Genomic DNA, 57671 nt, shown 5'->3' with positions numbered 1-57671 from the left:
ACCGAAGAAGTACCCGCCCATGCTCGTCAGGAACTCGTTGAACGTACAACACGACAGCCCGCCGTAGTTTTTGCCTTGCCAGACGTGACCGTACTCCACGTCGCCGGCCTGTTTGGCTTCTGCGACAATGTTCGAAAACTTGTCCCAGCCGATCGGGTTCGACTGCCACTGCTGGAAGTCGGACTCGGTGTAGCCGACCTCTTTGAAGAGGTCCTTGCGGTACTGCACAGTCGGGAAGTCCGGGAAGACAGGGATCGAATACAGGTCACCCGTTTCCGGGTGCTCTCCCGTCTGTACCATCGACTGGACGCCTTCTTCTCTGACCTGTGAGATGAAGTCGTCGCTCATCGTCTCGGTCAGGTTGACGAGGTCACCCCGGGCGATGAACGGAATCGTCCACCCGTTGTCTGTCAACACGAGGTCGGGATCTGTCGACTCCGCATTGATCTGTGTTCTGAGCCGCTGCTGTTTGCTGCCCGTCTGCTGGGCAGCGGAGTTGAGTTGGATATCGACGGAATCCGGGACGCCCTGTTCGTGGAGGACTTTTGTGAACTTCTCCTCGTTCTGATTCCACACTTTGCCCGCGAACACCGAGACTTTGCCGCTGATCTCGTCACCACTGGGCTCTCCGGTCGTGGCACCTCCGCCGGTTTGTCCATCACTACTTGTCGTCTCGCCGCCGCTTTCTGTCGTGCTATCTCCACCACCACACCCTGCGAGGCCGGCTGTCACGCCTACTGCGCCAGCTGCTTGGATGAATCGCCGTCGGGACACGCTTGACGAACTGCCCTGACTGTCTTTGGGCATATTCTATCAAAGTGTTTCGTGAATGCTTAAATGTTTTCCCGTGGTAACTACAGATGTTGTTAACACGAACCGATGGATGACACGCGCACGTGACCCACAACAAGCGGTCGGTTACATCGTCTCAACACCCGTCGGAAGGCATCTGCACTCGACATATCCATCATGATCGCATCGATCGCGTCACGCCCGTCCGGCCATCCACTCGTCGACCACGCGCGGAAATAGCAACGTCGCCGTTGCGCTGACGGCGAGCGACCATACCAGTCCAGTCGCCACGACACCTGTTCCGCCCGCGACGGCACCACCCCCCAAAACTGCCACGAGGAGAGTCCCGTTAAAGTAGATCACTCTCAGCAGGATCAGCGTGGGAAACAGGCGAGCCCACCCTGGTGCGTCTGTGAACGGAGGCGCGATCAACCCGCTCCTAACGAGCGTGCCGAGGACGATCATCGTAATCAGGGCTACAAGCCACGTTTCGAAAAGGGCGACCGGGTCCCAGACCTGAGCGACCGGGAGAGACAGCATCACCGGAAGCGTCAGAACACCGATCTCACCGGCGATCCGACCGATATCGCCGAGAAGAACGCCAATCTGTCCTTTCTCGCTCCCAGTTCGATTCCCAATGGCCAGAAACTCGCGGCGATACGTGGACGTGGCTGCGCTCGTCTCTCGACCGGGCGGGCCACGTCTTGGACTGCGTCCACCCCCTCGATGCGCTCGTGTCCTGTTCGGCAATCCGTCGCCCTGACTCGGCTGTGTCGAGTCGCTCATTGGGTCATCTTACGGGCAGACAGAGTTAAATCCCCCTTCGGAACCAATCCGGGGACTCTCTGATATTCGTTCACTCGAAATTTCGGCGATCAATCGGCGAACCTTTGTACACACCTCTCACATCGTGACGTATTGGGTAGTGACCGTCCTGGCTGACGCCGCGAACGGAGGATACCACGATGACAAATGAAATCGAAACCCTTTGGGAAGACATCTATGGAACAGCGTATCCAGACGAGAAGGACACGTTACTCGAATTACTCGAGGAGCGTAGCGACCAGGCTACCAACACCTCCACAGAGACTGACTGGTATCAGACCGGCGTCGTCTACTCTCTGTACGTCGATCTGTTCGCCGACGATTTCGACGGTCTGATCGAGCGACTCGACTACATCGAGGAACTGGGCGTGACGGTCCTCTGGCTGTTGCCAGTCCTCGAATCGCCGATGGTCGATCAGGGGTTTGACGTCTCTGACTTCTCTCGGGTCCGTGACGAACTCGGCGGGACCGATGCGTTCCTGCATTTCGTCGAAGCGGCCCACGACCGCGGCATCAAGGTCGTCTTCGACGTCCCGATCAACCACACGTCCGACCAGCACGAGTGGTTTCAGGACGCCCGAGAGAGCGAGGACGCCGCGTATCGCGACTACTACATCTGGAACGACGACACCGAGAAATACGAGGAGACGCGTCTCCTCTTGAAAGGCGTCTCGGACTCCAACTGGACGTACAACGAACCAACTGACGACTACTACTTCCATCGATTTTACGACGTTCAGCCGGATCTCAACTACAAGAATCCGGACGTCCTGATCGACATGGTCCGGATCCTCACTCGCTGGCAGGTCGAGGGCGTCGACGGGTTCCGGATGGACGCCGCGCCGTTCCTCTGGAAGCGCGAGGGCACGAACTGCGAGAACCTCCCGGAAACCCATACAATCTTGCAGCTCTTCCGGGCGGCTTTCGATTACATCGCCGAGGGGACAATCATGATTGCCGAGGCGAACCAGGAGCCCGCCGACGTCGTCGACTACTTCGGTGACGGCGACGAGTGCCACGTCGCATATAACTTCCCGATCATGCCGACGTTCTTCCTGGCTCTCGCCGAGAACGATCCCACCTACATCACAGACGAGCTTGCGAGCTTGGCGGATCTCGACGTTCCCGACACCGCCCAGTGGTTCACGTTCCTGCGCGTCCACGACGAGTTGACCCTGGAGTTCGTCAGCCCGGACGAGCGTCGACTCCTCAACGACGAGTACCGCCGGGACGACGACTGGGAGTTCCGCGACGGCGAGGGCATCTCCGGGCGGCTGTACAACCTCCTCGAGGAAGATCCCGAGCGCGTCCTGCTTGCGTACTCGCTGCTTTTCTCCGTCGAGGGGACGCCGATCATCTATTACGGCGACGAGATCGGGATGGCGAACGATCGCGCGTTCTTCGAGGAGATGAACGAGCAACTCGGCTACGACGACAGTCGCTATCTCCATCGCGGCCCATTCGACGAGAATCGCAAGGCTGCAGCGATGACTGACGAGGACTCGAATGCCCACACGATCTGGACTGGTCTCCGGGAGATGATCGAGACGCGAACGAACAACCCGACACTGTTCAACGAGCAGCCGACCTACCGGGCCGAGAACGGCGTCTTCGTCTCGACGCGAACGCACGGCGATCGGACGCTACGCACGTACAACAATGTGACCACGGAGCCACGCACTGTCGACGGCGTTGCACTCGATGGGTACGAGTACGCCTGGCGCCTTTCGGGGCAATAGACGACCGAGACGGACTTGACATCCTCTCACCCCTGAAAGGTGGGCTTTCGCTCGCTACGTGTCACCGACTCTCTGGGTAGTGTATCACCTGTCGCTACTGGACAAGGCGATAGATGCGAGCGTCCCAGGGCCGTAAGTCGAGATCGGCGAGGTCTTCGCCGGTATCGCCGTAGTTACCCAGCCTGTATTCAGCCTCGCGTTCAGTGTGTTCGGACAGGTCGAGGTGGCATGAATCGGACGACCAGTTGAGGACGACCAGTAGCCGTTCCTCGTCGTGGGCTCGAACGTAGGCGAACACCTGCTCGTCTCCCGCGACGAGGAATTCGAAGTCGCCGTAGACGAGGACGTCGCTGTCGTGGCGGATATCGATGAGTTCACGGTAATACCGGAGTACCGAATCTGGATCGTCGCGTTCACTCTCGACGTTGATCTCGGTGTGATTAGGGTTCACTACGATCCAGGGCTCGCCATCAGTGAACCCGGCGCTCGGACCGTCGGTCCATTGCATCGGCGTCCGGCCGTGGTCGCGACTCTCCAGGTTTATCACCGTCCGCGCATCCTCGAAACCATCGATGTCGCCGTCAGCGATCGCGTTCTCGACGCGCTGTTTCGTTGCCGGGTCTTCGAGTTCGTCGAGACTATCGAACTCGACGTTCGTCATGCCGAGTTCCTGGCCCTGATACAGGAACGGCGTCCCCCGCATTGTCAACAGGAAGGTGCCGAGCATCGTGGCCGATTGACGGCGGTACTCCTCACTGCCCCACCACGAGACACTCCGGGGCTGGTCGTGATTCTCCAGTACCGGGGCGACCCAGGCCTCGCCAGCGAGGCCGGTCTGCCAGTCCGTGACGATCGAGGCTAGTTCGGGAAGCGTCCAGTCCATCGGCTCCCACTTCGGATCATCTTCACTCCGCAACTCGTCACGGAGGAACTGAAAGACCATGTCGATGCCGTCGCCGTCCTCACCGCAGTACTCCAGGGCGTCCTCGTGAGTGATCGCGCCCATCTCGGCGACGGTCATCGCATCGTATCGGTCGACGGTTCGATCATGAAGTTCGCCGAGATACGCGTGGATCTCCGGGCCGTTGAAGAAGTGCTCGCGGCCGGTGATCCCGTCGGTCGGGTCGCCGTCCGGGAGTCCCTCGGCCTTCGAAAGGAGATTGACGGCATCGAGGCGGAACCCGTCGATACCCTTTTCGAGCCACCAGTTCACCATGTCATAGACGTCCTCGCGGACGGCGGGATTGCGCCAGTTGAGGTCGGGCTGTTTCTCGTCGAACAGATGGAGATACCAGGCTTCGCGTTCGTCGTCATAACTCCATGCCGACCCGCCGAAAATGGAATTCCAGTTGTTCGGGAGGTCGCCGGGATCGCCTTCCCGCCAGTAGTAATAGTCGTCGTAGGGTTCCTCGCCGCGGCGTGAGCGCTGGAACCACTCGTGTTCGTCGGAGGTGTGATTGACCACGAGATCCATGATGAGGCGGATGTCTCGGTCGTGGAGTGCGGACAGTAGCGCTTCAAAGTCGTCGAGATTGCCGTAGCGCTCGTCGATAGCGCGGTAGTCGCTGATGTCGTAGCCGTTGTCGGCCTGCGGGGATTGGTAGACTGGCGAGAGCCAGACGGCGTCGACGCTCAACTCATCCAGATAGTCGACCTTCTGGACGATACCGGGGATATCGCCGATGCCGTCGGCGTCGGTGTCGTTGAAACTTTTGGGGTAGATCTGGTAGACGACCGCTTCCTTCCACCACTCGCGATCGATTCGTTCGTCTGTCGTTCGGACGGACTCGTCCGGTGAACCTCCCTTGCTCATCGGTTTCCAGTGAGGTAGACCCGTGCTTCCCAGGGCTGGAGTTCGAACTGTGCGTCGGGACTGGGCTGCACGTCGTCGTTTGCGAGCGCGAGTTCGAGGTCATCAGTCGGGATCTCGTCGGGCACCTCGACAGTCGTGGGATCGTCCGTCCAGTTGAGGACGATCAGCGCACGGTCGTCACCGAGGGTCCGGGTGTAGGCGAACATCGACTCGTGATCGGGATAGTGTAACTCGAAGTCGCCGTACACGAGGACGTCGTTGTCGTGTCTGAGATCGATCAGTTTGCGGTAATACTGCCAGACTGAATCCGTATCCTCCAGTTCGTCTGCGACGTTGATCTCGGTGTAGTTGTCGGTGACTTTCAGCCAGGGATCGCCGTCGGTGAACCCGGCGTTTGGACCCCCGTCCCACTGCATCGGCGTCCGGGCGTTGTCCCGCGCGACCGCCTCGACCGCGTCGCGAACGTCGTCGTAATCCTCGGCCCCACCGCTCGCCAGTGCCTCTTCGACGAAGTTGATCGCTTCGACGTCGCGCAGTTGCTCGACCGACTCGAAGCTCGTGTTCGTCATGCCGAGTTCCTCGCCCTGGTAGACGTAGGGTGTCCCACCCAGCGTGTGGGTAAACGTCCCCAGGAGTTTGGCGGACTTCCGTCGATACTCGCCGTCGTTGCCGAACTGCGAGACCGACCGGGGCTGGTCGTGATTCGAGAGGTAAACGCTGTTCCAGCCGTCATCCGCCAATCCGGTTTGCCAGCGGTCGAAGATCTCCTTGAACGCGACGAGGTCGAACTCCCCGAGGTCCCACTTGCTGTCACCGTCGTCGACGTTGACGTGCTCGAACTGGAACACCATCGAGAGGCCATCGCCGTCCTCGCCGACGTACTGTCGTGCGTCCTCGACGGAGACGCCAGGCGTCTCACCGACGGTCATGATCTCCCGGTCGACGGTGTCGACGGTCTCTTCCATCATTTCCGAGAGGTATTCGTGAACGCGTGGTCCGTTCATGACGTGTTCGGCCCCGACAAGCCCGCCATGAGGATCGCCGTCCGGCAGGCCCTCGGTCTTGGAGATGAGGTTGATGACGTCCATCCGGAAGCCGTCGATGCCACGATCGAGCCACCATCGCATCATCTCGTAGACGTCCTCGCGGACGGCGGGATTGCGCCAGTTGAGGTCGGGCTGTTTCTCGTCGAACAGATGGAGGTACCACGCCTCGCGTTCATCGTCGTAGGACCAGGCCGACCCGCCGAAAAACGACTCCCAGTTGTTCGGGGGGTCGTCGGGGTCGCCTTCCCGCCAGTAGTAATAGTCGTCGTAGGGTTCCTCGCCACGGCGTGAACGCTGGAACCACTCGTGTTCGTCGGAAGTGTGGTTGACGACGAGGTCCATCAGCAGGCGGATATCACGGTCGTGTAAGTCCCCGAGCAGTGCCTCCCAGTCGCCCAGTTCGCCATACTGGTCGTCGATGGCGCGGTAGTCACTGATGTCGTAGCCGTTGTCGGCCTGTGGGGACTGGTAGACTGGCGAGAGCCAGACGGCGTCGACGCCCAACTCATCCAGATAGTCGACCTTCTGGACGATACCGGGGATATCACCGATGCCGTCGGCGTCGGTGTCGTTGAAACTTTTGGGGTAGATCTGGTAGACGACTGCTTCCTTCCACCATGGACGATCGTCACCGTCGGATTGCTCTGTGTCCGGCGACTGTGTGGATCGATTGTGTCCCATGGATGGATAATCGCGAACAGATCACTTAATTCTGTCTAAATTCTTGAAGAAGGAATTCTAACCAAATTATTGAAGAAGCTATTCTACCACAACTTTTATTTCGATATGATTTATTGTTCACGACGATGTCCGGTCCCAAAGACAGACACTCGCACGATTCGCCGCTTTCGCGCCGACGGTTCGTCCAGGGCCTCGGCGCAGTGGGGGTCACGACTACGCTCGCCGGCTGTGGCGGCACAGGACAGACGGAAGAAGACACGCCTGCTGGCGATTCCGGCGGTGACGGAGACACTGCTGGAGGTGGCGAGGGGACAGAGACGACGACGCCCGAACAGATCGAAAGTGTCTCGCGGGCGACCATCCAGGAGTTGGCGTACATAACCAATCAGACGCTGCCGGTGTTGCCGATCATGGAGAAGCTGGCTCAGTCCTTCCAGGCGACCGACGACTGGAACGTTCCGCCGGCCGACAGTGAGAAGATGCAGGTCTACTGGCCGACCAGCTGGCTCCCGCGCCAGGGCGAGTGGACCCGCAAGGAAGGCACCGAGGACGAACGGTTGACCTTCGCACAGTGGGCGGTCCCGTCGGACTCACAGTACAATGTCTGGAACGGGACCAACGACGGGGAGGCACGCCGTGCGATGTTCGACCGCTTCATGCGGTACAATCTCGCAACCAGGGAGTACCACCCCTACCTCATCAGCGACTGGGAGATCGACGGGACGACCGTCACGCTGACTGTCCGAGAGGGCCAGACCTGGCACAACGGCGATCCGGTCACCGGTCAGGAAGTCGCCGACCATCTCAAGCTGGATCTGTACAACAGCGGCGGAGCCGGTGGACTCGGTCCGTATGTTGTCCCGGACGGCGACATGAACGCGATACCCGATCGCATCCAGGGAACCGGCGATCGAACGGCCGAGATCGAACTGGCACACCCGGTCAACGAGGACGTCATTCTCTCGTTGCTCGCGCCGATCCAGCTCCGTGCCTACGAAGGTACCTACGGCGAGTTCGTTCGGGGGCTGGACGACGCCGAAACCGAGGAGGAGCGTTCCCAGGCGCTGGGCGACCTCACTGACTTCACCGACGAGGAACCTGTCGGCAACGGGCCCTGGCAGTGGGAAGACGCAGATAGCCAGCGGACGCTCGTCACGAAGTTCGAGGACCATCCTGACGCCGATCGGATCAACATCCCGGAGATCGAGTACCTCTACAAGCCCAACAACTCCGGTCGGTGGCAGTCGCTCATCAACGGCGAGACGGACGGCTCGGCGACGCTGTTCATGCCCGAGAACCAGACCCGTCGGCTGCCCGACTACATGCAGACTGCATTGGTCTCTCGCCACTGGGGGATGGGAATCGTCTTCAACCACGAGCAGGAACCGGTCGACGATCCACGCGTTCGGAAGGCGATCGCTCACGTCATTGATCGCGAGGCTGCAGCCAAGAACTCCGGTGCGGGCACCGGGTCGAAGATCGGTGTCACCTATCCCAGCGGTCTGACCGGCGAGTTCACCGGTAACATCGAAGGGCACTGGCTCGAAGGCGTCGTCGACGAGTTCGACACCTACGGACGTGCCGAACAGCAGACCGACGAGGCTGCTGCACTCCTCGAAGACGCCGGCTACGAGAAGCAGGATGGCACCTGGCAGCAGGACGGTCAACCGCTCGAACTCCCGATCAAGGGGCCGGCGGGTTTCTCCGACTGGGTCTCCGGCGTCGAGACGATTGTCAGCCACCTCCAGGATTTCGGGATCGAATCAGAACCCGTCATGCAGGACTCGGCGACCTACTGGGGCGGCGACTACATCGAGGGCGACTTCAAACTTGCCCTACAGGGCTGGGCCTCCTACGACCACGCTCACCCATACTTCCACTTCGACTGGATCTACAACAGCGGGGACGCGACGGACTACTGGAACGTCCCGACCGAGTACGAGGCTCCGATCCTGCACGATCAGGTACGCGATAGCGAGACGGTCACGCCAACCAACCTGATCTCGGAGCTGGCGACGCCCGAGGAGTGATCGCGACCGGCGACCACTGAGGGCGGACGTCCACCGTTCGGCTACCATCGTCCACCACCCGGCGTCCCCCGTGGTCGCTCAGTGCTCGACCACCAGTCACCCACGTGCAAAACCACGTCCACGATACATCGATCATCACCACCAACCTCGTCCACCAATTACGTCACCGATTACCCATGAATTACGTACTCAAACGCCTCGGCCAAGCCGTCCTCACGGTGCTCGTCGTGGTGTCGTTCAGTTTCGCCTTGATCAGACTCCTTCCGGGGGGCCCCATGGACTACCTGCGCGCCAAAATAATCGAACAGGGTGGCAGCGACCTCTCCCAGGAGGCAATCAATATGCGGATCGAGGCCCAGACGGGGATCACGACCGACGAACCGATTTACGTCCAGTACGTCGACTACATGACCGGTCTCCTGCAGGGTGACTTCGGTCAGTCCGTCTGGTTCGGCGATCCCGTCGCGGAGATCATCGGGCCGGCTATCCCGTGGACGGTCTTCCTCACGGGAACGGCCCTGTTCCTCGGGTTCCTCGTCGGGATCTCGCTGGGCGCGTTCATGGCGTACAAGGAAGGATCGCGCTTCGACGTGGGTGCGACCGGCGTCGGTCTGTTCCTGAACTCGACGCCTAACTACGTCGTTGCCCTGCTGGGGCTGACGTTCCTGGGTTACCAGCTCGAACTGTTCCCGACCGGCGGGCGATACGCGTCGGAGCTCACCGTGGGATTCAACCTTCCGTTCCTCTTGAGCGTCCTTCATCACGGCGCCTTGCCGATCCTTTCGATGGCGATCGTCGCCTTCGGCGGCTGGGCACTGAACATGCGTGGCAACTCCATCCGGATCCTCGGCGAGGACTTCCTCCGTGTGGCTCGCCTCCGGGGCCTCTCCACCCGCCGGATCGCGATCCGATACGTCGCGCGCAACGCCATCCTGCCGATGTACACCGGTCTGATGATCGCCATCGGGACTGCCTTCGGCGGGGCGATCATCATCGAGAACATCTTCGCCTATCCCGGGGTCGGCTTCTACATGATCCAGTCGATCAACTCCCGGGATTATCCGCTGATGATGGGCGCGTTCATTCTCATAACAGTCGCCATGGTCATCGGGATCACCATCGCCGATCTGACCTACGGCTGGATCGACCCGCGGGCCAGAGGAGGTGGTTCGCGTGAATCCTACTGATGACAGGGCGTCTGTAGACGCCGAGGACGCCGGCTCGGACGGAGCGGTCAAGGATCCGCTCGTCGACGCCGTCGGCGGTGCGGATGTTCGCCCGGCCGACGCCAGAAAGCGTTCGGCGATTACCGGCCACGATCGTCACGGACAGGCTGTGACCGATGGCGGCGAGGCAGTCTCGCAGTTCGAGCAGACGGCCGAGTTCACGATGAGCAAGGGCGAACGGCGACGGCAGTGGCTCGAGGAGAAACTGCTCGCGCCGGCCCGGATCGTCTGGAGCGACTGGCGCGCCCGTACGGGCCTGCTCGTCGTCAGCTTCTACCTGCTGATGGGGATCGTCGGTCCCCACGTCGTCGCCGCTCCCAGTCCAAACCAGGGGAGGCGCCTACTCGGCGCGTTCAGGTCGCTCGAACATCCGTTCGGGACGACCGCCTCGGGCGTGGACCTCCTCTCACAGACGGTCCACGCGACGCCAGCGATGCTGCTAATGCTTGCCTCTGGTGCCGTGTTCTCGGTCGTTCTCGGTACTGCGATCGGGACCACCAGCGGGTACAAAGGCGGCCGCTTCGACAGCATCGCGATGACGATCAACGACATGGCGATGACGATCCCGGGGCTCCCGCTGACGATCGTCCTTGCCTCGGTCCTCCAGATAGAGGGCCATCCCATCGTCATCGGGATTCTCATCACGATCAACGCCTGGGCTGGACTGGCCAGGGCGATCCGCTCGCAGGTACTGACTCTCCGGGAGTCGGAGTACGTCGAGGCCTCCCGGATCATGGGGATCTCCACGCCGAAGATCGTTCTCGGGGACATCGTTCCCAACCTGATGCCGTACATCACGATGAATTTCGTCCAGCAGGCTCGGATGGTCATCTTCGGCTCGGTCGGACTGTACTTCCTGGGCGTGTTGCCCTACACGAGCACAAATTGGGGCGTCATGATGGACGCCGCCGTTCACCGTGCCGGGGCGACTTCCTCGTTGCTCGCCATCCACTGGCTGCTGGTGCCGATGTTCACCGTCATCGCTCTCGCGTTCGGTCTCACGCTACTCGCCCAGGGAGCCGACCGCATCTTCAACCCACGCGTCCGCGCCCGCCACGCCGAGACGATCGAGGGAGAAGGAGAAGGCGGCGACGGCGATCCGGGTGACGGCACCTCGACGACGGACGCGATGGAGAAGAACGCCGGTGGTACAACAACGGGAGGAATCTAACATGAGTCAGGATACGATCTCGATGCCGGCCGGATCGAACGACCCGATTATCGAAGCGCGCAACGTCAACGTCACGTACGATCTCGAAAACCAGGACGCGATGGTCCTAGACGACGTGGACGTCGACCTCCGACGGGAGGAGGTCCTGGGTGTCGTCGGCGAGTCGGGGTCGGGCAAGTCGATGCTCGCAAACAGCATGATGGACGCCGTCCAGCAGCCTGGGATCACCACCGGCGAGATCCGCTATCACCCGGAACCCGACGCCGATCCGATCCACGTCCTGGAACTCTCAGACGAGGAACTTCGCTCGCTACGTTGGGAGGAAATTTCGATGGTCTTCCAGGGTGCGCTGTCGTCGTTCAACCCGACGTTGACGATCGGCGGGCACTTCGAGGAAACGCTGGAGGCCCACGGGTACGACGTCGAGGAAGGGATGGAACGAGCCCGACAACTTCTCTCTGATCTGTATCTGGAACCCGATCGGGTACTTGAATCGTATTCTCACGAACTCTCCGGCGGGATGAGCCAGCGGGCGCTGATCGCTCTCAGCCTCGTCCTGGAACCGAAGGTCCTGCTCATGGACGAGCCGACTGGGGCGCTGGACCTGTTGATGCAGCGCTCGATCTTGAGCCTGCTGGAGGATCTCAAGGAGAAGTACGACCTCACCCTGCTGTTCATCACCCACGACCTCCCGCTGGTGGCCGGGATGGCCGACCGGCTGGCGATCCTCTATGCCTTCGAACTGGTCGAAGTCGGCCCTAGCGAACAGCTGGTTCGGAACTCCGAGCATCCCTACACCCGGGCGTTGTTGCGCGCTGTTCCGAACCTGGATGCCCCACTAGAAACGATGCAGCCGATCGGCGGTACCGCACCGAACCCGGCCCACGTCCCTCAGGGGTGTCACTACGCGCCGCGGTGCCCGCTGTCGACCGAGGAGTGTCACACGGACGACCCACCGTGGTTCGAAGTCGCCGAGGACCAGCGCTCGGCGTGTTTCCACCACGACGAGGCCGCTGAGGCCGTCCCCTTCGACGTGACGGAGACGGCCCTGGCCGAGATGGCGGGCGAGGAAGGGCCGGACTCCGACGGCTGGTCGTTTGCATCCGACGAGGACGTCGTGATGTCCTTAGAGGACGTGTCGGTCCACTTCGACCAGAACGAGGGGTTGGTCAGTTCGATGTTCGGCGAGTCCCAGCCGGTCCGGGCGGTCGACGATGTCTCCCTGGACATCCGGGAGAACGACGTCGTCGCGCTCGTCGGCGAGTCCGGGTGTGGCAAGACGACGCTTGGCAAGACCGTCATCGGCGTCCAGCGACCCACCCACGGTTCGGTCTCCTATCGCGGGCAAGACGTCTGGGACGCCAAAGACGGCCGTGGCGACCTCGACATCCCACACAGCGAGATCCGGCGAGCACTGCAGATCATCCACCAGGATCCGGGTGCGGCACTGAACCCGAACAAGAAAGTCCTGACGAGCCTCGAAGCTCCGCTCAAGAAGTGGGAACCCGACATGTCGATCGAGGACCGCCGTGCACGCATCTTCGGCTTGCTCGATCGGGTCGGAATGCAGCCGCCACAGGATTACGCTCACCGGTTTCCACACCAGCTTTCTGGTGGCGAACAGCAACGCGTGGCGCTCGTCCGGGCACTGTTGATGAACCCGGACGTCATCCTGGCCGACGAGGCGGTCTCGGCGCTTGACGTCTCACTACGCGTCGAGACGATGGACCTGCTGCTGGAACTCCAACAGGAGTTCAACACATCCTTCGTGTTCATCTCCCATACGCTTTCGAACGCCCGCTATCTGGCCGAGAAGGCCGACGGCCGGATCGGCATCATGTATCTCGGCGAGATCGTCGAGATCGGCCCGCCCGAGGAGGTCCTTGGGAATCCTCAACACCCCTACACCAAGGTCTTGCGCTGGGCGACCGCCGATCTCGACCCGAGCGCCCAGGAGATAGAGGAGCCGCCGGTGCGCTCGATCGACATTCCCGACCCGGTTGATCCGCCCGCTGGCTGTCGGTTCCACACGCGCTGTCCCGAGGCGCGTGAGGTGTGTACTCGGGCGGCGCCGGATCTCGGGAACGACGAATCCACACCCCAGGTCCGGGCGGCGGCCTGTCATCGAACCGAGGAGGATCACGCCTACTGGGACAGCAAGCCGCTACCGGAGGAGCAACCGATGGTCGCCGAGGCCGACGACTGATGACAGAATGGGTCGATCGGGACGGAATGTCGCCTTTCCGCGCAGTCTCGACGGCTCCCGTCGTCAGTCAGCCCATCGAAACAGCTACACCGTATCGGGACGGAAAGCTGTCACTGACACATGGAGCGTGACGAACGGCAATGACTGACGTCTTACGGGCGTTTTTCGTCGCGAGCGTGGTTTTGCTCGTCTTTCTGGGACTCTCTGTACCGACGATCGAGCCCGGAAGTCCGACGTTCGTGATCGCAGTGCTCAGCGGTGGCATGCTCCTGACAATGCTGGTGGGATCGGCCGTTCTCATCTACGTCGACTGGGATCCTTTCGAGGAGATCATCGAGAACGGGCATTCGTGACCGTGCCGCTCGAGCGGAACGAAAACACATTCAACGCGTCCCTCCAAGTGTGAGACAATGACCCAATCGTCGTCACCAAACGAGACAGATATCCGAGAGGAGCTTTCGGTCTTCGGGTTTTCCGAGACGGAGATCGACACGTATCTCGCGATCCTCGCCCAGGACGCGACGACGACCCGTACGATCTCCGAGGAGGCGGACGTCACCCAGCGGGCGGTCTACGGCATCGCCGAACGACTCGAGGATCGTGGACTGGTCCAGGTCAACGAGCACGCCTCGCCGACCACGATCCGGGCGCTCCCGCCCGCCGAAGCGATCGAGAACCTCTCCGAACGGCTCGAATCGATTCAGCCCGAACTCGAGGAGACGTACAACGAAACGACGACCGAATCGCCGGAGATTCAGGTCGTCAGATCCCGGGAGACGGCGATCAAACATCTCCGTGAGGCGATTGCCGCCGCCGAACACGAGGTGGCCCTCGCCGTTCCGGCCAACGTTTTCTCCGAGGTCAAGTCCGTGTTGCGAGAGGCCAAAGAACGTGACGCGTTCGTGCTCCTGTTGCTCGTGGATTCGTCGGATCCCGTCCCCGAGGAGTTCGCCGGCCTGGCCGATGCCGTCCGATACTGGGACGAACAGCTTCCGCTCCTGTACACCACTGACGACACCGACGCGATGATCGGTGATTCGACCGTCGTGACCGGGCCACACGGCAAGGAACACGTCGTGGACGTTTCCGAGGAAAACCTCGCAGGCTCGATCTTCAGCGTCTTCATCGGCGCGTACTGGCCCTCCTCGGAGGTCCTCTACGAGACGGATCCGGATCCACTGCCCCGCACGTTCGAGTGGTTCAGGGACGCGACGTTCCAGGCTACGCTACACGAGCGGGAGGGAACGACGCTCCACGCCGAGGTCGACACCGATAAGGGCAACCACATCTCGGGGACAGTCACGGAAGTCAACCAACAGTTCCTCGAACCCAGGACCGGTCGGTTTCCCCTCCAGAACAGTATCGTCCTCGATACTGCGGAGAAATCGGTCAGCCTCGGCGGCCCGGGCGCGTTCCTCGAAGACTACGAGGTCGAGTCGATCACGCTCTCGCCCGAGCGGTGAGACACTTTGATGCAATCATAACAGAACCAAATACCATGACATCGACAGACAGCAATCGAAAAGACGGATTGGCAGACAGACACGTTCCCGACTTCGATCCGGTCGCCGCCGATGAGGCGATCGTCCGCGGACCGAACGTCCGTATCACGGTTCTGACGCCCCGGACCCTCCGTTTGGAGTACGACCCGACGGGGGCCTTCGAGGACCGCCCGAGCCAACTCGTGTGGTATCGCGACCAGCCGGTCCCGGATTTCGAGGTTGTCCGGGGCGAGGACCGCCTGGTCGTCGAGACTGACGCATTGGTTCTCGAATACGACCACGCAGACGACGGGTTTACCGCCGAGACACTCTCGGTGGAACTCGCCGATGGCACAGTCTGGACGTACGGCGACGAAGACGACGGCAACCTCGGCGGCGCGCTACGGACGGTCGACCAGGTCGACGGGGCCGCCCCCCTAGAGGATGGGCTGGTCTCGCGGGACGGTTGGGCGCTCGTCGACGACACCGAGCGACTGGTGTTCGACGACGAATGGGTCCAGCCCCGTGACGCGCCGGAGGCCTACGAGGACCTGTATTTCTTCGGCGACGGGAACGATTACCAGCGTCGTCTCGAAGATTTCCGGGCGATCACGGGCGATGTGCCCATGATCCCGCGATGGGCCCTGGGGAACTGGTGGAGTCGCTACTGGGAATACACTCAGGAGGAACTCCGCGGCGTGGTCGAAGGGTTCCAGGAACGGGATATCCCGCTGTCGGTCTGCGTGATCGACATGGACTGGCACGTCGTCGAGAACGACTACCACGACGGCTGGACGGGCTGGACGTGGAACGACGAGTACTTCCCCGATCCGGAGGGCTTCATCGAGTGGCTGCACGACAACGACGTCCGGACGACGCTCAATCTCCATCCCGCCGAGGGCGTCCACCCTCACGAGGCCCAGTACGAGGACTTCGCGGCGTTCATGGGGAGCAACCCGGAAAATGAGGAACCGATCGAGTTCGACGCGAGTGACCAACAGTTCCTTCGTGGGTACTTCGAACATCTGATCGACCCGATGGAAGACGAGGACGGAATCGACTTCTGGTGGATCGACTGGCAGCAGTGGGAGGAATCGCCCGAAATGGACGGGTTGGATCCGCTGTGGGCGCTGAATCACCTCCACGCCCTCGACCGGACGCGGACCGGCAAACGTCCGTTCATCTTCTCTCGGTGGCCCGGTCTGGGCGGCCATCGCTATCCGATCGGCTTCTCCGGGGATTCGTACATTAGCTGGGAGTCTCTCCGCTTCCAGCCCCACCTGACGGCCACCTCGGCGAACGTCGCCTACGGCTGGTGGAGTCACGACATCGGCGGGCACATGGGTGGCGAAGGCGACTCCCGGGAGTTCGCCGAGTTATACGCCCGCTGGGCCCAGTTCGGCGTCTTCTCGCCGATCAACCGGATCCACACGACGAAACACCGCTTCGTCGAGAAACGGCCCTGGGCGTTCGACGATACGATCTCCGCGACGCTCGAAGACGCGCTCACGCTGCGCCACGAGTTGATCCCCTATCTCTACACGATGGCGTGGCGAGATCACACCGAGAGCGTCCCGCTGGTCCGGCCGATGTACTACCACCACCCCGAGGCCGAGGCGGCCTACGAGACCGTCCACCAGTACTACTTCGGGAGCGAACTTCTCGCCGCCCCACACCTGAGCGAGCGCGACGACGAGACGAACCTCGCACGTCGCTCGGTCTGGCTGCCGGAGGGCGAGTGGTTCGACTTCTGCTCCGGAGAGTACCACGAGGGTGGGCGGTGGCTTGCCCGCTATGGCGACCTCGAAGACCTGCCGGTCTACGCGAAAGCCGGTGGGATCGTGCCGATGGACGCCGATGCGAACGGGGACGTTTCCAACCCCGAGCGCATGCGGATCGTCACGTTCCCCGGGGCCGACAACAGGTTCGAACTCTACGAGGACGACGGGACCACGATGGCCCACCGCGACGGTGCCTACGCGACCACCGAACTCGCCCAGACCTTCGACGGCGATCGGCTGACCTTCGAGATCGAAGGGGCCGAAGGCGACCGTTCGCAACTCCCCGAGAAGCGCGAGTACGAACTCCAATTCCGCGGCGTGACCGAGCCGACGAGCATCGAAATCGAGGGCGGGGCTGACTACGAGATGACCTATCGCGCGAAGGACGCGACGCTCGTCATCGATCTCGACCCCGTTGCAGTCGAGGAGGCGGTCACGATCGTCATCGAGACGGACGCCGAATCGCTGGTCGACCGTCGTGATCGGACGAAAACGCACGTCGAGGATCTCCTGTGGTCGTTCAAGACCCACGTCACTGTCAAAGAAGCCATCCTCGAGGACTTCGAGCCCGACGGGATCGAGTGGCTGGCAGACTACGTCCGGCCGCTGACCGACGCCCAGCTCCGTGCGCTGGCCGAGACGATCACCGGGGCCGGCGTCGACTTGCTCGATCACGACGGCGAGGATCGAATCGTCGTCTGGAACCCCGAGGACGCGCCGGTATCCTACCGGTTCAGCGCCTGGGACTGGTCGGACGAACCGATGTGGGGAACCCACGAGTCCGAGCGTGGCGAGGCCCCACAGTTCGCGGCCTTCGACGTGAGTGATCCAGCTGTGGAAGGAGAGGTCCGACTCGATTACGAGGACGTGTTCGCAGCGACTGCCGAGAGCTCGGCACCCGACGAGCCCGAACACTGACCGACCGCGGTTCTCGACGTCAACTTTCTGGACGCGGACCAGCGAACCCGGATGCGAGCCCGTGTTACAGCAGGAAGACGATCGCGCCGGGGACGAACGCGACTTCCAGGACCGCCAGCAAGATCACGAGGATCGCGCCCGGCAGGCCGCCGATGGCGACGATCAACACCACCAGCGGCGTGATCGCGACCTCGATCCCCAGGACCATCTCGACTAGCAGGAGGACGACCAGACCGACGATCGCGTTCCAGATGAACGGCTTGACCGCCTTGACGATCCAGTACGCACCGAGGACGGCCCCCAGGACGAGGAGGAGTGCGGCGATTTCGAATGTTGTTACCATGTTCGGACTGCTCTCCCGGCCGGTATGTGCTTTCTGGCCGGAACGAAACGCTTTAGCTCGTGTCGACGTAACGGTATCACGCGGGACCGTGGGGTAGCTTGGTATCCTTGCGGCCTTGGGTGCCGTTGACCGCGGTTCAAATCCGCGCGGTCCCACTTTGCGTGGCGCGAGCAAATTCCCGAGCGCCCCCAAACGGAAGAGTGAGGATTTGAACCCTGGAAGCCACAGCTCGCACAGCGTAGCGAGACGCGACGGGAGAGCGTCTCGAACGGCGAACGGCGAAGCCCCGAGCCCGGGTAGCGAGCTGGAATGTCTACTGAGGTCCGAACGAACGGAGATTTGAAAAGACACTGTGATCTTGTTTTCACATGGATACGTACACACGCCCCGATCCAGAGCAAGCGGCTCTCCTGACGATCGATACGCAAAACGATTTCACCCTTCCTGACGCGTCGGCGAGAATCGCCGGCACAGCTGCTGTCGTGCCACAAATGAAGTGTCTCGTTGAGGCGTTTCGTTCTGAGGCGCGCCCGGTCATCCATGTGGTTCGCCTGTATCGTGACGATGGATCAAACGTAGATCAGTGCCGAAGACAGGCGGTCGAGGACGGTGCCGAGATCGTCCGTCCCGGTACCGAGGGTGCCGAATTAGTCGCGGAACTGAAACCGTCTGGTGGCGTGTCTCTGGACGCGACCCAGCTACTTGCGGGTGCGTTCCAGAAAATTGATTCCAACGAATGGATACGCTACAAGCCACGGTGGGGCGCGTTTTATTCGACCGGCCTCGACGACTTCTTGGGTACGCTATCAGTAAATACAGTCGTCATTTGTGGGTGTAACTTTCCGAACTGTCCCAGAACGACCGTTTACGAGGCAAGCGAACGTGACTATCGGATCGTTTTCGTTCCGGATGCGACATCGAAGACATACAATAGAGGTCTAGATGAACTGGAGAACATCGGAGTGGCGTTGATGGATACTGAAGAAACGATCGACTGGATCACTGGATAGGCCATTCTGTCTCGATCGTTCGTGGTTCTGGTCGTCATCCTCTTCTCACCCATCAACACCGCAATAGATCCGACGTTACGTTCACCCCTGTAGGGCTACGGTATCGTGCTTCCGTGTCTTCGTCACGTGTCTCTCGAGGCGGTGCCCGAACCGAATGAACATCCGTCCCTCACGGTACCAACTGCTCGTCCTCGTCGTCGAGAATCCGAATCGCGTCCACGGGACAGGTTCGGGCGGCGAACTTCGCGTCGAGTTCGTCGCTTTCGGACACCTCTAGGGAGACGATCCCGTCGCCGGCTTCCTCGCCGCCGACGAGCACCGCCTTGCCTGCGTCTTCGTCGCGTTCGAAGGCGTCGTACTCGGCGACGCACTGGAACATCCCGATGCAGGTGTCACGATCGAATTCGACCCTCATAGTGGTCGTTTGACTGCGAAGACAATAGATATGCGGGTCACGTCTCGTGGCAAAGGCTATCCAAGATCGCGAAACCCGTTCAAAAAGGGATGAGAAGTCACTTTTCCCGGATTCGATGTACGTAAAACTATGGTCTCGTGGGTCTGTATCGCCGAGAAAAATGAGACAGCTGATAAATAATCTCTAGCAATAACTTTTATAATCGTTGTCTTCAATGTAATTCTTGAATAATATGTTAACTCGACGTGAAATTTTACAGACATCGGCGATCAGTGTAACGATCGGGGCTGGATTAGTAGTCGGTTCGGAGCAATCACGCGCGGAGGGGGCGTCAATGGGCGACGGCGTGAACTTGCAACCGTCGTATTTCTGTAACGGCGATCAAGATATCGGGTGGGATTCGATGGGCGATTACCCCGATATTCGGACGGTTCGAATCGAGATAGAGCCGCCTTCGTGGGGAGAAAGCCAGGCGACACTTTCCGACGCGCGGCGATGGATCGACGAAGCGAACGACAACGGATACGAGGTCATCGCAACCTGTCATCACTATCCGAATAACGGTTCGAACACCAAACAGGACCTCCTCGATGCAGCACAGTGGTGGACGGACAACTACAGTTACCTGTCGGCGAACTCGTCGTTCACTGTCAACCTCCACAACGAGTGGGGGAGCCACGACACGACTCGGAGCGAATACGCCGACGCGTACAACGACGCATTGGGTACGGTCCGTGACGAGACCGACTACAGCGGTCCGATCGTCTGTGACATTCCGGGCTACGCCCAGGAGTATCAGATAGCGGCCGACGCGGCCGGCGACATCACGGACGATAACGTCATTCTCTCGGGACACGTGTATCCGAGTGCATGGAACTCCGATCAGGGGCGGTGGGTCGAGACGAGCGACCTCGACGACCTCGACGACAACGACGGTGGGTACCCCTGCATGATCGGTGAATTCGGGAGTCGCCGCGACGGGGACGCGGACTGGTCTGGGCTGGTTGATCACGCCTCCTCACTGGGGTGGCCAGTTCTCGGGTGGGCCTGGAACGGTGACGGTGAAGACATGAACATGATGACGCCGTTCTGGGGCGACAGTTGTGCTAGTTCGTATTCGACGACGGATTACTTCAGCACGATCGAAGATAAACTCGGAGACGGCGGCGACAGCGACACGGAAACCCAGTATCTCAACGCCGAATACCACACTCTCGATGGTGTCACTACGTCGACGACACGGTCGGGTTACTGGGGGGACAGCTACGTCACCGAGTTCCACGACAGCGGTGACACTGTGACGGTCTCCTTTGATTCGGCTGCCAGTGGCGATCGAGCCGTCAAACTCCGGTACGCTTCGGAATACGGCGATAAAAAGTGTGAACTCTCCATTAACGGGACTCAGGTGGCCGAGCCACTCCTCGAACAGACGGGCACGTTCCGGACAACTACTGTTGGGACGTTTTCGTTCGATTCAGGGACCAACACTATCACGGTTGAGAAAGGGTGGGGGTACTACGATATCGACTGTATCATCGTCGACAGTTGAGGGTCCGTTCCCGGACGAATGTCGTTCGGATCTCTAGCCCAGGTACTGCAGTGTGTATACATGACGATAGCTACGTCGATGTCTTCGGGCGTCACTCCGGGGAATGTCTGGCGTGTGGTGTGCCAGTCGGGCACGAGTATCGGTTCCGTCGTCAGTGTGGCGCGTCAATAGATAGGGATAGCGTGGGACATCAGGTACCAGGGGATTGGCAGTCCGGGACAGGGCGGGATAGGGAGTCCTCGCGGACATGTCCTACGAGATTCCGATGGCCGGAGACGGAGGATCGTCCACGGCTATAGTCGCTCTCCGAGGACGACGAGTGGAACGTCTGGGCGATCGACTACGAGTTCGAGGGGTTTCGGGGGATGGACCGGTAGTCGGGGCTGCGGTCGGATCGGCCCGCGAACGAACCCTTAAACCGGGGGCCGACCCAACACATGCCCAATGGACGTTGCGGACATCCCGGGGGTTCCGGCGTGGTTGCCCGAGCACCTCCGTGAGGAGGGAATCGAGGAACTGTATCCGCCCCAGACCGAGGCCGTCGAGCGGGGCGTCACCGACGGTGGCAATCTCGTGGCGAGCGTCCCCACGGCCAGCGGGAAGACCCTCATCGCTGAACTCGCGATGTTCTCGGCGATCAGGGGCGGTGACAGCGACGAGGATGTCGACGGCGAGGACACGGATGCCCCTCACGAGGGTGACACTGCCGGTACCGCCCTCTATATCGTCCCGTTGCGTGCGCTCGCCAGCGAAAAACGCACGGAGTTCGAACAGTTCGAGTCCTACGGTCTGGATGTCGGCGTTTCGACGGGCAACTACGAGAGTGACGGCGGGTGGCTCGCCGGCAAAGACGTCGTTGTCGCCACCAGCGAGAAGGTCGATTCCCTCGTGCGAAACGACGCGCCCTGGATCGACGATCTCGATTGTGTTGTGGCCGACGAGGTCCATCTCGTCGACGACGGCGAGCGGGGGCCGACCCTGGAGGTCACGCTCGCGAAGTTGCGCAAGCGCAACCCGGATCTCCAGACGGTCGCACTGTCGGCGACGATCGGCAACGCCGACGCGCTCGCGGAATGGCTGGACGCGGAACTCGTCGACTCGACGTGGCGACCGATCGACCTGAAGAAGGGGGTCCACTACGGGCAGGCCCTCCATTTAGAGGACGGCAATCAGAAGCGCCTCCCGGTCAGAGACAGCGAGAAACAGACGGCGGCCATCGTCCGGGACACCCTCGAAGACGACGGTTCGACGCTGGTGTTCGTCAACTCACGGCGGAACGCCGAGGCGGCCGCCCGGCGACTCGCATCGACGACAGAGCCCCATCTCGAGGGTGATGAACGTGATCGACTCGCCGACATCGCCACGGAGATCCGCGAGGTCAGCGACACCGAAACCAGCGACGATCTCGCCGAGGCCGTCGAGGGGGGCGCGGCCTTCCACCACGCCGGGCTCTCCCGGGAACACCGCTCGCTCGTCGAGGACGCGTTTCAGGAGCGGCTGGTGAAGGTTATCGCGGCGACGCCGACGTTGGCAGCGGGCGTCAATACCCCTTCACGGCGCGTCGTCGTCCGGGACTGGCGGCGCTACGACGGGACCGCAGGCGGGATGCAGCCCCTCTCCGTGCTGGAAGTCCACCAGATGATGGGGCGGGCTGGCCGTCCGGGGCTGGACCCCTACGGTGAGGCGCTTCTCCTGGCGAGCAGCCACGACGAACTCGACGAACTGTTCGAACGCTACGTCTGGGCCGATCCCGAACCGGTCCGCTCGAAACTCGCGGCCGAACCAGCCCTCCGGACGCACATTCTTTCGACGGTCGCCTCGGGCTTCGCGAACTCCCGGGACGGCCTGCTCGACTTTCTCGAAGCCACGCTGTACGCCAGCCAGACGACCGAGGGGGGTCGCCTGGAGACGGTCGTCGACGAGGTCATCGCTTACCTCGAAACAAACGATTTCCTTACGCGCGGAGACGGCGAGAACGAAAGACTGCGGGCGACTTCCATCGGTCAGACAGTCTCGCGGCTGTATCTCGATCCGATGAGTGCGGCGACGATCCTCGACGGGCTGGAAGGCGCCCAGGATCCGACCGCGATGGGGCTCTATCATCTGGTCTCCCGGACGCCGGACATGTACGAACTCTATCTCCGATCGGGCGACGAGGAGGAGTACACGATGGAGGCCTACGAGCGCGAAGAGGAGTTCCTCGGAGCGATGCCCAGCGAGTTCGAGGAGGGACGCTTCGAGGACTGGCTGTCGGCGCTGAAGACCGCCCGCTTGCTGGAAGACTGGGCCGACGAGGTCGAGGAAGGTGTCATCACGGACCGGTACGGCGTCGGGCCGGGCGACATCCGTGGAAAGGTCGAGACGGCGTCGTGGTTGCTCAACGCCGCCGAGCGGCTAGCCGGCGAGGTCGGCCTGGACGTAACGTCGACGATCAGGGAGGCACGCGTGCGCGTCGAACACGGCGTCCGGGCGGAACTCGTCGATCTCGCGGGGGTGCGCGGTGTGGGACGCAAGCGTGCCCGTCGACTGTTCGCTGCCGGAATCGAATCCCGGGAGGACCTCCGGGAGGCCGAGAAAGGCGTCGTGCTGGGGGCGCTCCGTGGCCGGGAGAAGACTGCCGAAAACATTCTGGAGAACGCCGGCCACCGCGACCCCTCGATGGATGGCGTGACGCCGGTTGAACCGGACGGGGCCACCTCGCCAACAGGGGGAAACGACGGAGAAACGGCCGCGAAGGGCGCTGGTTCCGTCGAACGGGACGGTGCCGAGGACGAGGACGGCGACCTGGCTGATCAGTCTAGTCTGGGTGACTTCTGATGGAGGTGGTCGAAGGGACACTCCGGATCGACGATCTGGACGGGTTTCTCGATCGGCTCGACGCCATCGGGGCCGAGCATGGTGTAGCGGTCCAGGCCTTCGACGCGCGATACGTCACCGATCGTGACCACCTCCGTCGGGCCTGTGAACTGGCGGATCGGTCTCACGAGCGCGGGGAGATGATCGCCAGGGAGCCGGCGGTGGAGATCCTGCTGTACGCGGCGGGTCGACGTCAGATCGAGGACGCCCTGGCGATGGGAGTCTCCCGGGGTGAACACTCGGTGATCGTCGTCTGTCACGCGGCGGGCGATCGTGAAAGCGAGGTCGCTGACGACAGCGTGGCCGCACGCGAACAGGCGGCCTGCGAAGTCGTCGAAGCGATGGAGTGTCTCGAACCGACAGAGACGCTGGGGAAGTCCGATCCCGAACGTATCGCTGAGTTCTTCGATATCACCGACGCTGAGCGGGCCGCGACCGACGCGACGCTGTCGGAAATCGTCCTCGAACGCGTCGCGATGCTCGTCGTCGAGAAGTAACAGGTCCGCCGGTCTCCCCGCCGCAACTCAGGTGGGTTCCTCGTCGATCAGGACGACGGCCTCGCCGTCGATGACTACCTCGTCGTCGTCGACGACCTGTGTCGACAGCCGGTATCGTCCTCCTTCGAGGGTATCAACCACCTCGACCTCCGCTGTGGCCCGGTCACCGATGCGGACGGGTCCTTTGAATTCGAAGTCCTGAGAGAGATAGACAACCGTGCCCGGGAAGCGCGCAAGGGCGGCGCTGATGAGGCCACCGACAAGCATGCCGTGGGCGATCCGGCCGCCAAAGCGCGTGCCTTCCGCGTAGTCGTTCTCGAGGTGGAGGGGATTGGTGTCGCCGCTAGCTTGCGCGAAACTGTTCACGTCTTCGTCGCTGATCTCCTTGCTGAACGTGACGCTGTCTCCGACGTCGATCGCGTCGCTGTCCTCGACTGTGCGTTCCCACTCCCACCCGGGGAGGTCGGTACCGCCCTCGAGTGTCGAATCCGGATTGTCGCTCATTGCGTTCGACGGTTCGGCGGCCCGCTACTAAACTGTGTGGCGTGGACCGCTCTGAAGCCACTCCTACGGGAGGACTCATTCGACGACCTCGTCGTTATCACTGGATTATTGAGCGGTCCCGAGCCGTCGGTACCGGACAGTACAACAAGTGGTGCCATCTGATGGTACTCAATGGTATTGAGAGGAAAGCTTATGTATCTGTAGGCTGTATGTATAGTCGACCGATGACAGACGAGGACGACGGCTTTCCATGGCCGCCCGCGATGTTCACGGAAGCGAGCGAGAAGGCGCTCGAACAACAGCAGGAGATGCTCCGCCAGATGATGGGGGGGACGTCAGCCGGCCTGGACATGAACCAGCTCGGGACGATGAGTCAGTTGGCAACGTTCAAGACCCGTGTCCAGAGCGGCGGGCGGCTGTCGATCCCTGACGCCGAGCGTGAGGCGCTCGACATCGAGGAAGGCGACATCGTCCAGGCCGTCGTCCTGCCGGTCAAACGCAACCGGAGTGAATAACTATGGCAGACTATACCACACCCGTCACGACCGCATTCGAAGCACAGCGCGCGACCATCGAACAGAGTCAGAAGGCCCTCGAACAGGGCGTCGAGTTCCAGAAGCGGATGAACGACGTCGTCCTCGGCAGCCTCGAGAGCCAGGAGTCCGTCCAGCGCCGGGGCGTCGAGTTGAGCCAGACGGCGATCCACACGTACCTCGACACGCTCGAATCGAGCGCCCCCGGCGTCGAGCCGGCTGTCGAGGAGTTACGGAGCAGCGTCGACGAGCAGTTCGAGTTCCTGCTGGAGAACCACGCCGAGGCCTTCGACGCCGTCGAGGAGGAACTCGGCGAGGGCGTCGACGCCTATGACGATCTGAGCGCTAACTCCCTCGAGGCCCTCGACGAGCAGATCTCGATGCTCATCGAGGCCCATGAGGACCTAGAGACCCAGTCGGTCGAGGCCGTTGAGGGCATGGCCGACCAGGTCGAGGAGCTCCAGGCCCAGGTCGAGGAAGTCAGCGACCAGATCCAGGACGTCCAGGAGCAGGCCGCCGAGGCCGTCGACGCCTGAAGGAGTACGTAGTTTTTTCTCCCCAGCGCACACGTGATAAACCATGAGCGACAAGAACGCAGACATCGGGGCGGAGTACAGCGAGATGATCGAGGAGATGAACGAGGCCGTCGCGGAGTCGATCGAGCAGAATATGAAGTCCCAGGCGGCGTTCGTCGAGTCCTGGACCGAGGCGATGTCGGATTCGATGGCCGAGGAGAACGAACTCGCGGAGGGGGTTGAAGGGTACAACCAGGCGACGGAGGTCTGGATGGACGCCGCCGAGCGGATGTTCGAGCGTTCCGCCGACGCGGCCCAGGGCGAGGAGGTCGACCCCACCGAGTTCCGAGACATCTGGCTGCAGTCGGCCAACGAGGCTGCAAAGGAGATCATGGGCACCAGCGCCTTCGCGGCGGCCAACGGCCAGCTCATCCAGTCAATGCTCGAGATGCGCCAGCAGGCCGACGACGTGGGCCAGGAGACCATCGCCGAACTCGGATTTCCCACACGCGATGACGTAGACGAGGTCGGCGAACGGCTGGTCGAACTCGAACGCCGTCAGCACGAGGTCGAGGAAAAGCTCGACCGGATTCTCGAGGCCATAGAGGAGTGATCGCCATGGCAGACCCACTGAGTGCCGCGCTGGACGTCCAGCGCCAAGCACTCGAGGAGATCCAAGAGGCGGGCGAGACCGCCGAGGTGCTCGACGATCGCCTCGAGACCATGGCCGATGTCGAGGTAGGGACCACACCCGCTGATGTCGTCTACGAGGAGAACAAACTCGAACTCCTCCATTACGATCCCGAGGCGGCGGGCATCGACATCCCCGAGGACGAACGCGAGGACGTCCCGATCCTGATCGTCTACGCGCTGATCAACAAGCCCTATATCCTCGACCTGCAGCCCAACCGATCAGTCGTTCGTCGGCTTCTCGAAGCGGGCCACGACGTCTACCTCATCGACTGGAACGAGCCTTCGCGGCTCGACCGGCATCTGACCCTGGAGGACTACGTCGATCGCTACATCGACAACTGCGTCGACGTGGTGCGGGAGCGATCGAGCCAGGACGCTATCAACATCCTGGGGTACTGCATGGGCGGGACGATGAGCGTGATGTACAGTGCTCTTCATCCGGCGAAAGTCAACGCCCTCGGGTTGATGGCGACCGGGCTGTACTTCGAGGAATCGGGCGGCGTCCTCGAACGGTGGGGAGACGAGGAGTATTACGATCCCGGACAGGTGATCGAGACGTTCGGGAACGTCCCCTCGGAGTTCTTAGACGAAGGGTTCGCGTTGATGGACCCCATCGACAACTACGTCACCAAGTACGTCCGCTTCGCCGAGAACCTCGACAATGAGGACTTCGTGAAGAACTTCGCGCGGATGGAACGGTGGCTCGAGGAGGGCGTCGACGTCGCTGGCGCGACCTACGCGCAGTTCTTAGAGGACATCTATCAGAGCAACAAGCTCTACGAGAACGAACTCTACCTGGGCGATCAGCACGTCGACATCGACAACATCGACATGCCGGTCCTGCAGATCGTCGGCGAGTACGACCACCTCGTCCCGCCGTCGGCGAGCAAGCCGTTCAACGACGTCATCCCCAGTGGGGACACCGGGATCATCGAGTACTCGACGGGCCACGTCGGCATGGCCGTCTCCTCGAGTACCCACGAGGACGTCTGGCCGCAGGTCGCCGAGTGGTTCAGCGAGCGCTCGCGGATCGAAGAGGAATCGGCGGATACAGGGCCCGAGGACGCCGAGGAAACGACCGAAGAAGTCGTTGACTCGCCAGACATCGAGACGGTCGATGGCATCGGCCCGACCTACGCCGAACGCCTGCGCGCGGCGGGCATCGAGACGATTGAGGACCTCCGGGAGTCCGATCCCGAGACGGTCGCCGAGATCGCCGAGGCCCCGCCGGGCCGCGTCGAGGACTGGTTCGACGCGATCGAGTGACGGCACCCTTTTTTGAACGAACCAGACACCGTCCGCCGGAGACATGTAAACGTCTCTGTACGCGTAACGTCTCATACGGATTATTGTCGATTATTCCCGGATGACGCCGACCCGGGGGTCGACGGATACCGGTACATCACGACAATAATCCGTATCAGTCGGTGGTCTCGGAGACGCTGGTTTCGAGTTCGATATCGGGGTGAAACAGATCTTCGACAGGCACCTCGAAGAACGCTGCCAGTTTGAAGACGAGTTCGACCGACGGATCGTATCGGTCACCCTCGACGGCGTTGATCGTCTGTCGGGTGACCGCAACGTGTTCGGCGAGGGCCCGCTGGCTGAGTCCGTTCTCCTCACGATACTCCTTGAGTGAGTTGTCCACGTCAGTCACCTCCGGCTACCGAGCGCGACGAGAAACGCGCCGTAGATCAGGTAGATGACGGCGACAAACATCGCGATCGCGGTACTCCAGGGCTTCCAAGTGAAGTGATTCAGTCCCCACGCGACTGTCAGAGCAGGGAACACGACCGCGGAACTTATCCCGACTAGCGTCAGCGTCAACGCGGCGGCTTCCTGGGAAATATGTTCGTCGCGTTCGTCGAACACCGGCCCCGCTGCCCGGGACTGGACGAGTGCCGTACCGACCATGGCCAGGACGAAGACGGCGACACCGACCAGCGGCCGTTCGAGCACGGTGAAACCGGCAAGAGCAACCGCGCCGAGGACTGTCAATGCGCCGACTACACGTCGGGTCCGGGAAGGCCGTACGAGGAACTCACTCATAGTTCCCCCGTGCGTAACGACTCAGCGAGCGGCCGGAACGACGACAGGATGCCCAGTGCAACCGCTCTAACGCCGAATAACAGTCCTGCACGCATCGATGCGTTCGAATCTTGTGTGTGTTGTGCCGTTGTCATTGTTTAGATCCGTCAAACGCTCTTGTCGTAAAGAGTGTTTTACAGTAAAACGCATTTGACGTAGTAAAATAAGTTTTACGGGTGATGTCCTGATGGGAATCGTCACTTGGAACTGGATTGGTTCGGGGTAGCCACAGGCGAGATTATCGTCTCGGGCCGGTCCGATGTAGTCGGCCTCGCGTCGCGCTGGTTGCTGGGAGTACTTTCACCCCGGTTTGGGAACCTTCTTGAGGCAGTGCGTACGATTGAAGCGACGTGAAACTGGGGCAGGCCCACGTCCGGATGAGTTCGACACGAGCAACCCGGATGTCATGAAAAATCTGTCTTACGCGGCATTACTGTCACTGTTAGTAAGCCGTGACCTTGGATCTCGTCACCGACTAGGTTGACGATGAGATCGTGTTTCCGCCGGAACGCTAGGCGGCGAACTTACCGTCGTACATCCAGTTTGTCCTCCATGAACTCGGCGAGTATTTTGGCTACTCACCACCGCAGTTGTGAAAAGGAATTGATCGAAGACGCACAGAAGATTCACAATACCGACCGATTTCTAAGAGACGCTCGCCAACGCTACGCAACTGGGATGTGTCTTACCTAAAGACAAATGGTTTTCTGGGTAATCAACCACTCATGCGTAGCGCTCTAGTTGTACGTCTGGATCTAGATACATTTGCACGAATTGACCACTAATATCATATGTGTCTTCACCATCTATAACTCTTCCATTCATTCGCTTATTCCCGTTCACATCAGTTACCACTTTGTCATTACCAAGGGGGGATCCATTTTCAACGTTATCTCGAGGAGAAACATCACCTGAAACGGAAACATGATAATCAGCTTTATCCTCACTCATAGAGTGCAACTCTACATCAGATTCAGTATTAGAGTCAGAAATATTTCCAGTTTCGAATTGAAGCTTTCCTGAATTTACCCTTATAAGATGAACGAATGAGTCACTAGGAATAGAATACTGACACAAGCTGTCTGAGGAAGTATTTACGCTAACATAGCCATAAGACTCGTTATTTTTATTTTTGGTGCCAATTGTGTTGTCCCGAGCAACATCATTTTCGCCCTCCACATCAGTTGATGTGAACCAAGCTTCAAAATCAACTTCGTTGCCGGAATAACGAGCGCCTAACTCGACTTCTCTACGGGACGCTGCTGTTGCGGTTGTTGCGGATAGAGCACCAGCGGTGACAATTCCAAGGCTCTTAATTACGGTTCGCCGGGTAGGGGTCATTTCACCCATATCGCACAGAAAGTGTTATACAAAAATAAGTATTTCTAAATCATAATGTCTATAAAGAACATTCAAAAATATAATAATCATGTCTCATTGATGGGGATAGTTATACAAACGTCAATTCTACTACGCGATTATATCAATTAAAGGTATAGTCGACCTCTGTGTGACTGTTCGCCCTTGAAATCACCATGGGCCCCACAAAGTCTGCAAATTGTGTGTCAACACGGGAAGTTAGAACTTTATCTCCACTGTTTGCCTTCTCTTCATATTGGCAGACACTTCCCCAAGTGTGGGTTGCAGTTCGATCTCGAGGACTATTATAATTGACTTCCCACCTTGCACGGCTGGAGTCAATGCTAGTGGTTATCTTCGTATCTTCCGGCGTCCAGCCAATTCCGAATCCGAAGCTCTTTGGCCCGGCAGATATACTCACGGAGGATATTTTGGTTCCTCCTGAGTTTTTATTATTCCCATATATTGCATTAGATTGATCATCATGGCCAGATTCTGGGCTCATGTACGCATTTTGGTCCCAATTATGCGATGTGTTACAATGTCCAAGGACGAATTCGTCTTTAGCAGATGAAGAAGTTAATTCAGATCCAGGAGTAACTCTGACTGCGGTAAGGGCCCCACACCACTGGTCTGCTGTTTCATCATCGTAACCCTCCAGATAGTCGTGGTAGAATTTTTCTTCTACAGTAACCTCCCCTTCTGGCATGGTTTCTTTGTAGGAGTCAGGCCCATCATATGACCCTTCGTCAATTCTCCGTCCCCCAATCTGCGGACAGCCAAAACCTTCTACCGCTTGTTTTGAACCATCCATCTGGGCCATACTGGGAACCTCCTCGTCTGAACAAGTACTCTGTGTACTGATCGAATCGGTCGTGAATGAATCAGTAGAATTCACTTCAGTAATATACTGATCCATTTTTTTGTGATTGGCTTTTGCAGCCTTTGGATGATGAGTGTCTTCGGGAATCGTTCCGCAGAAGTATTTGACTTGCCCAGACACGGTAGTTCCAATCATATAACTCACCGCCTTTCGACTGTCCGGAATCTTCGGATCTGGTAGTACTAGCCTTCTATTATTTTGAGCCTGTATTTTTCCATTCTCATTATCTAATAACTTTTGGTTCGCGTTTTGGATCCCTTCTGAGCTAATTGGTTCGTCTGGTGTCCCTTTTAGAACTTGGACCTCTTCTGGGTTGTTTGTCTGTTTCTCACTCTTGCTTTTTGCCTGACCGAATCCGGAAAATCCGAGCAGGCTGGTTGATGCTACAATACCTTTGAGGTAAGTTCTGCGCCTCATGTTTTGGAGGAGAACGTTATCTATTATAATGTTTTTGTTTTGTACTTCTATATTGGATGTACTTTTCCATTTATGTATTATGGATACTGCTGAGCAGTAGCTGTAACGGAGGACTCCATAGAACGAAGTACACCAAAAGCAGGGGAACGCTGAGGAAAATGAGTCGAAGGACCCTACAAGATAATTCTTCTGAAGATTCGTTTTTCAATGTCGTGGAGACAGAGACGCCACGCTGTTCGAGTAATTCCCTTTCGAGTTTCTCGAAGAGTTCGACGTGTTCGCACCGTCTGCGTCGTGGCGAACACGAGACCACGAACCACTAGAGATGATGCGCGTCTTTCTCCACCGTTACTACCGAGACATCTTTGTCCGCCCCATTGAACGAGAGTTTTGGAACGCGGTCTTCTGTTTGACTTGTAGCTTTGATTGACCGCCGTCTAGAGGCACAATCGATCGTTTACTCTCCAACCGTGAATACGTCATGACGAAGCTTTTATGCACTTTGTCCAGCAGGCTGCCTGCCGCAGTCTGCTTGACTTGCCTCTTGCCTCAATTCGGCCGACATGAGGGTGGTGTCAGCCGATCCCTGGCAGACATTGGGCGTCGTCTCCCCCCCCCTATCGTTGTTTTCCGGATTCGTGGCATCATCGGTTCTCCCGTTGCAGCCGGTTATTGCCAGCAGATGCTTGGAGAGATGGGCCGCGAGGAGACGGCTGTGAGTCGTTAGATATCGACAACGGTCAGTCCAATCGGTCTGCCGGCGAAGAGGTATCTGTGCCTTCGTGGTTTATCTAGGCACAGTCCCGTCTTGGTGTGGTTACGTGGGAGTCCCTGCTGTCACTCGGCCATAGTTTCTTCCCCGTCCGTCTCTGTGGCAGCGGCGACTGCGGTCTCGATACCCTGAAACAGGCCGTGAACCGCGACGAACAGCCCCATGGCGAATATAATACCAAAGAAAAGAAACTCGGTAAAGTAGTCTCCCTCTGTCGGACCAAACCATGTAATCAGGATGACGATGATGATCCCGGTGATGACTTTCAGGGTGGGGAAAGTGTAGGACATATGTTCTTTTAGAACATCCCATAGACAAATTGGTTACGCTTCTCGCGCGCGTGCTCGCTCGCGTCGAGTTGTTTCCGTTCGAGATTGAATGTTGTCTCATGGATCAAGCAGCTTACGTCGGCGAGATTATCGGCGTGCTTCGGGCGGTTGCATCGTTAGTCTTCCCGGTCGGACCGAGAGGGTATCGCTTTGGAAGAAACTCTCAACGACACCCTCTTACACGACCGAAGAGATTGCTGTGTTGAATAGATAGTGAGTCACTGTTAGAGTGCTTTCTAGGGCAGTTCTATGTAGGAAATGACAAACAGGAGGACGATTTTACGGAACTGCCGATGGTACTGCATATTCCTTGCGCTGTATATTCGGATCGTCGTTGCACTCATCAACTTCGAATGGGCAGATGATTCTGGCCGTTAGATGCTCAAGCTGTGACACGGTCAAACAGAGCTAGAAAACACCAAAACAGAATAATATGGTGAGATACTAATGATAGTATGAGCATTACGACTGATACGATTATCTATGGATTAGTGATATACTACTCAGCACTTTACGGGCTGCCACCACTGAATTTAGATAATGCAAGCGCTTTTGCGGTATTTGGCCTGCTTCTTGCAACATTTGGGTATGTCGGTTCGTTGTATTCATCTGTCTATGATAGTAACTGACTTTAGAAGTGATAATATTCGTCGCTGTTCAGGTCTATGCACGGCCGAGATTCTCATCTCGAACTAGGCCGATGTAGTCGGCCTCGCGTCGCGCTGGTTGCTGGGAGTACTTTCACCCCGGTTTGGGAACCTTCTTGAGGCAGTGCGCACAATAGACGCTACCAGAATGGCTCGCGCGGAGAACACGGAGTTCGTCGATCTCTTCGAGGAGTTCTATCGGGATTACTACCGCAACGAGATCGGCGAACTCGCCCAGAAGTACCCCAACGACCAGAAGTCGCTCTTTGTCGACTGGCAGGACCTCTATCGCTTCGACCCCGATCTGGCCGAGGACTACCGTAACAAACCCGAACAGCTCCAGGAGTACGCCGAGGAAGCGCTCCGGCTCTTTGACCTGCCGATCGACGTGAAACTCGGGCAGGCCCACGTCCGGATGACCAACCTCCCGGAGTCGACGGACATCCGGGAGATCCGGGCCGACCACCGCGGCCAGCTCGTCAGCATTCAGGGCATCATCCGGAAGGCCACCGAAGTCCGGCCGAAGATCACTGACGCCGCCTTCGAGTGCCAGCGGTGTGGCACCCTCTCACGCATTCCCCAGTCGACGGGAGACTTTCAGGAACCCCACGAGTGCCAGGGGTGTGAACGCCAGGGCCCGTTCCGGATCAACTTCGACCAGTCCGAATTCATCGATGCCCAGAAACTCCGGGTTCAGGAATCCCCCGAGGGACTGCGCGGCGGTGAGACACCACAGAACATCGACGTCAACATCGAGGACGACATCACCGGCGAGGTTACCGCCGGCGATCACGTCCGGGTAACGGGCGTTCTCAAACTCGACCAGCGTGGCAACGACCGCGAGAAGTCTCCGATGTTCGACGTCTACATGGACGGCGTCGACGTCGAGATCGAGGACGAGGAGTTCGAGGAGATGGACATCGACGAGGACGACAAAAAGGAGATCGTCGCCCTCTCGGAGCAAGGGGACATTTACGAGCAGATGACCGCCTCCATCGCGCCCTCGATCTACGGCTACGATCAGGAGAAACTCGCAATCGCACTCCAACTTTTCTCAGGGGTGACAAAACACTTGCCTGATGAGTCCCGGATACGTGGGGATCTGCACGTGCTCCTGATCGGGGACCCTGGCACCGGAAAGTGCCTCGACGCCGACACGAACGTACAACTCGCCGACGGAACGACGAAGTTGATCGGAGACATCGTCGAATCGAACCTCGACGATCCCAAGCCCGTTGACGACGGCGTCTGGGATCACGCGTCGATCCCGCTCCCCACGCTCGCCCCCGATGGGTCGCTCACGACGGCCGAAGCGACCAAAGTCTGGAAGCGGGAGACTCCTGAGCACTTGTACCGGATCCGGACCGAGAGTGGGAGAGAACTCGATGTAACGCCGTCCCATCCGCTGTTCGTCCAGCAGAACGGGACGCCGACGGCGGTAGAGGCTGAAAAGCTCGAGGAAGGGCAGTTCGTCGCCACGCCGCGATCGCTTCCGGCGGCTGGAGACGATCGAATCGAGGTGGATTCCCGCGATGTCGTCCCTATGTCCGGTGAAACCCTTCACGAAATTCGCGAATCACTTGCACTTTCACAATCTGACTGTGGTGTATCTCGTGAGAAGTACCAGCATTACGAGCGCGGCGACCGAAACCCCAGTCGCAAGTCCCTTCGAGCCGCCGTCGATGCGTTCGAGGAGCGATTAGCGTGGCTGAAAGACCAGCGCGACGGGCTGGCTGGCGAGGACTGGGAGACGATCGTCGAACTGCGGGACGAACTCGGGATCTCACAGCAATCGCTCGCCGATGGGATGGACGTCACCCAGACGGCGATCAGCTACTACGAGCGCAATAAGGTCGCACCTGATGGCGGTGAGACGGTCGCCGCCAGTGGGGTCGTCCGTGACCGACTTGGGGAGGCGCTTGCCGTCGAATCCACCGTCGACCGCTTGCGGGACCTCGCGACGAACGACGTTCGATGGGATCGCATTGCGTCGATCGAGACGGTCGAACCCGACGACGAGTGGGTGTACGATCTCGAAGTCGAGGGCACCCACAGCTACGTTTCCAACGGCGTCGTCTCTCACAACTCCCAGATCCTCCAGTACATTCGTCACATCGCGCCGCGGTCAGTTTTCACGTCGGGGAAGGGGTCCAGTTCGGCAGGGCTGTGCGTCACTGGAGACACGCGGATCCATACCGAGGACGGATTCAGAGAGATCCGGGATCTCGTGGCGGAAGACCTCCCGGAGCCAGTCGCCACTGAAACAGCGGCCGAGCGAGAGGTCGACGTCCAGACCTTCGATCGGGAGGACGGCGAGATGGATGCCCGGGCGTCGAGTCACGTCTGGCGGATGCCCGAGAAGCCGACCCGCCGGATCGAGACCGAGTACGGCAAGGAACTCGAGGCTTCGGTGAACACGCCGGTGTTGACCTGCGGGGGCGACGGCATCGAGTGGACCGAAATCTCGGACGTCGAGGCTGGCGATTTCATCGCCGCACCGCGCTTCGAAGACCTCGATCGCACTGAGGTAGACGTTCGGGAGTTCCTGGCGCTCTCGACGGAGAAGGTCCGGCTCACCGAGGAATCCATCGAGTTCTTCCGGACAGAACTCACCGAGGAATTCGGCACGCTCCGGGATGCGGCCGCCGCCCTCGACCTCTCGGAGGACTTCATCTATCTCCACCTGAAGAACCGCCACGTTCCGCTGGAGAAACTCGATCGGATGCTTGAGGGCATCGACGCGATGCGTTCGGATGTCGACTTTGAGCGGTTGATGGTGCGTCACGGTGAGAGCATCACGATCCCGGAGACGTTCGACGCGGATCTCATGTATCTACTCGGGCTGGTCTTCGGCGATGGCGACATCTCGTTGGACCACCGGGACGGCAACCGCGGGATGGTCCGGCTCTCCAACGGTGACGAGGCGCTGCTCGAACGGGCCGCCGATATCTTCGAATCGAAGTTCGACAAGCGCCCGGAGATCGAACGCCAGGACGACCGCGTGCCGTGTATTCGGGTCAACAGCGTCACCATCGCCCGGTTGTTCGAAAACGCCGGGATGGAGACGCCGAAAGAAGATCTGGCGCTCGCCTCTGAACTCACTGCCGCCGAACACGGAGACGCGTTCCTCCGCGGGCTAATGGACGCCGACGGATCGGTTTCGGTCCGTGGAGAGAGGGGTGGGTCGAGCGTCCTGCTGTCGACGATCAGCGAAAGGCTGGCGGAACAGGTCCAGCTCATGCTGGAGTCCTACGGCGTGAAGGCACGACGACGGGAGCGTGATCGGCGCGGAACGTCCGAGTTGGCCAATGGGCACAAGATCGAATCCGGCCACGTCCAGTACTTCCTGGAGCTGTACGGCGCGGACATCGACCGCTACGCCGAGGCGATCGGCTTTGAGAGCGTCGAGAAGCAGACTGCCCTCGAGGAGATCGTCCGCGAGGAGCGACGCCAGCGCGAGACGGTCCCGGTCGGATCGGCGCTCGCCGCCGTCGAGGGCGTCGCCGGCGACTACTATCAGAACGTCAACCGCGGCGACAACCCGGGGCGTGCTCGCGCCAGATCGATGCTCGCGGATATCGACCGCGGGCCGGTCGAACCGCTCGTCGAGGAGGCCGTCGAGGCCGACCTCCGGTGGGAGGAGGTCGTCGCTGCCGTTGATACCGGCGAGAAGGAAGTCTTCGATCTGACCGTCCCGGAGACGCACAACTTCCTCGGCAACGGACTGGTCACGCACAACACCGCTGCGGCTGTGAGAGATGACTTCGGTGACGGCCAGCAGTGGACGCTGGAAGCCGGCGCGCTGGTGTTGGCCGACCGCGGGATCGCTGCTGTCGACGAACTCGACAAAATGCGTTGCGTGGCGGGCGATACCCTCGTGCAGGCGGCTGATGGACAACGACGGATACGCAAACTGGCTATCGAAGCTGCCAAAGCGGGATCCATCGAGGAACTCCCGAACGGGCGCACGATACGGGATGTCGATCTCGACGTGTGGACGATGACCGACGACGAGACGTTGACGCGACGCCCGGTGACGGCCATCCACGAGTACGACGCACCCGAGACACTCTACGAGGTGACACTTTCGACCGGGGAGGCCGTGACTGTCACGCCGGATCATCCGTTCTTCATCGAGCAGGCGGGTGGGAGAGTCGAGACGCCTGCCGAAGAATTGCAACCGGGCGATCAGGTTTACGTTCCGGAACGCTCCGCAAAGGCGACTGACGGTGGAACAGCCCAAATCGATACCGCGTCCGATCGTTTTTCCCCAGTGGAATCTGAGTCCGACGATATCGGGCTTCGAACGGTAGAACACGTCGAGAGCGTCCCGGACCACGACTACGATTCAGTTTACGACCTGACTGTCGAAGGCACCCACAATTTCCTCGCCAACGGCATGGTCGTCCATAATTCGGAAGATCGCTCGGCAATGCACGAAGCGCTCGAACAGCAGTCCTACCATCCCGATTTTGAACTCCTCCTCGCAGACGGTCGACGGGTCGAGATCGGGGAGTTTGTGGACGAGCGGATGGCCGAGCGTTCCGAAGACGTGATCGACGGCGTCGATTGTGAAATCTTGCCCGTTGAGGACGTGCGAGTCCATTCTGCTGATCTGGACGACAACGACGTACAGAAGCTCCCAGTCGATCGGGTCAGTCGCCACGAGGCTCCCGAGGAGTTCGTCCGTGTCTCGTTCTCGAACGGACGAGAGGTGGTCGTCACACCTGAGCATCCGATGTTCGTCGAGAGTGATGATGAGTGGGACACAGTCCCTGCCAGTGACGTTTCAGTTGGAACTCCTGTCCCGGCTCCGGTCGCTTCCGATGGCGGTTCAGTTGCGCAAAGTCCCGGTTCTGCGACCGGAATGGGGACGGAGACGATCACCGACGTCGAAACGCTCCCCAACGAAGGTGAGCACGCCACAGATTGGGTCTACGACGTGACGGTCGAACCGACCAACACGTTCGTGAGTCAGGGTGTCGTCCTGCACAACTCGATAAGCATCTCCAAGGCTGGAATAAATGCCACGCTCAAATCCAGGTGCTCGCTCCTTGGGGCGGCAAACCCCAAGTACGGCCGTTTCGACCAGTACGAGCCCATTGGCGAGCAGATCGATCTCGAACCGGCGCTGATCTCGCGCTTTGACCTCATCTTCACCGTCACCGACCAGCCCGACGAGGAGGAGGACGCCAAACTGGCCGAACACATCTTGCGGACGAACTACGCGGGCGAACTCAACACTCACCGGGAGCAAAACAGTACGCCCGATTACAGCGCCGAGGAGGTCGACAACGTCACCGATACGGTGGCCCCGGAGATCGATCCCGAACTCCTCCGGAAGTACGTCGCCTACGCCAAGCGGAGTTGCTTCCCGACGATGACCGAGGAGGCCAAGGCGGCCATCCGGGACTTCTACGTCGAGTTGCGGACGAAGGGGTCGGGCGAGGACGCGCCGGTCCCCGTCACGGCCCGGAAACTGGAGGCGCTGGTGCGTCTCGCCGAAGCGAGCGCTCGCGTTCGGCTCTCGGATACCGTCGAGGAGGCAGACGCAGAGCGCGTCATCGGGATCGTCCGGTCGTCGCTGGAAGACATCGGCATCGACCCCGAGACGGGTGAACTCGACGCCGACGTGGTCGAGACGGGGACCTCGAAGTCCCAGCGCGATCGGATCAAGAACATCCGCGGCATCATCTCCGACATCGAGGAGGAGTACGACGAGGGTGCGCCCGTCGACGTCGTAATCGAGCGCGCCGAAGAAGTCGGCATGGAGGCCTCAAAGGCCGAACACGAGATCGAGAAACTCAAACAGCAGGGTGAGGTTTACGAGCCCCGGACGGATCACCTGCGGACGACCTGAAGGGACCGGTCGTCAATCGGACGCGACCTCCCCTTGGCGATCGTTGATGTCCTGGTAGGTCGACCGGAGCGTCGCCGACGCCACGCCGGCTACCGTCGCGGCGTCCCGCTGGGTGAGATCGCCGCCGTGTTCTCTGGCGGCAGTGTACAGACAGGCGGCGGCGACACCGCTAGGCGCGCGCCCGCCGGCGAGGTTCCGATCCACGACGATCGCGGCGAACTCCCGCGCTCGTCGCTCGATCTCCGGCCCCAGGTCGAGTCGATCGGCGAACCGGGGCAGGTACTCACGTGGATCGATCGGTCCGGTCTCGAGACCGAGTTCGCGGTTGAGCGCGGCGTAGGCGACGGTCAACTCGTCGCTGTCGGCCTGAGCGACGGACGTAACTTCTTCGATCATCCGGGAGACGTCAGCGGACCGGCAGACGGCGTAGACGGCGGCTGCCGCCATCCCCTCGATCGTCCGCCCGTGTAGCAATCCAGCGTCCTGGCCGGATTCGAACAACACGCAGGCGTCGTCACGAAACCGCTCCGAGAGAGATAGCTGGTCGACGATCCGGCGGACTTCCATCATGCCGTACATCAGGTTTCGTTCGGTCTTCGAGGCGGTACGTGAACGGCGATGTTGCCGACGGAGTCGGGCAATCCGCCGGCGCCGTCTGGGCGCCATTCCACGATCCCTGCCGATCCGCGTCGAAAGCCCCCGATCGTGTCGCGCCCGCGAGAGCGGCGGGCCGGTCCGACGGCGATCCGTAGTGTCGTCTTCGAAACTCCGCCACTCCGGTCCGTGATCGATTCTCGATTCGGCGACGACCAGCCCACACTCGCGACAGATCCCCTCGCGGCCGTCACGCGTCAGTTCACCCCCACACTCCGGGCACTGCCCGGCCGTTTCTGGTGCGTGCACGGTTGCCGGAACAAATAACTTGCACGTAATTAATCTGCTGAAATCATTTCTCGTTGTCCAAATATCCTCACAGTCGTGTATCGATGTCGGCCACGAGTTCCTCCTGGCGACTCTCGGAGACGGACGGTCGATCACGGAACAGCGCGTGGATCGGACCGGCACTGTCGTTTTCGAACCGCGGGACGACGTGAGCGTGAACGTGAGGGACTTCCTGACCGGCAGCCTCGCCGTTGTTGACCGCGACGGTGGTCGCCGGCGCGTCGACGGCCGCCTCGACGGCGGGAACGACTTCCTGCACTGCGGCGTAGAAGTCCCGGGCTGTCTCGGCGGGCACGTCCGCGAGTCGTTCGTGGTGATCTTTCGGGATGACGAGCGTATGTCCTTCGGCGAGGGGGTTGGCGTCAAGGAAGGCCAGCGCGTTCTCGGTCTCGTGGACGGTGTGGCTCGGCAGGTCGTCGTCGACGATCGCACAGAAGACGCAGTCGGTCATACGTGACCGAACGGCTCCGCGATCCAAAAACCGCGGGGTCGCGGGTACCTTTTTGAGTTCTCTCTCCGAACAGCAGAGTAGCATGTCTTTCCAGTTCGATCCCGAGGTCCAGGCGACGTGGTTCCACAGTCCTCTCGAGGACTTCGAGGAAGTTTCAGTCGAGACGGAGGTCCGCCGGGATCCGCTCACCGGCCGACAGAGTCGAATCGTCTCGGAGAACTTCATCCGTCCGGAGGGCGACCCCGACATCGAGTCGGTCGTCGGAGACAGCGAGGGGTGTTTCTTTTGTCCCGACATGGTGGCCGACGCGACCCCGACCTATCCCGACTGGGTCGGGTTCGACCGCGGGTCGTGGGGCGAGGCGATGTCGTTCCCGAACCTCAATCCCTACGGCGACCATTCCAACGTCGTCGTTCTCACTGAGGACCACTACGTTCCGATCGAAGCGTTCACTGTCCGGCAGTTCACAGACGGCCTCGCCGCAGCCCTGGAGTTCGTCGACGTGGCACTAGAATCGGACGCCGCCGACGAGTATGCCTCGATCAACATGAACTTCCTGCGGCCGGCGGGAAGCAGTATCATCCACCCGCACATGCAGACGTTGGTCGACGAGTGCGGGACGAATCGCCAGGCCGAGCGTGCGGAAGCTGCCCGCCAGTACCGTCAGGAACACGGCGAATCATACTGGGCAACGCTCCTCGAAGAGACGGCCGACACCGACCGCCATATCGGCTCGACCGGCGACGTCGAATGGATTGCGCCCTACGCGCCCAAGCATCACCGCCACGTTCGCGCGATCGCACCCGAAGCGACCGTCCCGCATCCCGAGGATCCGATCGTCGAGGATCTGGCGGCCGGAATCGTGACCGTCCTCGAGTATTACGGCTCGGCGGGCCACAATAGCTTCAACCTCGCTATGACACTACAGGATGACGATCCGGCGAACCCGCCAGTGGTCGATCTCGTCGCGCGATCGGTGTTCGACCGGTATTACTGGTCGGATTCGCCGTTCTTCGTCACGTTGCACGACGAAAGCGTCGTCGACGTGCCGCCCGAGATCTACGCCGAAGAAGCTGCCGAGTGGTTCTGAGTGCGCTCGTCCTCACTCCGTCAACGGCAGGACGATCCCAAAGGTCAGCGGTGCGAGTAGACCGACGAAAATACCACCCACCTCGAGGTCGAGGAGCAGTCCTTTTTCCCATCCCGGGAGTCCGGGGACGACCGCTTGGCCGACGCCGCCGATCAGGAACATCGCTGCGCCGAGGACGAACCCCCAGCGAGCCAGTTTCACGTAGTCCATGTCACGATAGCCTGACATACTTCCTTCTTCGATAGGGCGGAGAAAACCGTTTCGTCTCGACGAAGCGCGATAGAAACGGTCATAGCCCTCGGCGATCAAATCGACGTATGCTCGATATCGTCGTCGAACAGCTGTCCGTGATCGTGTACACGATCCTGGCGGGAGCCCTCGGCGTGGCCGGGTTCCTCGCCGAATCGGCAGGACTGGAGACACTCATGGCGGGCCAGAACGTCCTCGGCGCCTGGGAGACCGTCGTCGGTCTCCTCATGTTGATCGCCGCCGCGAAACTGATCCGCGAGAAAGTGCTGGCCAGCCGTGCCGAGGCCTGAGTTCCGAGCAGACGCTTCCGTCACCAGCGGTGGTGGACGTGCTCGTAGAGGTGTTCCTCGTAACTGTCTCTGACTGCACCGTGGGTCTCGTGTGAGAGTTCGGGGAAGTCAGCCGCTGCGGCGTTCGCCTCGACGTGATCGGGCGTCGTCGAGCCGGGGATGACCGTCGAGACGGCGTCGTGATCGAGGATCCACCGGAGGGTAAACTGGGCCATCGACATCTCTTCGGGGACGTACGGCCGCAGGTCCGCAACGGCGTCCAGTCCTGTCTCGAAGGGCACGCCAGCGAAGGTCTCCCCACCGGCCCGACCGATCCCGGCGTCGACGCCACCCTCTGTGGCACTCTTGCGGTGGTCCCCTTCCTCGAAGTCCTCACTGCTGTCGAAGGCGTCGGCAAGCAGACCGGAGGCCAGTGGGACGCGGACGATGATACCCACGTCTTCAGCGGCCGCGCGTTCGAAGAACCGCTCGGCTGGTCGGTGTCGGAACGGGTTGAATATCAACTGGACCGTCTCGACCACCGGATACTCGATGGCTTTGTCCGCCTCTTCGACTTTCTCGACGCTGACGCCGGCGTGGGCGATCTCACCCTCCTCTTGTAGTTCCTCTAGCGTCTCGAACGTGCTTGGGTCGTAGAACGCCTGTGTCTCCGGGCAATGCAACTGCAGGAGGTCGACGGTCTCGACGCCGAGACGTTCCTTCGAGCCGTCGATGGATTCCCGAAGTCCTGCCCCAGAGTGGCCACCGTCCTCGTCGGGCGCGGCCTTCGTCGGGACGAAGACGCCATCGCGCCCTCGTTCGTCGAGGACCTCGCCAATGAGCCGTTCGGCCCGGCCGTCCCCGTAGACTTCGGCGGTGTCGATCAGGTTGACGTCCGCATCGAGTGCGGTCCGGATCGCGTCTCTGGCCTGTTCGTCGCTGACGTCGCCCCAAGAGGGACCGACGTTCCAGGTGCCTAGACCGACCGCCGAGACGTCTACTTCCGTCGAACCGAGTGTGCGATACTCCATGCGCGTACGATCGGGTGGCGACGCGAAAAAGGCGGGGGTAGACCCACCAGTCGCCGTCGAGTAATCGATTCCCCTATAATCCCGGCGACGGTGTGATCAGGTATGACAGACGCCGAGGACCACGCCGACGCCTCGCCCCCGCAGTACGACCGGTTCGGTGAGGTGGCCGACCAGTACGACCCCGATAGCGTCCGCGATCGGGTGTTCGCCCACTGGGACGCCGTCGAGGCCTACGAGCAGACCAAAGAGCACCGTGCCGACGGCGAGGATTTCTTCTTCGTCGATGGCCCGCCATATACCTCTGGGGCGGCCCATATGGGGACGACCTGGAACAAGACGCTGAAAGACGCCTACATCCGGTATCTCCGCATGCGGGGCTACGACGTCACCGATCGGCCGGGCTATGACATGCACGGCCTGCCAATCGAGACCAAAGTCGAGGAGCGTCTTGATTTCCAGAACAAGAAGGACATCGAGGCCTTTGGCGAGGAGGCGTTCATCGAGGAGTGCAAGGACTTCGCCGAGGAGCAACTGGAAGGACTCCAGTCTGACTTCACGTCCTTCGGCGTCTGGATGGACTGGGACAACCCCTACAAGACGGTCTCTCCCGAGTACATGGAAGCCGCCTGGTGGGGCTTCGCCCAGGCCCACGAGCGCGGTCTGGTCGAACAGGGCAAGCGCTCGATCTCCCAATGCCCGCGGTGTGAGACTGCCATCGCCAACAACGAGGTCGAGTACGAGGACGTCTCCGACCCCTCGATCTACGTCAAATTTTCGCTGACTGATCGCGAGGGGAGCCTCGTCATCTGGACGACAACCCCCTGGACGATCCCCGCCAACACGTTCGTCGCCGTCGACGAGGAGCTGACCTACCAGGGTGTCAAGGCGGAGAAGGACGGCGAGACAGAGGTCCTCTGGATCGCCGAGTCCTGCGTCGAGGATGTCCTTTCGAAGGGGCGTTACGATGACTACGAGGTCATCGACGAGGCGATCGGCGAGGAGATGGTCGGCTGGACCTACGAGCACCCGCTGCGGGCTGCAGTCCCGGAGGCCCCCGACGGCGAGGGTGCGTTGCAGGTCTATACTGCCCAGTACGTCGAGGCCGACCGGACGGGACTGGTTCACTCCGCGCCCGGTCACGGTGAAGAGGACTTCGAGCGCGGCCAGGCACTCGGCCTGGACGTGTTCTGTCCGGTCGGCGGCGACGGCGTTTACGACGAGTCGGCCGGCGAGTACGCCGGCGAGTTCGTCAAGGACGCCGACGAGGCGATCATGGACGACCTCGAGGCTAACGGCAATCTCCTCTCTCGGGGGACGACCCACCACAGTTACGGCCACTGTTGGCGCTGTGACACCGGGATCATCCAGATCGTCACCGACCAGTGGTTCATCACGGTCACGGACATCAAAGACGAGATGCTCGAGAACATCGAGGACAGCGAGTGGCATCCCGACTGGGCGCGGGACAATCGCTTCCGGGATTTCGTCGAGGAGGCTCCCGACTGGAACGTTTCCCGGCAGCGCTATTGGGGGATCCCGATCCCGATCTGGATCCTCACGGAAGACGCCGACGGATCGCCGGTTGACTGGGACGGCTCGATGGAGGAAGCCATCGTGATCGGCGACCGCGAGGAACTCGCCGAGCGAGTCGATCAAGATATCGATCCTGAAGCCGTCGACCTCCACAAGGGAACCGTCGACGACCTGACGATCACCCAGGACGGCCGGACTTACGAGCGCGTTCCGGACGTCTTCGACGTCTGGCTGGACTCCTCGGTCGCCTCGTGGGGGACCCTCGATTACCCCGAGAACGAGGACGACTTCGAGGAGCTGTGGCCCGCCGATCTCATCATGGAGGCCCACGACCAGACCCGCGGATGGTTCTGGTCGCAACTCGGCATGGGGACCGCGGCGGTCGGAGAGATCCCCTACGACGAGGTGTTGATGCACGGCTACGCACTGATGCCCGACGGCCGCGGGATGTCCAAATCCAAAGGCATCACCGTCGAGCCACAGGAGGCCATCGAGGAAGGCGGGGCGGACCCGATGCGGGCGTTCCTGCTTTCTCAGAACCCTCAGGGAGAGGACATGCGATTCTCCTGGGAGGGGATGGACTCGATGCAACGGAACCTCAACATCCTCTGGAACGTCTTCCGGTTCCCGCTGCCGTACATGCGGATGGATGGTTTCGATCCAGCGGAAACCACCGTCGAGGACGTTTCCCTCGAAGAAATTGACGAGTGGGTCCTCTCCAGGCTGCAGACCGTCGAGAGCGAGATGGGCGAGCACTTCGAGGAGCGACGCCAGGACCGCGCCATCGAGACGCTGATGGAGTTCGTCGTCGAGGACGTCTCCCGCTTTTACGTCCAGGCCGTCCGCGATCGCGTCTGGGAGGAGGGCGAGGACGGCTCGAAGGAAGCGGCCTACGCTACCCTCTATCGCGTTCTGGAGGAGACCGTCGCACTGTTGGCCCCCTTCACGCCTTTCGTTGCCGAGGAGATCTACCAGTATCTCACCGGCGACGCCGGCTACGACACGGTCCACATGTGCGACTGGCCCGAACCCGACGACGCGCTCCGGGACGTCGGCCTCGAAGACGAGATTTCGGTCGTCCGGGCCGTCGAAGAGGCGGGCTCGAACGCCCGTCAGCAGGCCGAGCGCAAACTCCGCTGGCCGGTCAAGCGCGTCGTCGTCGACGTCGACGACCAAGAGGTCGGCGGGTCGATCGAACTCCAGTCCGATCTGCTGGCCGAGCGACTCAACGCCCGCGCGATTGAGGTCGTCGGTCCCGACGAGGAGTGGGGTGAACTCACCTACAGCGCCGCGGCCGACATGAGCAAACTCGGCCCTGCCTTCGGCGACGACGCCGGTGCGATCATGAATGCCCTCAACGACGCCAGCGTCGCCGAACCCACGATCGAGGCCCTGGAGTCCGCCGTCGCGAGCGAACTCGGCCGGGGTGTCGATCTCGACGAGGAAATGGTCGAGTTCGTCCGTAACACGCCCGAGGGTGTCGCGAGCACGGAGTTCGAGGCGCTCGACGGCGGTGGCGTCGTCTACGTCGACACCACGCTGACCGAGGACATCGAGAGCGAGGGCTACGCCCGGGAGCTCATCCGGCGCGTCCAGGAGATGCGGAAAGATCTCGACCTGGAGATGGACGCCCGGATTCGCGTCGAGTACGCCATAGATGACGAGCGCGTCGCTGGGCTGGTCGAAGCGCACGAGGACCTGATCGCCGATGAAGTCCGGGCCGATGCGTTCGGCGATGTCGAGGACGGCTATCCCAAGACCTGGGAGATCGAGGGCGTCGAGGCCGAGATCGCGGTCGAAGAGGTCTGAAAGGCTGCTCGCGAGGGACGAGCGAGCAGGTTTTTTTTGGTCCAGCTTTTTCGACGAATGGTGTGCGAACGGAGTGAGCACAACCTGAGGAGAAAAAGGTGGTGGCGGGATCGAGGGTATCGAGGCCGAGATCGCGGTCGAAGAAGTCTGATTCCGACTGCTGAAGAGCAGACGCGGCCTCTGGCCGCGTTTCTCTCGGCGCGAACGACGCGAACGGCGATAGTGCGCAACGAAGCTCTACAGACCATTCGATCGGGTCGCTGACCCGCTCGAAGAAGCCGTGAGCGAAGTAACGCCACGACGACATCCCACCGCTCGTATCCACCGTTTCATTGATTCGTTCGGAAAGACGGAAGTGAAATCCTCGTTCCCCCCAATGATGGAGCGGTTCATGGTTCTAATGGCGTGACCGTGATAGCCGGAGGTGTTCCCTGACTTATGAGTATTATTTGAAACCGAAATAGTATTATTCCGGTAGAAAGTACCGGAAGATACGTAATGATATCGCGACGGTCAGTCCTCCAGGCACTCGGTGCTGGGTCCCTGGGGGCAGTATCCGGCTGTCTGGACGGCTTTCCGGCGTCGAGTGCCAGAACCGAACGGGAGACACACGAGATTACCGATGGGTTCGGACGGACGGTCGCCATCCCGGAGACGGTCGGTCGTGTCGTCGGTGTCGGGCCAGGAGCACTCCGCCAGCTCGCGTATCTGGGTGCAACCGATCTCGTTGTCGGCGTCGAAGACGCCGAAGACGGCTGGGCGAGGCGCGTTCCGTACAACCTTGCGAATCCGGAACTGCGGGACAAACCCGTGATCGGTTCGGCTGGTCCCAATGCGGGAGGGAACAGCGAACGGATTCTCGCCATCGATCCCGACGTAATCTTCTATTACGGCGAGCCTTCGCGTGCCGAAACGTTGCAATCCCAGACCGACACGCCTGTCGTCGGCCTCGCAATCGTCGACATTACCGACGCGAGTGCACGAGAGACGATGTTTGAGACGTGGCGACTCGTCGGTGACGTACTCGGGAAGGCGACCCGTGCTGAGACGATCATCGAGTTCGTCCGTGAGTCGATTACCGACCTTCAGGGGAGAACAGACGCGATTTCAGTTCACGAAAGAGTGGGGGCCTACGCTGGTGCGATCAACTACAAGGGGTCCCACGGCATCGCGACGACGCGCAAGCGCTTCGCGCCGTTTCACTGGTGCAGTGTCGAGAACGTCGCCGACGCCATCGACACCGACGCCGCTTCGGTGGCCGTGAGTGACGAACAATTGCTCAGCTGGGATCCGGAAACGGTGTTCGTGAGCGCATCGAACCTGGGACGGGTTCGCGAAGACGTGAGTGCACACCCCGAATACGCCTCGATTCGTGCCTTCGAGACCGAGGAAACGTACGCGATTTTGCCACACGCGAGCTACCATCACAACTACGGATCGATCCTCGCAAATGCCTACTTCGTCGGGAAAACGGTCTACCCCGACCGCTTTGACGATGTCAATATCCGCGCGAAGACGAACGAAATCTTCGAGACGATGCTCGGCACGGGACTGTACGAACCCCTTCTCGACAGATACGACGCCCTCCAGGGACTCGATCTGCAATGACCGATACCGTCACGTCAGGCCACCGGGAGTCGGCCCCGCGGCGAGTCGGCTTTCTCGGCGGCGTCGCCGCGTTGCTCCTCATCACCTCCGTCGTGGCCCTGGCGATCGGTTCCGTTCGTGTGCCCCTCCCCGACTTGTTCGAGGCCCTGGCTGGCGGCGGTACTGAACTACATCGGAACATCGTCTGGCGGAACCGGCTGCCACGCGTCCTCGCCGCGATCGCGGCCGGCGGCGGCCTCGCCGTCGCGGGGGCAGCGATGCAGACGATCCTCCGGAATCCCCTCGGTGCGCCGTACACTCTTGGCATCTCCCAGGCCGCGGCCTTCGGTGCGGCACTGTCGATCCTGCTCACCGGCGTTGGAGCCGGCTCGTCACGGGGCGGACTCCTCGCAACGTGGCTGACGCCGATCGCGGCGTTCATGGCCGGGATGGTCTCGACGGGCGTGATCCTCGCGCTGGTCACCTATCGTCGGGCTACGCCGGAGACGATGATTCTCACCGGCGTCGCGCTCGGGTCGTTGTTCCAGGCTGGATTGACGCTGTTGCAGTACTTCGCCAGCGACACCGAGGTCGCGGCGATCGTCTACTGGACGTTCGGCGACGTGGGACTGGTCGGCTGGTCGCGCGTCGGGCTCATGCTCGCGGTCGTCCTCGTGGCGACGGCCTACTTCGTCCGGCACGGCTGGGATTACGACGTACTGGACGCGGGGACGTCGACGGCCAGGAGTCTCGGCGTAAACGTCGAGTCGCTCCGTATCCGGGGAATGGCGATCGCGTCGCTCGTGACCGCGCTGATCGTTTCGTTCGTAGGTATCATCGGGTTCGTCGGACTGGTCGCTCCACACATCGTCCGAATGGTCATCGGTGGGACCGAGCGATACCTCCTGCCGGCTTCGGTCCTGGTCGGCGCGACGTTGCTGGTCGTGGCCGACACAGTTGCTCGGACGGTCCTCACACCGGTCGTGTTGCCGGTCGGGATCCTCACGTCGTTCATCGGCGCGCCGCTTTTCATCTCCCTCGTCATCGAGGGGAGGGACTACTGGTGACACTCGAAATTCGGGGACTTCAGTTCGCGTACGGCGAGGAGTCTGTCCTCGACGGGATCGACTTCACGGCCGAGTCGGGCGAGTTGCTGGGCCTGCTCGGCCCGAACGGATCGGGCAAGAGCACGCTCCTGCAGTGCTGTACTCGCCTGTTGGAGCCGGACGGCGGGGAAGAGACTCTCGAAGGCGATCGGGTGGGCGACCTCCCAGCCGACGAACGCGCTCGCCGGATCGGATACGTTCCACAGACCGAATCCCGGACGTTTCCGGCGTCGGTCTTCGAGACGGTCCTGCAGGGTCGACGACCCCACGGCGGATGGACGCCGAGTGTCCGCGATCGGGAAGCTGTCGAGGTGACGATCGAACGCCTCGGAATCGATGAACTTGCGGCTCGAAACGTGAGTGAACTCTCCGGGGGACAGCGCCAGAAGGTCCGCCTGGGCCGGGCGATCGTCGGTGATCCGTCCGTGTTGTTGCTCGACGAACCGACGAGTGCGCTCGACCTGAAACACCGCCTGGAAGTGATGGACCTCCTGGTCGAACACGTCCGGGAACGCGATGTGACGGGTCTGCTCGCCATTCACGACCTGAATCTGGCCGCCCGCTATTGTGACCGCGTCGCGCTGCTGGCTGACGGGCAGATCCACGCGGTCGGGGCCCCCGACGTACTGACGTCCGAAACAGTCCGGGCAGTCTACGGCGTGGAGGCGTCCGTTCGGGAGCATCGTGACCGGCAGCTGGTCGTGCCCGAGCAACCGGCGACGGGTTCGAGGGCAGATGTGCAATCGACCGATCGGACCGAGGACGCCCCGGGAGCGGTCGAGGGAACCGCGACCGACGACTGATCGAGGTGAGACAATGGACTACGACAGCACACACGTCGGAACGGTACACAGCGATTTCGAGGAACCGAGCGATCCGGATGCGATGCGCGACGCCGAGAGTACGATCGTCGTCGACACCGAGTACGAGGAGGCGCTCTACCGGATCGAGGACAACGACCACCTCAAGATCGTCTTCTACATTCATCAGGCTGACGAGCCGACCCTCAGAGGGCCGCGACGCTATGGCGTCGAGCGTGGGACCTTCGCCTGTCGAAGCCCCAACCGGCCGAGCCCGATCGGCACGACAACCGTCGAACTGATCGAACGCGACGGTCAGGAGTTGCGGGTCCAGGGTCTCGACGCTATCGACGGCACGCCCGTGCTGGATATCAAGCCCTACGCCCCAAATCTCGACCGACCCGAGGAGACCGACGAGGACCGCCGCGATGCGCCGCGGGAACGGATCGAACGCGGGGTTCGAAACCGTGAACGCGAGGAACTCCTCCTGCGGGCGGGTGAGATCCACGGCCACTTCTGTCCGTATCTGGCGCTGGGAGTGATGTCCGGCGTCCACGCGATGCGGGAACTCGGGGCAACGAACGAGGGAATGGAGGACTACCTGGCCGTCCTCGAGACGAACAGCTGCTTCGCCGACGGTGTCCAGGTCGTGACGGGGTGTACGTTCGGGAACAACGCACTGATCTATCGCGATTACGGCAAGACCGCCGTGACGCTCGTCTCGCGGGACGAACCGGACGACGGCGTCCGCGTCCATGTTAAAGAGCGCGAGGAGATCGTCGAGCGTGACTATCCTGAAGCGAGTGAGTTGTTCGACCGCGTGATCGCCGAGGGGGAGGGGACGGCCGCGGATCGCGAGCGACTGTCCGAAGTGTGGGCCGAGGTCGCCTTCAACCTGATCGATCGACCGATACACGATCTTTGTGACGTCGAGACGGCCGTCTCTGTCGACTTGCCAGACCGCGCGCCGATCTTCGAGGACGCCACCTGTGGCGTGTGTGGCGAGTCGGTCATGGCACCGAAGACGGTCGAGTGCGACGGTGAGACGCGCTGTCGGGACTGTGCGGACGCGTCGTATCTTCAACTGGACGGCCGTGGACTGGCCCGGATCGACCCCCGGAAGTGACGCGTTCGGTTCGTGACCGTGTCGTGGAGGTCGCGACCGACGCCGGCTCGTTCACTCGACGATCAGGTCGTCGTCCATCGGCAGCACGGAGTAACTGACCGTCTGGACGTCTTTGGTCGCCCGGATCGTGCCGACGACTGTCGAGATCGCTTCGAGCGTTCCTTCGAGGACGAACAACTCGAGACAGGCGTTCTCGCCGACGTGGGTGTGGAAGTTCGATTCGACGATATCGTCGAACTCGTGGCGGATCTCCATCATCTCGGCCTCGACATCGCCGGCCTGATAGTCGAACAGAACCGTCACGGTCGCCATCAACAAACGCCCTTCCAGTGACTGGTCGTCGAACTCGTCGAGTAACTCCCGGCTGGCGTCGCGGATCACCTCGCTTCGCCCGCTGTAGCCGTGTTCCTCGGCGAACTGATCCAGTCGATCGACCAGATCTTCCGGCATCGAGACACTGACGATGGGCATACTTGAAGGCGCGGCCGTCAGATATTAACAGTTGGCATCGCTCCTTGGTCCCTTTCGATACTGCGTCGCCCCTCAGCGAGTACTCGCCGTTTGCTCCGCGGTGTGTATGTCGAATTCCGTACTCACGTCACCCAGCAGCGTGTCGCTGATCTCGGGCGCCGTTGAGTGGTCGGCACGGTCGGGGACCCCCTGACGTCCAGTCCCATCTCGACGGCGAGTTGCACCGTCTTGGTCACTACGTCGGCCGGTCGTGCATCCCTGTAGTATGAACATCTACTCGTTCCAGAGGGGGTAGGAAACGACCGAAGGCCGAGGTCCTTGGAGGTCAACTGAACGCCCAGGTCTCCGGGGGTCTATCTGCTCAGACCGGACTTGTTTTCCGGCGAACGGACTCGTCTGGCAGAACGAAGATCGAATTCATAACTAATATCCTCTAAATAGCAATTTTTATTAAATTAGATAGATTAGTTATTACTGGAGTCAATAACCAATGTACGGGGACCCAGACGACATGCACGCACCATGAACGTGGAAATCGAAACCGGACGGACACGACGTGAGCATATCGCAGTAGTGGTCAGCGCCGTCACCGCGATCCTCTTTGCCGCGGTCGTGGCAGGGGGTATCGTCGCCGGCCGGCTGACGCTCGTGGTCGTCGTGGCCTTCGGCTTCCTCGCGATGGTCGCTGGGGTGACGATCAGTCTCTTCGTGGACTTCGGGACACCCGACCGTCAGGTCTGGGCCTACGGCCTCGCCAGTGGGGCGATGCTCGCCAGCGCCGCGGCCCTCCTCGCACCGAAGGCGATCACTCGCCACCCGGAGTACGGCGGGTTCGCCATCGCCCTGGGCTATCTGGCTGGATACGCCGGCCACGAACTCGGTCACCTCGTCACTCACTACGACCTCCCGCTGAACGCTGCCGTAAGTGAGCTCACGCTGCACGCATTCGCAGCAGGGTCGATCATGGGCGTCGTCTACGGCTCGCTGCCCGACCTCTCGGCGCTGTTCGGCTTTGGCATCCTGGCACACAAGTTCCCGGCCGGGTTCACGGGGTCGGAGGCGCTGAAACAGTCGGGGATTCCACGCACAATCATGATCGTCCCCGCGTCGGCCGTCGCCCTGGCGGCGATCCCGCTGTCGATCTTGACGCCGGACCTCTCGGCGACTGTCCAAGCGGTGTTCTACGGCGTCTCGACGGGCGTGTTCGCCCACGTCGGGATCGACATGTTGCCGGAGTGCTCACACGTCGGCTCTCACGCCGATTCCAGCGGGCATGGATCCATCGAGTGCTCGCGCAATATTCATCGCGTCCGACAGTACGCCGTGGCGAGCACTTTCGCCGGAGCCGGCGCGATTTTCGTGCTGTGGCAGGCTCTCGCGATGGGATAGGTGACGGCCAAGGTTCACAGACATTAGCTATATTTTCCGAATAGAGAATTGAATTTCTCTTTCAGAGATCGAAGTTTTTAATATTGTGAATAAGGTACAAGACAATGCAATGGAATCCGAGACAGACGACACGAGCGGTATCCCGTTGATCGGCGATGCGTTCCCCGATCTCGAGGTCGAGACGACCCACGGCACGATCTCGCTGCCGGCGGACTACGCGGGCGAGTGGGTCGTGCTGTTCAGCCATCCGGGTGACTTCACGCCGGTCTGTACGAGCGAGTTTGTCGCCTTCGAGGATCGACGCGAGGAGTTCGAGGCACGCGATGCCAACTTGATCGGCCTCTCGGTCGATCGCGTTCACTCACACCTCAAGTGGGTCGATTGGATCGAGGAGGAACTCGGCGTCGAGATCGGCTTCCCGATCATCGCCGACGAGAGCGGTCGAGTCGGTGAACAACTGGGTATGATCCAGTCCGGTGCCGGGACGAGTACCGTCCGGGCCGTCTTCGTCATCGATCCCGAGGGCGTCGTCCGGCAGGTACTGTACTACCCCGAAGAGATCGGTCGCAACATCGACGAGATCCTGCGCTCGCTGGACGCTCTCCAGAAGAGCGACGACGAGGGCGTTGCCACGCCGGCAAACTGGCCTGAGAACGAGCGCTTCGGCGATCGCGTCCTCCTGCCGCCGCCGGGCACCCGCGAGGACGTCGATACCCGCGAAGCCGAAGCCGAAGACGAGGGTTACGAGCAGTACGACTGGTGGTTCACCCTCTCCGAACAGTAGGTTAGTACGCCACTACAACGCGACTCACTGCACTCTGGCCTGCTGGCGAATCAGTCCCTCGAAGTTCTCGAAAACGCGTTTCGCCGCCGCCGTTTCGGCGTGTGTTGCGGGCATAATCGCGTCGAGGATCCGATCGAGACGTGCAGCCGGGATTTCGCCCTCCTTGTTCTGGACGACCCACCGAGCGGTCTCGAGGTCGTACTCGGGATGGAACTGGACGCCGAGTGCGTTCTCGACGCGAAACGCCTGGATCGAGCACTCGTTCTCGGCGAGCAGCGTCGCGTCCTCCGGGAGGTCGACCACGGCGTCGGAATGGCTTTCGAATGCGAGAAACGATTCGTCGATCCCCTCCAAGAGCGGATCGGCCGCCACGCGATCGATCGTGGCGTAACCGAGTTCGTACTCGCCCATCGGCTCGACAGCTCCACCCAGCGCCCGAGCGAGGAGCTGGTGACCCCAGCAGATGCCAAGTACCGGCACGCCGGCGGTCACCGCGTCGGCCACCCACTCGGCCGTCCGGTCGATCCACGCTCGCTCCTCGTAGACAGCGGTCTGTGAGCCGGAGACGACGACACTCTCGTCCGTCCACGCGTCGGTGTCTGGATCCGGCGGGACATCGTGGTCGCTCACTTTCCAGGCTGTCACGGGCAGGTCGATTTCCCGACGGACATTCCGTTCTGCGGGCGTCTGCCCGATCGAAGCATCGAGGAGTGTAACGGTTGGCTCTGTCATAATCGGTGGATCCAGATCTCGGTCGGGCTACTCGTGGCCGCTCGTCGTACGGGCGACGTCAGCAAAAGCACTTGGCCAACGTGTGTGGTTGCCGGAAACCGATGGGCCGACCGGACTGAGAATCTCTCCTGTTTTTGCCGTTCCAAAACCTGACAACGGAATCAGAACTCACAAGAGCTACTGGAACATACATTTTTGAAACAAATGTTGCTTTGCATCCCCAGTCGTGACGACGGGACGCTTGAGGCACCGACCTCACCGCACTTCGGACGAGCACCGAACTACTCGGTGTACGATTCCAATACCGAGGAGGTCGAGGTGATCGACAACGACGGCCAGCACCACGGTGGCCGTCGCTCGCCACCGAAGATCATCGCCGAGACGGGCGCCGACACGCTGATCGTCGGCAATCTCGGCCAGCGGGCCGTCGAGCGGTTCGACGCGATGGACATCGAGGTCTACTGTGGGGCCGAGGGGACTGTCAGCGACGCCATCGAACAGTTCGAAGCGGGCGACCTCGAGGCAGCGACTCCCGACGGGACCCACTGTGAAGGCCACGAGAGCCACGACCACGACGACGGCCATTCTCATGGGCACGATCACGAACACCACGCGGAGTGAAACAGACGATGCCCATGCCCACAGTCACGATACTCGCAGACAACGAAGTGACGGGTTCACGACCGAAAGGACTGCGCGCCGAGTGGGGCTTTTCGACGGCGATCGACGACGTGCTGTTCGACGCCGGACAAACGGGCGTCGCCGCCGACAACGCCGGGACGCTCGGCGTCGGTCCCTTCGAGACGGTCGTCCTGAGTCACGGTCACTACGACCACACCAAAGGCCTGCCACCGTTCCTCGGAGACGCCGAACGGCTGTACTGCCATCCCGACGCCTTCGAGCCGAAGTACCACGGCGAGGAGCAGATCGGGATGCCGTACGCCCGGTCGTGGCTCGAAGCGAGGGTCTCGATCACGACACACACCGATCCAGTCGAGGTCGCGCCAGGGATTCACGCGCTCGGTGAGATCCCGCGGGAGTATCCCGACAGCCGAACTGGCGAAATAGTCGCGGACGGCAAGCGCATCGAGGACCCTGTCCGGGACGACCAGTCGCTGGCCATCGAGGTCGACGATGGCATCAGCCTCGTCCTAGGTTGTTGTCACGCCGGCCTCCGAAACACGATTAGCTACGCCGAAGACGTCTTCGACGCACCGGTGCAGACCGTGATCGGTGGAACCCACCTCCGATCGGACGATCGACGCGAGATCGACCCCATCGTCGAGTGGCTCGACGGGCGGATCGAACGGATCGCACCGACACATTGTACTGGTCACGTCGCCAGGCGCGCACTCGAGGATCGCTTCGGCGAACGGTTCGTCCGCGTGGGCGCGGGATCGCGGATCGACCTGTGACTGTCGAAGGGCGCGGCGATTCTTGCCAATTGGGTACTGGCAAAAGGGTTATGCCGGGGGATTTACTAGCGAACGTGATGGCACCGAAAACGAGCGGACGTGGCGGCCCGCGCGGAGCAGGGTGCTGTGGTGGCGATCGTCGCCGAGGTGATCGACGCCGCGAGCGCGCCCGGAACGAGAACGGACAGTTCGCCGATTCGATCGACCCGGCGGACGTCCTCTCGGTCTTCGACGCCGTCGAAGGGCCAGTCGTGACGAGCACCGACGTCGCCGACGTGCTCGGCATCTCGACGGAATCTGCCCGACAGCACCTGAACGAGCAGGTCGGCGAAGGGACGCTCCGTCGGCGCAAGACCGGCCGGACGATCGTCTACTGGCAAGTGACGACGAACAAAGGCGAAGGGGACGAGTGAACGGTTCCGGAGTACGATTCATGAGTCTACGCACACACGATGTGGTGGACGATCTCACACCTGGGGAGGGGCGATACCTTTGTGGCGTCCTCTACCGGACGCTGGTGGATTCACCGCCGGTGAGCAACCGTGAACTCACCGACTATCTCGACGTCAGTGGCGCGAGCGTCACCGGCATGGTCGAGTCACTCGCCGAGCAAGAGCTGGTCGAGTACGAGCGCTACCATGGCGTCGAGTTGACCGACCGTGGCGAGCGTGTTGCCCGGGCTGTGTTGTGGCGTCGGTGTGCGGTACAGACGTTCTTCGAACAGGGACTCGATCTCTCGTTGAGCGACAGTCGCGCCTACCGGATCGGCTTCGAGTTGTCCCGCGAGCAGATCCGCGCGATCGGCGATCGCACCGATCAGCCTTGCCGATATCACTGTGAGGCGTCGTCCGCGGCCGAATGCGACGTGTTCTCGGCCTGAAATACCTCCGTTCTACTGACTCTTGGCCCCGCTTCTCGCTTCCTCGAGATCGACGTTCTCTAGCCCGGCGATGTCGAGTGACGGCTACTGTCGAGGCATCGCCCTACAGCGTCACAGCGCGTCGGCGATGACGGGTGCGACGCTGACGTCGCTGACGATGCGTTCCAAGGTGTCCGTGGCGTACATGTTCTCGACGCCGGCCCGGAGGAGTTTGCTCCAGGCCCCGCTGGCTAGCAGCGGGTGGACACAGGTCGCAAAGACCCGGTCGGCCCCAGCGTCGGTTGCTGCCCGGGCCGCCGTGGACATCGTCGCGCCCGTGGCAACGAAGTCATCGACGAATACGACGTCTCGGTCCGCGACGCTCGACTCGACGGGAGCGAGTTCCGCTGCGTCGGCCGATCCGGCCGGCGGGACGAGGTGATCGACCGCGCCGGCACCGTAGGCGTCCCGGACGGATTCGGCGAGCGGGCGGGCCTGTTCGTCGGTTCCTAAAAACAGCGGATCGGCCAATCCGTCCGGTAGCGGTTCGGCCAGTCGGTGGGAGCCGTCGACGGCAGTGGCGGGCACCTCGAACATCTCCTCGGCGTCTTCCTCGTGGGGGTTGACCGTGATCACCCGGTCGCTCCCGGGCGACAGCGCCCGAGCGACCGTCCGCAACGAGACAATGTCGCCGGGCTGGTACTTCCGGTTCTGACGCGCGTATCCAGGGTACGGGACGACAGTGACCACCTCGTCGGCGCCGGCTTGCCGCGCTGCGTCCTGGAGAAGGAGTGCCTCTATGTGGGCGTCGTTCGAGACCGTCGAGATGACCACGATCGCCCGATCGGCGATGGATTCGGTGACTTCCACGTTCAACTCACCGTCGGGGAAGTACTCGACTTCGGCTGCGCCGAGCGGTTCGCCGGTCGCTTCGGCGATCCTGGCCGCGAGCGTCTGGGAGGCCGACCCGCTGAGGATCATCTTTCCTCCGAGGCGGAAATCCCGCCGTTCACGGCGGGGAGGAAGCCGATACGATACTGTGCTACCGC

At 61.1% G+C, this 57671-nt stretch carries 49 protein-coding genes, 1 tRNA gene and 1 pseudogene (1 of these 51 running past the window's edge); 32 read left to right on the top strand and 19 right to left on the bottom strand.

From position 1 onward, the window contains the following. Together E3374_RS15035 and E3374_RS15030 are read right to left on the bottom strand one after the other, a co-directional pair. Nucleotides 1-807, bottom strand: the 5' portion of a protein-coding gene (locus E3374_RS15035) for an extracellular solute-binding protein (protein WP_136689783.1). 678 nt of this gene lie to the left of the window's left edge; only the first 807 of its 1485 coding nucleotides appear in the window; it begins with the start codon at nucleotides 805-807; the stop codon falls past the left edge of the window. A gap of 180 nt (nucleotides 808-987) precedes the next feature. Further along, entirely contained in the window at nucleotides 988-1578 is a 591-nt protein-coding gene (locus E3374_RS15030) for a hypothetical protein (RefSeq protein ID WP_136689771.1), read from the bottom strand. Between the two features lie 179 nt (nucleotides 1579-1757). On the opposite strand from E3374_RS15030, the gene E3374_RS15025 reads away from it, so the two are divergent. Then, a complete protein-coding gene (locus E3374_RS15025; RefSeq protein WP_136689770.1) occupies nucleotides 1758-3356 on the top strand; it encodes an alpha-amylase family glycosyl hydrolase in 1599 nt (532 codons plus the stop codon). Nucleotides 3357-3450: 94 nt separating this feature from the next. On the opposite strand, the gene E3374_RS15020 is transcribed toward E3374_RS15025, so the two are convergent. Continuing rightward, nucleotides 3451-5169 (bottom strand): glycoside hydrolase family 13 protein, encoded by a 1719-nt coding sequence (locus E3374_RS15020; protein ID WP_136689769.1) that lies wholly within the window; start codon nucleotides 5167-5169, stop codon nucleotides 3451-3453. Continuing rightward, nucleotides 5166-6896, bottom strand: a complete 1731-nt coding sequence (locus E3374_RS15015) for a glycoside hydrolase family 13 protein (protein WP_136689768.1) — start codon at nucleotides 6894-6896, stop codon at nucleotides 5166-5168. The genes E3374_RS15020 and E3374_RS15015 overlap by 4 nt, the downstream gene beginning before the upstream one ends. A gap of 125 nt (nucleotides 6897-7021) precedes the next feature. Between E3374_RS15015 and E3374_RS15010 the strand changes: the two genes are divergently transcribed. The 7 genes from E3374_RS15010 (at nucleotide 7022) to E3374_RS14980 (ending at nucleotide 17709) form a co-directional block, all read left to right on the top strand. Then, nucleotides 7022-8926: an ABC transporter substrate-binding protein gene (locus E3374_RS15010; RefSeq protein WP_136689767.1), complete on the top strand. Its 1905-nt coding sequence runs from the start codon at nucleotides 7022-7024 to the stop codon at nucleotides 8924-8926. A 176-nt stretch (nucleotides 8927-9102) separates the two neighbouring features. Beyond that, nucleotides 9103-10113 (top strand): ABC transporter permease, encoded by a 1011-nt coding sequence (locus tag E3374_RS15005; RefSeq protein WP_136689766.1) that lies wholly within the window; start codon nucleotides 9103-9105, stop codon nucleotides 10111-10113. Further along, nucleotides 10100-11323 carry an ABC transporter permease gene (locus E3374_RS15000; RefSeq protein ID WP_136689765.1) on the top strand — a complete coding sequence of 408 codons (1224 nt, stop codon included), beginning with the start codon at nucleotides 10100-10102 and terminating at the stop codon, nucleotides 11321-11323. The genes E3374_RS15005 and E3374_RS15000 overlap by 14 nt, the downstream gene beginning before the upstream one ends. 1 nt (nucleotide 11324) lies before the next feature. After that, a complete protein-coding gene (locus tag E3374_RS14995; RefSeq protein WP_136689764.1) occupies nucleotides 11325-13529 on the top strand; it encodes an ABC transporter ATP-binding protein in 2205 nt (734 codons plus the stop codon). 140 nt (nucleotides 13530-13669) lie between these two features. Next, complete coding sequence (locus E3374_RS14990; protein WP_136689763.1) at nucleotides 13670-13882, top strand: hypothetical protein; 213 nt, start codon at nucleotides 13670-13672, stop codon at nucleotides 13880-13882. 57 nt (nucleotides 13883-13939) lie between these two features. Next, complete coding sequence (locus E3374_RS14985) at nucleotides 13940-14992, top strand: TrmB family transcriptional regulator (RefSeq protein WP_136689762.1); 1053 nt, start codon at nucleotides 13940-13942, stop codon at nucleotides 14990-14992. A 35-nt stretch (nucleotides 14993-15027) separates the two neighbouring features. Then, nucleotides 15028-17709, top strand: a complete 2682-nt coding sequence (locus tag E3374_RS14980) for a glycoside hydrolase family 31 protein (RefSeq protein WP_136689761.1) — start codon at nucleotides 15028-15030, stop codon at nucleotides 17707-17709. A gap of 64 nt (nucleotides 17710-17773) precedes the next feature. On the opposite strand, the gene E3374_RS14975 is transcribed toward E3374_RS14980, so the two are convergent. Continuing rightward, on the bottom strand, nucleotides 17774-18052 hold the full coding sequence (locus E3374_RS14975) for a pro-sigmaK processing inhibitor BofA family protein (RefSeq protein ID WP_136689760.1): 279 nt from the start codon (nucleotides 18050-18052) through the stop codon (nucleotides 17774-17776). A gap of 82 nt (nucleotides 18053-18134) precedes the next feature. Here E3374_RS14975 and E3374_RS14970 point away from each other — a divergent pair. After that, a tRNA-Pro gene (locus tag E3374_RS14970) sits at nucleotides 18135-18207 on the top strand. 213 nt (nucleotides 18208-18420) lie between these two features. After that, the gene (locus E3374_RS14965; RefSeq protein WP_136689759.1) at nucleotides 18421-19062 is read left to right on the top strand and encodes a cysteine hydrolase family protein; all 642 of its coding nucleotides are present in this window, start codon (nucleotides 18421-18423) and stop codon (nucleotides 19060-19062) included. A gap of 169 nt (nucleotides 19063-19231) precedes the next feature. On the opposite strand, the gene E3374_RS14960 is transcribed toward E3374_RS14965, so the two are convergent. After that, nucleotides 19232-19477 (bottom strand): ferredoxin, encoded by a 246-nt coding sequence (locus E3374_RS14960; protein ID WP_136689758.1) that lies wholly within the window; start codon nucleotides 19475-19477, stop codon nucleotides 19232-19234. 334 nt (nucleotides 19478-19811) lie between these two features. On the opposite strand from E3374_RS14960, the gene E3374_RS14955 reads away from it, so the two are divergent. The 3 genes from E3374_RS14955 to cgi121 all read left to right on the top strand — a co-directional run bounded on the left by E3374_RS14955 (nucleotide 19812) and on the right by cgi121 (nucleotide 24379). Next, the gene (locus E3374_RS14955; RefSeq protein WP_211194989.1) at nucleotides 19812-21026 is read left to right on the top strand and encodes a CBM35 domain-containing protein; all 1215 of its coding nucleotides are present in this window, start codon (nucleotides 19812-19814) and stop codon (nucleotides 21024-21026) included. Between the two features lie 444 nt (nucleotides 21027-21470). Continuing rightward, nucleotides 21471-23843: an ATP-dependent DNA helicase gene (locus E3374_RS14950; protein WP_136689757.1), complete on the top strand. Its 2373-nt coding sequence runs from the start codon at nucleotides 21471-21473 to the stop codon at nucleotides 23841-23843. Beyond that, nucleotides 23843-24379, top strand: a complete 537-nt coding sequence (gene cgi121, locus E3374_RS14945; protein WP_136689756.1) for a KEOPS complex subunit Cgi121 — start codon at nucleotides 23843-23845, stop codon at nucleotides 24377-24379. The genes E3374_RS14950 and cgi121 overlap by 1 nt, the downstream gene beginning before the upstream one ends. Before the next feature lie 27 nt (nucleotides 24380-24406). On the opposite strand, the gene E3374_RS14940 is transcribed toward cgi121, so the two are convergent. Further along, nucleotides 24407-24883, bottom strand: coding sequence for a MaoC family dehydratase (locus E3374_RS14940; protein WP_136689755.1), 477 nt, complete (start codon nucleotides 24881-24883; stop codon nucleotides 24407-24409). A 224-nt stretch (nucleotides 24884-25107) separates the two neighbouring features. Here E3374_RS14940 and E3374_RS14935 point away from each other — a divergent pair, with 224 nt between their 5' ends. The 4 genes from E3374_RS14935 to phaC are packed head-to-tail and all read left to right on the top strand — an operon-like array spanning nucleotide 25108 to nucleotide 27890. Continuing rightward, entirely contained in the window at nucleotides 25108-25398 is a 291-nt protein-coding gene (locus tag E3374_RS14935; protein WP_136689754.1) for an AbrB/MazE/SpoVT family DNA-binding domain-containing protein, read from the top strand. Nucleotides 25399-25400: 2 nt separating this feature from the next. Continuing rightward, the gene (locus E3374_RS14930) at nucleotides 25401-25952 is read left to right on the top strand and encodes a hypothetical protein (RefSeq protein WP_136689753.1); all 552 of its coding nucleotides are present in this window, start codon (nucleotides 25401-25403) and stop codon (nucleotides 25950-25952) included. Nucleotides 25953-25995: 43 nt separating this feature from the next. Beyond that, nucleotides 25996-26544 carry a poly(R)-hydroxyalkanoic acid synthase subunit PhaE gene (locus E3374_RS14925; RefSeq protein ID WP_136689752.1) on the top strand — a complete coding sequence of 183 codons (549 nt, stop codon included), beginning with the start codon at nucleotides 25996-25998 and terminating at the stop codon, nucleotides 26542-26544. Between the two features lie 5 nt (nucleotides 26545-26549). Continuing rightward, a complete protein-coding gene (gene phaC, locus E3374_RS14920) occupies nucleotides 26550-27890 on the top strand; it encodes a class III poly(R)-hydroxyalkanoic acid synthase subunit PhaC (RefSeq protein WP_136689751.1) in 1341 nt (446 codons plus the stop codon). A 154-nt stretch (nucleotides 27891-28044) separates the two neighbouring features. On the opposite strand, the gene E3374_RS14915 is transcribed toward phaC, so the two are convergent. After that, on the bottom strand, nucleotides 28045-28272 hold the full coding sequence (locus E3374_RS14915) for a helix-turn-helix transcriptional regulator (protein WP_136689750.1): 228 nt from the start codon (nucleotides 28270-28272) through the stop codon (nucleotides 28045-28047). Between the two features lie 5 nt (nucleotides 28273-28277). Beyond that, entirely contained in the window at nucleotides 28278-28673 is a 396-nt protein-coding gene (locus E3374_RS14910; protein WP_136689749.1) for a DUF2178 domain-containing protein, read from the bottom strand. A 415-nt stretch (nucleotides 28674-29088) separates the two neighbouring features. On the opposite strand from E3374_RS14910, the pseudogene E3374_RS14905 reads away from it, so the two are divergent. Further along, nucleotides 29089-29427: pseudogene (locus E3374_RS14905) on the top strand (IS4 family transposase); the annotation flags it as partial. 8 nt (nucleotides 29428-29435) lie between these two features. On the opposite strand, the gene E3374_RS14900 reads toward E3374_RS14905, so the two are convergent. The 3 genes from E3374_RS14900 to E3374_RS14890 form a co-directional block, all read right to left on the bottom strand. Then, entirely contained in the window at nucleotides 29436-30062 is a 627-nt protein-coding gene (locus E3374_RS14900; RefSeq protein ID WP_136689748.1) for a hypothetical protein, read from the bottom strand. A 133-nt stretch (nucleotides 30063-30195) separates the two neighbouring features. Beyond that, the gene (locus tag E3374_RS14895; protein WP_136689747.1) at nucleotides 30196-31371 is read right to left on the bottom strand and encodes a hypothetical protein; all 1176 of its coding nucleotides are present in this window, start codon (nucleotides 31369-31371) and stop codon (nucleotides 30196-30198) included. A gap of 837 nt (nucleotides 31372-32208) precedes the next feature. Continuing rightward, a complete protein-coding gene (locus tag E3374_RS14890; protein ID WP_136689746.1) occupies nucleotides 32209-32433 on the bottom strand; it encodes a hypothetical protein in 225 nt (74 codons plus the stop codon). Between the two features lie 834 nt (nucleotides 32434-33267). Here E3374_RS14890 and E3374_RS17765 point away from each other — a divergent pair. Further along, nucleotides 33268-38979 carry an LAGLIDADG family homing endonuclease gene (locus tag E3374_RS17765; protein WP_248299502.1) on the top strand — a complete coding sequence of 1904 codons (5712 nt, stop codon included), beginning with the start codon at nucleotides 33268-33270 and terminating at the stop codon, nucleotides 38977-38979. A 12-nt stretch (nucleotides 38980-38991) separates the two neighbouring features. On the opposite strand, the gene E3374_RS14855 is transcribed toward E3374_RS17765, so the two are convergent. Further along, nucleotides 38992-39882, bottom strand: a complete 891-nt coding sequence (locus E3374_RS14855) for a transcription initiation factor IIB (RefSeq protein WP_136689745.1) — start codon at nucleotides 39880-39882, stop codon at nucleotides 38992-38994. A gap of 67 nt (nucleotides 39883-39949) precedes the next feature. After that, entirely contained in the window at nucleotides 39950-40372 is a 423-nt protein-coding gene (locus E3374_RS14850; protein WP_136689744.1) for an HIT family protein, read from the bottom strand. 82 nt (nucleotides 40373-40454) lie between these two features. On the opposite strand from E3374_RS14850, the gene E3374_RS14845 reads away from it, so the two are divergent. After that, nucleotides 40455-41462 (top strand): hypothetical protein, encoded by a 1008-nt coding sequence (locus tag E3374_RS14845; RefSeq protein ID WP_136689743.1) that lies wholly within the window; start codon nucleotides 40455-40457, stop codon nucleotides 41460-41462. A 12-nt stretch (nucleotides 41463-41474) separates the two neighbouring features. Here the strand turns inward: E3374_RS14845 and E3374_RS14840 are convergent, their stop codons facing one another. After that, nucleotides 41475-41690 (bottom strand): DUF7860 family protein, encoded by a 216-nt coding sequence (locus E3374_RS14840; RefSeq protein WP_136689742.1) that lies wholly within the window; start codon nucleotides 41688-41690, stop codon nucleotides 41475-41477. Nucleotides 41691-41779: 89 nt separating this feature from the next. Between E3374_RS14840 and E3374_RS14835 the strand changes: the two genes are divergently transcribed. Then, nucleotides 41780-42001: a hypothetical protein gene (locus tag E3374_RS14835; RefSeq protein WP_136689741.1), complete on the top strand. Its 222-nt coding sequence runs from the start codon at nucleotides 41780-41782 to the stop codon at nucleotides 41999-42001. 20 nt (nucleotides 42002-42021) lie between these two features. Here the strand turns inward: E3374_RS14835 and E3374_RS14830 are convergent, their stop codons facing one another. Continuing rightward, complete coding sequence (locus E3374_RS14830; protein WP_136689740.1) at nucleotides 42022-43011, bottom strand: aldo/keto reductase; 990 nt, start codon at nucleotides 43009-43011, stop codon at nucleotides 42022-42024. A 102-nt stretch (nucleotides 43012-43113) separates the two neighbouring features. Here E3374_RS14830 and ileS point away from each other — a divergent pair, with 102 nt between their 5' ends. The 5 genes from ileS to tsaA all read left to right on the top strand — a co-directional run bounded on the left by ileS (nucleotide 43114) and on the right by tsaA (nucleotide 50972). Then, nucleotides 43114-46353: an isoleucine--tRNA ligase gene (gene ileS / locus E3374_RS14825; protein ID WP_136689739.1), complete on the top strand. Its 3240-nt coding sequence runs from the start codon at nucleotides 43114-43116 to the stop codon at nucleotides 46351-46353. A 498-nt stretch (nucleotides 46354-46851) separates the two neighbouring features. After that, nucleotides 46852-47961, top strand: a complete 1110-nt coding sequence (locus E3374_RS14820) for an ABC transporter substrate-binding protein (protein ID WP_136689738.1) — start codon at nucleotides 46852-46854, stop codon at nucleotides 47959-47961. Next, on the top strand, nucleotides 47958-49007 hold the full coding sequence (locus tag E3374_RS14815; protein WP_136689737.1) for a FecCD family ABC transporter permease: 1050 nt from the start codon (nucleotides 47958-47960) through the stop codon (nucleotides 49005-49007). Before E3374_RS14820 ends, E3374_RS14815 begins: the two co-directional genes overlap by 4 nt. Beyond that, nucleotides 49004-49849, top strand: a complete 846-nt coding sequence (locus tag E3374_RS14810) for an ABC transporter ATP-binding protein (protein ID WP_136689736.1) — start codon at nucleotides 49004-49006, stop codon at nucleotides 49847-49849. Before E3374_RS14815 ends, E3374_RS14810 begins: the two co-directional genes overlap by 4 nt. Before the next feature lie 13 nt (nucleotides 49850-49862). After that, the gene (tsaA, locus tag E3374_RS14805; protein ID WP_136689735.1) at nucleotides 49863-50972 is read left to right on the top strand and encodes a tRNA (N6-threonylcarbamoyladenosine(37)-N6)-methyltransferase TrmO; all 1110 of its coding nucleotides are present in this window, start codon (nucleotides 49863-49865) and stop codon (nucleotides 50970-50972) included. 51 nt (nucleotides 50973-51023) lie between these two features. On the opposite strand, the gene nikR is transcribed toward tsaA, so the two are convergent. Further along, nucleotides 51024-51443 (bottom strand): nickel-responsive transcriptional regulator NikR, encoded by a 420-nt coding sequence (gene nikR, locus E3374_RS14800; RefSeq protein ID WP_136689734.1) that lies wholly within the window; start codon nucleotides 51441-51443, stop codon nucleotides 51024-51026. A 522-nt stretch (nucleotides 51444-51965) separates the two neighbouring features. Here nikR and E3374_RS14795 point away from each other — a divergent pair. Both E3374_RS14795 and E3374_RS14790 read left to right on the top strand, forming a co-directional pair. Next, the gene (locus tag E3374_RS14795; RefSeq protein ID WP_136689733.1) at nucleotides 51966-52832 is read left to right on the top strand and encodes a ZIP family metal transporter; all 867 of its coding nucleotides are present in this window, start codon (nucleotides 51966-51968) and stop codon (nucleotides 52830-52832) included. A gap of 109 nt (nucleotides 52833-52941) precedes the next feature. Continuing rightward, entirely contained in the window at nucleotides 52942-53616 is a 675-nt protein-coding gene (locus tag E3374_RS14790; protein ID WP_136689732.1) for a peroxiredoxin, read from the top strand. A 24-nt stretch (nucleotides 53617-53640) separates the two neighbouring features. Here the strand turns inward: E3374_RS14790 and E3374_RS14785 are convergent, their stop codons facing one another. Beyond that, nucleotides 53641-54348: a type 1 glutamine amidotransferase gene (locus E3374_RS14785; RefSeq protein ID WP_136689731.1), complete on the bottom strand. Its 708-nt coding sequence runs from the start codon at nucleotides 54346-54348 to the stop codon at nucleotides 53641-53643. A 204-nt stretch (nucleotides 54349-54552) separates the two neighbouring features. Here E3374_RS14785 and E3374_RS14780 point away from each other — a divergent pair, with 204 nt between their 5' ends. From E3374_RS14780 to E3374_RS14765, 4 genes are all read left to right on the top strand, one after another. After that, the gene (locus tag E3374_RS14780; RefSeq protein WP_136689730.1) at nucleotides 54553-54969 is read left to right on the top strand and encodes a NifB/NifX family molybdenum-iron cluster-binding protein; all 417 of its coding nucleotides are present in this window, start codon (nucleotides 54553-54555) and stop codon (nucleotides 54967-54969) included. An 8-nt stretch (nucleotides 54970-54977) separates the two neighbouring features. Continuing rightward, nucleotides 54978-55763 carry an MBL fold metallo-hydrolase gene (locus tag E3374_RS14775; protein WP_211194988.1) on the top strand — a complete coding sequence of 262 codons (786 nt, stop codon included), beginning with the start codon at nucleotides 54978-54980 and terminating at the stop codon, nucleotides 55761-55763. Between the two features lie 77 nt (nucleotides 55764-55840). Next, nucleotides 55841-56176, top strand: a complete 336-nt coding sequence (locus tag E3374_RS14770) for a helix-turn-helix domain-containing protein (RefSeq protein WP_211194987.1) — start codon at nucleotides 55841-55843, stop codon at nucleotides 56174-56176. A gap of 20 nt (nucleotides 56177-56196) precedes the next feature. Beyond that, a complete protein-coding gene (locus E3374_RS14765) occupies nucleotides 56197-56643 on the top strand; it encodes a metal-dependent transcriptional regulator (protein WP_136689729.1) in 447 nt (148 codons plus the stop codon). A 111-nt stretch (nucleotides 56644-56754) separates the two neighbouring features. Here E3374_RS14765 and prs read toward each other — a convergent pair whose 3' ends face one another. Then, nucleotides 56755-57603, bottom strand: a complete 849-nt coding sequence (gene prs / locus E3374_RS14760; RefSeq protein ID WP_136689728.1) for a ribose-phosphate diphosphokinase — start codon at nucleotides 57601-57603, stop codon at nucleotides 56755-56757. Between the last annotated feature and the right edge of the window lie 68 nt (nucleotides 57604-57671).

It is taken from the genome of Halorhabdus amylolytica (assembly GCF_004944975.1).
Taxonomy (GTDB): domain Archaea; phylum Halobacteriota; class Halobacteria; order Halobacteriales; family Haloarculaceae; genus Halorhabdus; species Halorhabdus amylolytica.
This window is presented reverse-complemented; position numbering and strand designations above follow the sequence as displayed.

Excerpts from the sequence above, each read along its gene's own strand:
- nikR (WP_136689734.1), bottom strand. The coding sequence starts at position 51,443 with ATGCCCATCGTCAGTGTCTCGATGCCGGAAGATCTGGTCGATCGACTG.
- E3374_RS14910 (WP_136689749.1), bottom strand. The coding sequence starts at position 28,673 with ATGAGTGAGTTCCTCGTACGGCCTTCCCGGACCCGACGTGTAGTCGGC.
- E3374_RS14940 (WP_136689755.1), bottom strand. The coding sequence starts at position 24,883 with ATGAGCGACAATCCGGATTCGACACTCGAGGGCGGTACCGACCTCCCC.
- E3374_RS14830 (WP_136689740.1), bottom strand. The coding sequence starts at position 43,011 with ATGGAGTATCGCACACTCGGTTCGACGGAAGTAGACGTCTCGGCGGTC.
- E3374_RS14840 (WP_136689742.1), bottom strand. The coding sequence starts at position 41,690 with ATGTCAGGCTATCGTGACATGGACTACGTGAAACTGGCTCGCTGGGGG.
- E3374_RS15010 (WP_136689767.1), top strand. The coding sequence starts at position 7,022 with ATGTCCGGTCCCAAAGACAGACACTCGCACGATTCGCCGCTTTCGCGC.
- E3374_RS14950 (WP_136689757.1), top strand. The coding sequence starts at position 21,471 with ATGGACGTTGCGGACATCCCGGGGGTTCCGGCGTGGTTGCCCGAGCAC.
- E3374_RS14775 (WP_211194988.1), top strand. The coding sequence starts at position 54,978 with ATGCCCATGCCCACAGTCACGATACTCGCAGACAACGAAGTGACGGGT.
- E3374_RS14990 (WP_136689763.1), top strand. The coding sequence starts at position 13,670 with ATGACTGACGTCTTACGGGCGTTTTTCGTCGCGAGCGTGGTTTTGCTC.
- E3374_RS14795 (WP_136689733.1), top strand. The coding sequence starts at position 51,966 with ATGAACGTGGAAATCGAAACCGGACGGACACGACGTGAGCATATCGCA.
- E3374_RS14845 (WP_136689743.1), top strand. The coding sequence starts at position 40,455 with ATGTCTTTCCAGTTCGATCCCGAGGTCCAGGCGACGTGGTTCCACAGT.
- E3374_RS14975 (WP_136689760.1), bottom strand. The coding sequence starts at position 18,052 with ATGGTAACAACATTCGAAATCGCCGCACTCCTCCTCGTCCTGGGGGCC.
- E3374_RS14955 (WP_211194989.1), top strand. The coding sequence starts at position 19,812 with ATGGGCGACGGCGTGAACTTGCAACCGTCGTATTTCTGTAACGGCGAT.
- E3374_RS14985 (WP_136689762.1), top strand. The coding sequence starts at position 13,940 with ATGACCCAATCGTCGTCACCAAACGAGACAGATATCCGAGAGGAGCTT.
- E3374_RS14820 (WP_136689738.1), top strand. The coding sequence starts at position 46,852 with ATGATATCGCGACGGTCAGTCCTCCAGGCACTCGGTGCTGGGTCCCTG.
- E3374_RS14930 (WP_136689753.1), top strand. The coding sequence starts at position 25,401 with ATGGCAGACTATACCACACCCGTCACGACCGCATTCGAAGCACAGCGC.
- E3374_RS14780 (WP_136689730.1), top strand. The coding sequence starts at position 54,553 with ATGTTGCTTTGCATCCCCAGTCGTGACGACGGGACGCTTGAGGCACCG.
- E3374_RS14995 (WP_136689764.1), top strand. The coding sequence starts at position 11,325 with ATGAGTCAGGATACGATCTCGATGCCGGCCGGATCGAACGACCCGATT.
- E3374_RS14980 (WP_136689761.1), top strand. The coding sequence starts at position 15,028 with ATGACATCGACAGACAGCAATCGAAAAGACGGATTGGCAGACAGACAC.
- E3374_RS15015 (WP_136689768.1), bottom strand. The coding sequence starts at position 6,896 with ATGGGACACAATCGATCCACACAGTCGCCGGACACAGAGCAATCCGAC.
- E3374_RS14815 (WP_136689737.1), top strand. The coding sequence starts at position 47,958 with ATGACCGATACCGTCACGTCAGGCCACCGGGAGTCGGCCCCGCGGCGA.
- E3374_RS14835 (WP_136689741.1), top strand. The coding sequence starts at position 41,780 with ATGCTCGATATCGTCGTCGAACAGCTGTCCGTGATCGTGTACACGATC.
- E3374_RS14960 (WP_136689758.1), bottom strand. The coding sequence starts at position 19,477 with ATGAGGGTCGAATTCGATCGTGACACCTGCATCGGGATGTTCCAGTGC.
- E3374_RS14790 (WP_136689732.1), top strand. The coding sequence starts at position 52,942 with ATGGAATCCGAGACAGACGACACGAGCGGTATCCCGTTGATCGGCGAT.
- tsaA (WP_136689735.1), top strand. The coding sequence starts at position 49,863 with ATGGACTACGACAGCACACACGTCGGAACGGTACACAGCGATTTCGAG.
- E3374_RS14765 (WP_136689729.1), top strand. The coding sequence starts at position 56,197 with ATGAGTCTACGCACACACGATGTGGTGGACGATCTCACACCTGGGGAG.
- E3374_RS14785 (WP_136689731.1), bottom strand. The coding sequence starts at position 54,348 with ATGACAGAGCCAACCGTTACACTCCTCGATGCTTCGATCGGGCAGACG.
- E3374_RS14935 (WP_136689754.1), top strand. The coding sequence starts at position 25,108 with ATGACAGACGAGGACGACGGCTTTCCATGGCCGCCCGCGATGTTCACG.
- E3374_RS14895 (WP_136689747.1), bottom strand. The coding sequence starts at position 31,371 with ATGAGGCGCAGAACTTACCTCAAAGGTATTGTAGCATCAACCAGCCTG.
- E3374_RS14965 (WP_136689759.1), top strand. The coding sequence starts at position 18,421 with ATGGATACGTACACACGCCCCGATCCAGAGCAAGCGGCTCTCCTGACG.
- E3374_RS15020 (WP_136689769.1), bottom strand. The coding sequence starts at position 5,169 with ATGAGCAAGGGAGGTTCACCGGACGAGTCCGTCCGAACGACAGACGAA.
- E3374_RS14900 (WP_136689748.1), bottom strand. The coding sequence starts at position 30,062 with ATGGGTGAAATGACCCCTACCCGGCGAACCGTAATTAAGAGCCTTGGA.
- E3374_RS15030 (WP_136689771.1), bottom strand. The coding sequence starts at position 1,578 with ATGAGCGACTCGACACAGCCGAGTCAGGGCGACGGATTGCCGAACAGG.
- phaC (WP_136689751.1), top strand. The coding sequence starts at position 26,550 with ATGGCAGACCCACTGAGTGCCGCGCTGGACGTCCAGCGCCAAGCACTC.
- prs (WP_136689728.1), bottom strand. The coding sequence starts at position 57,603 with ATGATCCTCAGCGGGTCGGCCTCCCAGACGCTCGCGGCCAGGATCGCC.
- E3374_RS15005 (WP_136689766.1), top strand. The coding sequence starts at position 9,103 with ATGAATTACGTACTCAAACGCCTCGGCCAAGCCGTCCTCACGGTGCTC.
- E3374_RS14925 (WP_136689752.1), top strand. The coding sequence starts at position 25,996 with ATGAGCGACAAGAACGCAGACATCGGGGCGGAGTACAGCGAGATGATC.
- E3374_RS14770 (WP_211194987.1), top strand. The coding sequence starts at position 55,841 with ATGGCACCGAAAACGAGCGGACGTGGCGGCCCGCGCGGAGCAGGGTGC.
- cgi121 (WP_136689756.1), top strand. The coding sequence starts at position 23,843 with ATGGAGGTGGTCGAAGGGACACTCCGGATCGACGATCTGGACGGGTTT.
- E3374_RS14850 (WP_136689744.1), bottom strand. The coding sequence starts at position 40,372 with ATGACCGACTGCGTCTTCTGTGCGATCGTCGACGACGACCTGCCGAGC.
- ileS (WP_136689739.1), top strand. The coding sequence starts at position 43,114 with ATGACAGACGCCGAGGACCACGCCGACGCCTCGCCCCCGCAGTACGAC.
- E3374_RS15025 (WP_136689770.1), top strand. The coding sequence starts at position 1,758 with ATGACAAATGAAATCGAAACCCTTTGGGAAGACATCTATGGAACAGCG.
- E3374_RS17765 (WP_248299502.1), top strand. The coding sequence starts at position 33,268 with ATGGCTCGCGCGGAGAACACGGAGTTCGTCGATCTCTTCGAGGAGTTC.
- E3374_RS14890 (WP_136689746.1), bottom strand. The coding sequence starts at position 32,433 with ATGTCCTACACTTTCCCCACCCTGAAAGTCATCACCGGGATCATCATC.